The organism is Sandaracinus amylolyticus (assembly GCF_000737325.1).
In the GTDB taxonomy this organism is placed as follows: domain Bacteria; phylum Myxococcota_A; class Polyangia; order Polyangiales; family Sandaracinaceae; genus Sandaracinus; species Sandaracinus amylolyticus.
Genome location: NZ_CP011125.1, coordinates 9,289,268 through 9,346,396, shown reverse-complemented (window position 1 = coordinate 9,346,396; position 57,129 = coordinate 9,289,268). Strand labels below are relative to the sequence as shown.

The following is a 57,129-nucleotide window of genomic DNA, read 5'->3' as shown; positions in this document are numbered from 1 at the left end:
GTGCTCGCGCCGCTGCACGCGGCGCTGCTGCTCTGGGTGCTCACGTACTCGAACAGCTGGGGGAAGATCCTCCACACCGACAATCTCTTCCTCATGCACGTGATCGTGCTCGCGCTCGCGCCCGCGTCGGACGCGCTCTCGATCGACGCGCGCGGCCGCGCGCCGGTCGACGATCATCCGCGCTACGGCTGGGCGCCGCGGCTGATGGTCGCGGTCGCGGCGGCGACGTACCTGCTCGCCGGCATCGCGAAGCTGCGGAACAACGGGCTCGACTTCGCGATGGGCGAGACGCTGCGCAACTTCGTGGCGTTCGACAACGTGCGGAAGATCGAGCTCGGCTCGACGTTCTCGCCGCTCGGGGCGGCGCTCGTGCCGTACGTCGGTCTCTTCTCGATGCTCGCGTGGGGGAGCCTCGCGCTCGAGCTCGGCGCGCCGCTCGCGCTGCATCCGCGCATCGGGCGCGCGTGGGCGATCGGCATGTGGAGCTTCCACGTGGGCGTGCTCGCGCTGATGGCGATCGGCTTCGTGTACCCGCTGAGCTTCATCGCGTTCGCGCCGCTCTTCGACGTCGAGCGCATCTGGCGCGCGAGGCCGCTGCGCCGGCTCGCGATCACTGGATGACGACGCCGGCGCGCGCGCTGAAGTAGAAGCCACCGAGCAAGTCGTCGTAATCGCCGGGGAATTCGTGACCCGGCTCCTGCGGGACGAAGTACGACACGGGCGTCGGCGCGCCGCCGAATTCGAGATCGACGGCGAGCGCGACGGTCGCCGGCACGACGAACACCAGGGTGCGCACGAACCCGCCGACGTAGCCGTGGAGCGTGCCCGAGAGGCGCTCGCGCCACGCGCCGCGCGTGTACTGGACGAGCTCCTCGAGCGTGGCGCGCGCGCCGACGTCGACCTCGAGCCAGTCGTTGCCGCCGAAGAGCACGAACGCGCTGAGCGTGCCGCGCACGACGAGCATCTCGTACATCCACTGGGTGCCGCCCTCGAGCCCCACGCCGATCTCGGCGCCGACGCCGAGCGTGCCGTCGCGCGCGATCTGGAACGCGAGGTCGATCCCGCCGAGCGTGGCCGGCGTGTCGGGCACCTGACGGAACGAGGCGAGCCCCACGAAGCGCGTGCGGAGCGGAGGCTCGGGCGTCGCGTCGATCACCGCGGGCACCGGCGCGGGCTCGGCCGCCCGCGCGGGTGCGGCGAGCGGCGCGGGCTCGGGCGTCGGCGCGGGCTCGATCTCGACGGGCGGTGGCTCGCGCCCTTCGATCGTCGCGAGCCACTCCGCGATCCAGAGCGCGGCGATCCGCGCCCGGCTCGACGACGGGAAGCCCGCCATCGCGAGCTCGGCGGGGCCACGCAGCGTCGTGCCCTCCGCGTCGAGCACGCGCGCCGACCAGACCTCGGCGTCGCAGTCCGCGATCACCACCTCGATGCGCAGCGCGGCCGCGTCCTCGGGGACGAGCTGCCACGACGCGCCGAGCTCGAGCGCGAGCGCGCCCGCCACCGCGCCCTCCGCGCCCGCGCATCCGTCGACGCGAACGCTCGCGTCGCGCGCGAGCACGCTCGACGTCGTCGCGATGATCGCGCTCGCGATCACGAACGCGATCACCCGGTGCATGCTCACTCGGCGATCGCGCGCGAGACCGACTCGCGCCACGCGCCCTCGGGGTACGCCCGCAGGTACTCGTCCGCCGCGCGCGCCGCGCCCTGCCGATCACCGCTGCGCACGAGCGCGTCGACCAAGCGCGCGCGCGCGGTCTCCTCGAGCGCGGGAGGGAGCCCGCCCGCGATCGCACGACGCAGATCGACCACCGCTTCGCCCGCGCGTCCGTGATCGAGCGCGAGCCGGCCGCGCGTGAAGCTCGCGAGCGCTGCGCGTCGATCGCCGCGGCGCTGCGCCGCGATCGCGAGGTGCTCGAGCGCCTCGTCGATGCGCCCCGCGCGTCGCGCCTCGTCGGCGCGGGCCAGGAGCGTGTCGATGTCTTCGACCGACGTGCGCGGCGCGCGACGCTGCGCGGGCTCGGGCAGCGCGGCGGCCGCGGGATCCGCGGAGGGCTCGGTGGGCTCGACGTCGCGCACCGGCGCCGGCGTCGCGACGTGGATCGACTCGCCCGCGCCGAGCGAGCGCACGCGATCGGGCACCGACTCGCCGCGCACCAGCACGCGCCCGCGCTCGACCTGCACACGCACTCCGTCGGGCGCGCGATCGACCTCGAACGCCGTGCCCACCACCTCGACCGTCACCGCGCCCGCCTCGATCGTCCAGCGTCGAGGTCCGCCCGGGCGCACGTCGAACCGCGCGCGTCCCTCGCGCAGGTGGAGCGAGAAGCGCTCTCCCGAATTCTCGAGCGGCTCGAGCGCCGCGCCGGGCGCGATCGCGATCACCGATCCGTCGTCGAGCGCGACCGACGCGCCGGTCACGCGGGCCGCGCGCATCGCCTCGTCGAGCGGCGCGCCGTGCGCCGCGAGCGGTCCGGGGCGCACGGTCGCGACCTCGCGCGGCCACACCACGAAGAGCACCGCGGCCGCCGCCGCGAGCACCACGCCGCCGGCGATCGCGCGACGTCGTCGCGTCGTGTCGGGCGCGTACGCGCGATGCGAGATCGCACGCCACCCACGTGCGAGGCGTGCCTCGTCGACCGGCACCTCGAGCGTCTCGCCGAGCTGGGTCCTGCGCTCGCTCATGCCTCGTCCCCCCTCGCGATCGACGCGCCGATGCGCGCCTGGATCTCCTCGTCCGCCGCGACGATCCGCCGCTTCACCGTCGCGAGCGACGCGCCCACGGCCTCCGCGATCTCCTGGAGCGGCCAGCCCTCGACGCGCCGCAGCGTCCACGCGATGCGCGCGTCCGCGGGCATCTCGCGCAGCAGCTTCGAGATCCGCGCGAGCTCCGCGCGCTCCTCGGGCCCCACGCCGTCCGAGGCGAGCTGATCGAAGCTCACCTCTTCGTCGCCGCGATCGAGCCCCAGCCGCTTCAGCAGTCCTCTGCGCCGCAGCCGCGAGCGCGCGAGGTTCGCCGCGATGCGTGCGACCCACGCGCCGAACGACGCGGGATCGCGCAGCGTCGCGAGGCTGCGCAGCGCCTTCACGAACGCGTCCTGCACCACGTCGTCGACCTCGGCGGTGCGCCCGAGCAGCAGCGTCGCCACGCGGATCACATCCTGCGCGTGGCGGCGATAGAGCGCCTCGCCGGCCCATCGATCTCCCGCGATCGCCCGCGCGACGAGCGCCGCGTCGTCCCCACCGCGCGCCGGCAGCGGCGTCACCACCGCGTCGCCGGCGGCGCGACGTTCGGTCGGTGATCGAGGGGTGTGCGACGCTCGCATGCGGGTCCGACGCTCGAGCGGACGAGAACGGCTCACGGCAAAAAAGATCGAGCCGAAGCACGGGCCCGGTGCGTCGAGCCGTCAACGTCCGCCAGAGGACGGGAAAGGGCAACCCTTCTCCGCCATGAGAGCCTTCGACATGCTTCGCTTCCTCTTCGCCGTCGCCGCGCTCGCCGCGCCCTTCTCCGGGTGTGATGGAGGCCCGACCCTCGAGGAGCTCAACCGTGTGAGCGCGGTGCGCGATCCCAGCGTCGACGACACGCCGCCCGACGCGCCGTTCCGGCCCGGCCAGCGCCGCGACGTCGGCGACGCGGACGCGACGATCGAGCCGGTCGAAGCGAACGAGTTCATGCGCGCAGTCACGATGCCCGGCGATCTCGACGGGGACGGCATCGGCGATCTCGTCGTGTGGGGCGAGCTCCCGAGCCCGCCCGAGATCGTGCCCTGTCACATGGGCTGCCCGGGGTTCTCGCAGCTCTTGATCCGCGTGATCTACGGATCGACCACGCTCGGCGCGGGCGGCGCGCTGCGCGCCGACGCGGAGGTGAGGAGCTGGTACGTGAACGGTCTCCGCCCTTCGGTCGACGCCGCCGGTGACGTGAACGGCGACGGCTTCGCGGACCTCGTCGTCGGCGTCGGCACGGAGATCGAGGGCGTGCAGGGCAACGCGTACGTGATCCTCGGCGGAGAGCGTCTGCGCGGTGACAACGACGTGCGCGACGTGGGCGTCCACCTCCGCGAGAACGGATCGACGCACTTCGATCAGGCCGCGGGCCTCGGCGACGTCGATGGCGACGGCCTCGCCGACTTCGCGGTCGGCGCGACGGAGTGGCCGAGGGCCGACGATCCGCGCGGGCGTCTCTACGTCTATTACGGCTCGGGCGACGCACCCGAGCGACGCAGCGAGGACGACGCGAGCGCCGCGATCACGAGCGAAGGCGCGACGCGCTTCGGCATCGCGCAGGCCGTGGGCGACGTGAACGGCGACGGCCGCGGCGACTTCTCGATCGGCGAGCAGGACGGCGCGGTGACGCGCGTGATGTGGCTCGTGCTCGGTCGCGCCGAGCGCTTCTCGGGCGACATCGACGTCGCGAGCGTCGGCACGCGCATCGTCGCGAGCGCGGTGCGCGGCCTCGGCGATCTCGACGGCGACGGCACCGACGATCTCGGCATCACCGCGGACGAGGGGGCGCGCGACGGGTTCGTGCTCTGGGGCCGCGCGGAGTGGCCCGACGCGATCGAGCCCACCGACGCCGACACGTGGATCGAGCGCGGCGAGGACACGCGCGCGAGCCCGATCGCGGCGCGCCAGATGCTGCCCGCGGGCGACGTCGACGGCGACGGTCACGCCGACTTCTTCTACGCCGATCCGCACTACTCGCCCGACGGCGCGGCGCGCGGCGCGGCGTATCTCTTCCGCGGCGCGCTCGCGCGCGCGAGCGGCGGGCACGGGCTGTCCGAGGCGACCGCGTTCCTCGGGCAGGACTGGCACGACGCGAACGAGCCGGGCCGGCGTCGTGGGTACGACTCGATCGGGCGCTCGATCGCATCGGGCTCGGACGTGAACGGCGACGGGATCGAGGATCTCGTGCTCGCCGCGGCGCAAGCGCCGGACGGTGGCCGCGGCTATCTCTGGCTCGGTCGGAGGGACGAGTGATCCGTGCGTTGTTGATCGCGCTCGTGCTGACCGCGTGCGCCGAGAGCCATCAGCGAGGCGACGAGGAGCCGATGCTCGACGCGACGATCGCCGATGCGGACGCGGGCACGCTCGACGCGGGCGGACGTGACGCGGGACGGCGCAACGACGCAGGACCGGGACCTCGGTGCGGGCCCAACCGCTGCCGCGGCGGCGAGATCTGCTGCCACGAGGAGTGCGGTATCTGCGCGTTCGAAGACGAGTGCGCCGACATCGTCTGCGGCGTGCGCTGATCGCTCTCCACCGAGGAAGTGCGCCCGGCCCGAGCGCACTTCCTCACGGCAGTTTCACACGCCAGCTGTCCGTCTCGGGCGGTTCCCTGCTACGGTCGTCCGCTTCCGGACTTCCCGGATTCTGAGGGAGCAAGCGCATGCGGTGGTCGTGGTCGTCTCGGGTGTGGTGGATGTCGGTCGTCCTCGCGACGGTCGTGGTGGCCCCAGGTTGCGGCGACGACGACGTGATGGACGTGGGCGACGCGGGTCGCGCCGATGCGGGTCGCGCCGATGCGGGCCGTGACGCGTCGACGCCGGTCGACGCGCAGGTCGAGGACGACGCGCAGGTCGACGACGACGCGCAGGTCGACGACGACGCGCAGGTGATGGAGGACGGCGGCATGGCCGACGGCTGCGTGCCGCTCGAGTGCGACGTCGACGCGTGCGGCACGGTCGACGACGGATGCGGTGGCACCGTCGAGTGCGGCGGCTGCGAAGCGCCCGACACCTGCGTCGAGAACGTGTGCTCGTGCACGCCGGTCACGCAGGAAGTCGCGTGCGGGACGCGCGAGTGCGGGACCGCGCCGAACGGCTGCGGCGGCCCCGACTACACGTGCGGCTCGTGCGAGAGCGGCGAGTCGTGCAACACGACCACGGGCGCCTGCGAGTGCGTGCCGGTGACGCAGGAAATCGCGTGCGGGACGCGCGAGTGCGGGACTGCGTCGAACGGCTGCGGCGGCGAGCACACGTGCGGCACCTGCGGCAGCGGCGAGACCTGCAACACGACGACGGGCGCGTGCGACTGCGTGCCGGTGACGCAGGAAGTCGCGTGCGGGACGCGCGAGTGCGGGACTGCGTCGAACGGCTGCGGCGGCAGCTACACGTGCGGCAGCTGCGAGAGCGGCGAGACCTGCAACGAGACGACGGGCGTGTGCGGCTGCGTGCCGGTGACGCAGGAAGTCGCGTGCGGGACGCGCGAGTGCGGGACGGCGTCGAACGGCTGCGGCGGCAGCTACACGTGCGGCGCCTGCGAGAGCGGTGAGTCGTGCAACACGACGACCGGCGTGTGCGAGTGCGTGCCCGTCACCCAAGAGGTCGCGTGCGCCGGCCGCACGTGCGGCACCGCGTCGAACGGCTGCGGCACCGACTACACGTGCGGCACGTGCCCGACGGGCGAGTCGTGCAGCGCGACGTTCCAGTGCGCGCTGCCCACCGTCGGCTGGTGCAAGCTCCAGTGGCCGCCGACCGCGACCTACGTCGAGGGCGGCAGCGTGACGGTCTACGGCCACGTCTACGTGGAGGGCCTGACCAGCCGCACGAGCGGCACCGACGTCGATCCCCGCGTGCTCGCGGCGGTCGGCTACGGCCCGGCGGACACGCAGCCGAGCACCACCGGCTGGGCGTGGACGAGCGCGAGCGCGAACACCGGCTGGGACGGCGGCACGTCGAACAACGACGAGTACCAGGGCTCGCTCGCCGCGCCCGCCGGCACGTGGGACTACGCGTATCGCTTCAGCACCGACGGCGGCGCGACGTGGGTCTACTGCGATCGTGACGACGCGGGCTCGACCGACGGCTACGAGCTCGACGAGGCCGGAGAGCTCACCGTGACTGCGTCGGTGGCAGCGCCGACGATCACGAGCGTGAGCCACGCCGCGCTCGCGCACGGGGCGCGCATCACGATCACCGGCACCGCGCTCGGCACGGCCACCGACGTGTCGATCGACGGCGTGATGCAGATGATCGAGTCGACGAGCGACACGAGCCTCGTGATCCGCGTCGTCGACGCGACGGCGGTCGGCACGGGCGGCGCGCTCACCGTGACCACGCCGACCGGCAGCGACAGCGAGACCGTCACCGTCGTGCACCTCGTGATCAACGAGCTCGACAGCGACACGACGAGCTCCCCGGAGGTGAACGAGTTCGTCGAGATCACCACGGGCCTGCCGAGCGCGATTGATCTCACCGGCTACTACCTCGTGCTGGTCAATGGGAGCACCGACACGACCTACGGGCCGTCGTTCGCCCTCGGCACGACGGATTCGGCGGGATATCTGCTCGCGGGCAACGGCGCGCTCGCGCCGGACATCACGTTCGCGAACGAGTTCCTGCAGAACGGTGCCGACGCGGTCGCGATCGTGCAGTCGGCGGGGCTCGTCGCGGCCGGAACTGCCGCCGCATCGCTACCGCTGCTGATCGACGCAGTCGCATACGACACCGCCGACCCAGACGACAGCGGTCTGCTCACGCCGCTGCTCGGCACCGCGCCGCGTGCGGTGCAGATCAACGAGAGCGAGAACACGACGCCCGCGGCCGACGCGATCCAGCGCTGCGGTGGTGCGCGCCTCGACGGGCGCTCGTTCCCGGTGATCGCGGCCCCGACGCCGCGCGCCGCGAACTCGTGCGCGTTCACCCAGGCCGAGCTGCAGACGCGCTTCGAGACGCAGTGCGCGAGCTGCCACGGCTCGAACGGCGGGTTCGCGGTCGGCACCGACTTCACGGCAGCGACGATCGGCGTCGCGTCGACGCAGCTGCCGGCGATGTCGCGCATCACCGCGGGCGATCACCTCCAGAGCTACCTCTGGCACAAGCTGAACGGCACCCACGTCACCGTCGGCGGCTCCGGCGTGCGGATGCCGTCGGGCGGGGCGGCGTGGAACGCGACCGATCTCTACCGCCTCGCGCATTACATCGATAGTCTCTGACGCGTGCCGGGTGCGCTCGACGTCCACGACCTGATCCGTGCCGCGGTGGCGATCACGATCGCTGCCGCGGCCGCGGCGCACGAAGGGCGCACCCGCACCATCCCGAGCTCGCTCTCGCTGCCGCCGATCGCGCTCGGCTTCGCGCTGGTGGTCGTCGACGGCAGGCTCGGCGCGACGATCGGCGGGCTCGTGCTCTCGGCCTTCGCGGCGCTCGTGCTCCTCGGCACGCGACGGCTCGCTGGCGGCGGCGCGCCGCTCGCGATCGCGCTCGGTGCGTGCGTCGGGCTGACGCCGGCGCTCTATGCGTGGATCGCCGCGGTGATCCTCACGTTCGCGGTGACGGGCCTGCACGCGCGCGTGTATCCCGATGCCGCCGACGCATGTCGTCCGACGCTGCTCTCGAGCCGCATCGCGCTCGTCGCGATCACCGTCGGCGTCGCCGTCGATCTCGCGCTGCAGGCGCGCACGCCCGCCTGATCGTTGCGGTCGCGCGTCGCCGGCCCCAAGGTGCGCGGCCCGTGCGACCCACATTGCGCGATCTCCTCGTCCTCGCGTGGCCGCTCGTGGTCTCGCGCGCGACCCAGACCATCGTCGGCCTCGCCGACGCGCTGATGGTCGCGCACCTCGGCGCGGGCGCGCTCGCGGCGACGACGGCGGGCGCGAACAACGCGTTCCTCGTGCTCATCCTGCCGATGGGCTGCGTGTTCATCGTGCAGAGCTTCGCGTCGCAGCTCTTCGGCAAGGGCGACGTGATCGGCGCGCGTCGCTTCGCGCTCTACGGGCTCGCGATCGCGCTCGTCACGCAGATCGTCGCGATGCTCGCGATCCCGGCGATCGACCCGGTGCTCTCGCTCTTCTCGTACGAGACCGACGTGCGCCGCGCGATGTCGGGGTACCTCGTGTACCGCTTGCTCTCCGCGGGCCCGGCGATCGGCATCGAGGCGCTCGGCGCGTACTACGGCGGCGTCGGCCGCACGCGCGTCCCGATGATCGCGAACCTCGTGCTGATGGTGCTCAACGTCGGGCTCAACTGGGCGCTGATCGACGGTCACCTCGGTGCGCCCGCGCTCGGCGTGGAGGGCGCGGCGATCGCGAGCTCGGTCGCGACCACGCTCGCGTTCGTCGGTCTGCTCGCGTACTTCCTGCGCGACGGAGCGCTCTCGCGCCCGCGCGTCGAGGAATTCGTCCGCACGCTGCGGTTCGGACTGCCCTCGGGCCTCAACTGGTTCTTCGAGTTCTTCGCGTTCAACCTCTTCGTCAACGTCGTCGTCGCGGGGCTCGGCACCGAGGTGCTCGCGGCGCTGATGGCGGTGATGCAGATCAACGCGGTCTCGTTCATGCCCGCGTTCGCGCTCGGGAGCTCGGGCGCGATCCTCGTCGGTCAGTCGATCGGTCGCGACGATCGCGACGACGTCCCGCGCATCGTGCGCATGACGTTCGGGACCGCCGCGACGTGGCAGGGGCTCGTCGGCCTCGCGTACCTGCTGCTGCCGGCCCTCATCTTCGCGCCGTTCGCGAGCGATCCCGACACGCGCGAGGCGCTCGTCGAGGTCGGCGTGCGCATGCTGATGCTGTCCACGTGCTGGCAGCTCTTCGACTCCGCGGCGACGGTGCTCGCGGAGGCGCTGCGCGCGGCGGGCGACACCGTGTGGCCGCTCGGCGCGCGCCTCGTGCTCGCATGGCTGGTGTTCGTCCCGGGCAGCTGGCTCGGCGTGCGCGTCCTCGAGGGCGGCGACGTCGCGGCGATGCTCTGCCTGACGGCGTACCTCGCGCTGCTCGCGCTGCTGCTCTACGTGCGCTTCCGGAGCGGCAAGTGGCGCACGCTCGAGATCACCGAGCCCGAGATCGCCTGACCGCGGTCCTCACTGCCAGCGGCGATAACGCTCGGTCGTCCCGTCGCCGTGATCGAAGACGAGCCACTCGAGGCCGTTCTCGTCGACCTCGATCGACCACCACATCGCGCGGGTCTCCTGACCCTGGGTGCGCTCGCCGTCGTTGCCGCAGCTGTTCGTGACGTGCGTCTTCACCCAGTGCCGATGCACGGTCACCTGATCGTCCTCGATCACCACGGTGCCGACCTCGGTGCCGAGCAGACGCATCGTGCACCCACCGACCGTCGACGTGATCACCGCGCCCGTCTCGTAGAACCCGTCGGGCTCGAGGATGAAGTAGAAGCCCTCGCCCGAGGGATCGAGCCACTCGCCGTTGTCGCGATCGTAGTACTGGATCGTCGACAGCGTGCCGGTGAACCACTCGCCCGCGAGCTCCGCGGGCACGGCGCTCCGCGGCGTGTCGGGCGCGTCGTCGTTGCGACATCCGCCGATCGCCAGCGCCGCCAGGACCGCCATCACGAAGATACGAACGCGCTTGCTCATGCTTCCCTCTCTCGGCGGCGTGCGATGGAATCCGTCGCACGCCGACGCCGAGTGATTGGACCGGAGCGCGTCACTCCGTCAGTGATGCGAACCTTGTCTTTTTCCTAAAATCTCCTGGTCCGTCGACGCGCTCGATGGCTCCCATCGGATCGCCCGATGACCGTTGACGCTCGTCGTGCTCGCGCTCCAGAGTGCGACTGCGATGCACGAATATCCTCTCCGGCTCACCTGGCACGGCACCACCGCGGGCCCCGCCGAGCACACACGCGACGCGGTCGCGAGCACCGGGCGCAAGCCCGACATCCCGGTCAGCGCGGGGAGCGCGTTCCTCGGTGACGACACGCGCTGGAACCCCGAGGACCTCTTCGGCGCGTCGCTCGCGACGTGCCACATGCTGACGTTCCTCTCGCTCGTGAAGAAGGTGAAGGTCGACGTGCGCCACTACGCCGACGACGTGTCGGTGCGCATCGAGAGCGTCGAGGGCGTCACGCGCGTGACGCGCGTCCGGCTCGCGCCGACGATCACCATCGCGCCCGGCGGCGACGTCGAGAAGACGCGCATGATGTTCGTGAAGGCCCACAAGTACTGCTTCATCGGCAACAGCACGACCGCCGAGGTCGTGATGGAGCCCACGATCGTCGTCGAGGGCGGCACGACCTGAGCTCACGGAGGGTCGAGCCGGCGCAGCCCGACGACTCGATACTCGCGCGGCCCGGTCTGGTAGAGATGGACGCTCACCGCGCCCGTCGTCTCGCGGCCGGGCGTCGACGCGACCACGTCGATCACGAGATATCGCGGCGCCGCTCCGGCGCGCACGCGCAGGTCGGGCAGCAGCGCGCAGACGTGCTCGTCGGTGCGCCGCTGCTCGATCTCCATCGCCGGCGGTCCCGCGGGCCAGTCGAGCCACGCGGTCGCGCGGTGCCGTCGATCCCACGCGTCGCGGATGCCCGTCTCGATCGCGAGATCGCGCATGCACAGCCACGTGCGGTCGGTCTCGGAGACGATCTGGGGGAACGCGAGCGGCGACAGGCGCGTCAGGTATCGCTCGAAGATCTTCCGCTGTCGCCCGCGCAGGATGCGCTCGAGATCGCGCGCGACGCTGGGCTCCGAGAACTGCCCGGTCGCGACGAGCGCGCGCAGGTGCTCGTCGCGGAATTGACTGATGATGCGCGTCATCCACGCCATGTCGCGCTCGGTGCGCCGCTCGAACCCGGGGTTCGGATATCCGTTGCGCCACGCGTCGGGATCGAAGTCCTCGACGTTGTAATACGTGAACACGGGATGGGGCCTGTCGGACTCCTCCTCTCGATAAGGGCGGTCCAAGAGCCCGAGCGTGAACAAGTCGACTCCGATGTGCTCGAGATCGACGTAGTGCGAGTGCCCGAATCGGCGCGTCAGCGGGTCGGACCGCTCCCAGATCAGACCGAACGAGTCGCCGACGTCGAGGATGTAGTGCTGCACGTATCCATTCGTGCCGTCGGTCGTGACCCACGCGTCGAAGTTGTTCTCGGCGCGCGAGTCGATGTGGTTGAGCCACGCCGAGAGCACGTACATCCCGCGGATCTCGCGCCGATGCTCGTGCGGCACGACGTCGTTGGGGTCGTCGTCGCGGCGCCCGTCGAAGCGCCACCCACCGAGCACGTCTCCGTCGATGTAGCGGCTCAGGCTCCCGCGGAATCGCCCGTCGTCGGTGCGGAGCGCCGCGTTCACGACCTCCTCGAGATCGGCCTGCGTCATGGGCTGGTCGCTGTACCCGTTCCGCATCGTGCCCGGCGCGATCACGAACATGTCGGGCGTGAACGAGACGACGCGATTGCACGGCGTCGAATAGCCGATCGCGTGGAAGATGCGAGTCGCGATCGAGTCCGCCGCGGTCGTGAGCTCGGGAACGCGGATATCCGTCTTGAACAGATATCGCTGTCCGTCGACCTCGATCACGAAGCCCGGCGTCGTGCCCTGCGCCTTGTGCTCGACGATCGTCCACGGCGGCTCCGGGATCGACTGGCCCGCACAGGCGCCTTCGGTGATCTCCTCGAGCGACACCGGGCGCTGTCCGATGCGGTTCTCGAACCAGCTCGAGCTCGGCACCTCGTCGACCGAATTGACGTTGATCGCCTCGCGCGTCTCCTCGTACTCCCAGAGCTCCGCGAGCTGCCGGAACGTCGTGTTGTCCACGGCGTCCCAGATCCACGAGTTGTATTGCTCCTCGGGCTCGGGCGCGAAAGGACGGCGATCGTCGTCGACCCACATCGGGTCACGCAGCGGATACCGATGTGCAGCGGCGCCGCCGCATCCGGCGAGGACGAGCGCGGCGAGCGCGGCGGCGCAGCGAGCGTTCCCGATCGACGTGGGCAGCATGCAGCACCTCGACTAGAGCGCGTCCCTCGCGCCGATCTCGATGCGGAACGAGTCGATGTCCGTGCCGCGCTCGAACGTCTCGGTCGCGAACCCGAAGTTGAACGTGAAGGGCGCGTCGATGACGGGGAACCGCGGCGCGATCTCGAGACCGAACGTGAGCCGCAGCAGCTCGACGTCGAAGTCCTCGAAGTGGCGCCCGAACGCGTTCGCGGTGCCGAAGTACAGACGTGCATCGAGGAACGCCCAGATCGGCCATTGGTAGTGCGTCAGGAGACCGACCGCGCTGAAGCCCTGGATGTCACCGGCGCGATATCCCGGCAGGAGCCCTCGACTGCCACCCAGCTCGACCAGCTCGGTGAACGGAACGTTCGAGTCACCGAGCGGCGAGATCAGGTGCGCGTCCGCGGTGATGCCGATCACGCGATGCCCTCCGAGCACGTCGGCGGCGAGCGTTCCGCTGCCGCCCCAGCTGACCCAGCGATCGAGCTCGGGGAGCCCGCCGAACGCGCCGTGCACGCCTGCGTGCACCGCGAGCCGTGCGCCTCCCTCGGGCGGCGCGCCCGGCGTGCGCGTGTCCACGTCGACCGTGATCTCCGCCGCGACCGCCTCGTAGCCGGTCAGATATCCGTACGGCACTTCCTGGCCGGTCTCCATCGCGCGCTCGAGCACTGAGGGCTCGTCGCCCCAACTGCGATCCTGGAATTCGATGCTCCGATACCGCAGCTCCCACTGGAGATCGCTGCTCTGCCAATATCGAACCGAGCTCCAGAGCACCGGCTCGAGTCGGACCGCGCCGTATCGCGCACGTTGTCCGTCGGTCGCATCGGGGCCGATCCCGCCGAACACGTAGTCGGGCCGCTCGCGCGCGAGGAGCCGCGCGCCGATGTACGAGCCGTCCGCGACCTCCACGCGCTCGGCGATCGTCCCGCTCAGCCAGTCGTCACCGCCGTACACGCCGTGGATCGAGATGTGGTTGTGGTCGAAGAGGAAGTCGTCCCACGACCCATAGATACCGATGCTCGGCTGGAACCCGAACTCGTAGAGGAACGTCGGCATCAACGTGATCTCGTTGTTCGGGCCGAACCGGAAGAAGCTGACGAGGTGCTCGATCACCTTGTGGCGCTCGAGCTCCGTGAGGGCCCAGCCGATGGGACGTCGCAGCACGAACTCCGAGACGAGGTAGAGCGGGCTCGTCAGCACGCGCGCCGTCCACAGCAGCACGTCACCGGCGTCGTCGCCGCGCTCGGGGAGACCGTCGTAGTCGGGCACCGCGCGATCTGGCGGGCGTGCGGGTCGCGGTGCCTCGGGCGCGCTCTCGTCCGCGGCGCTCTCGTCGTCGTCGTCTCCGGACGCGTCGCGGTCCGCCTCGGTCACGAGCGCCTCGAGCGCGCGCTCGCTCGGGACGCTCTCGTCGGCCCCGGGCGGATCGTCCGCGCGCGCATCGCTCGCCGGCGCCGCCAGCGCGAGCAGCGCTGCGAGCACGAGCGCCGCGTCCGCGCATCGTCGCTGCGGGCGTGGCGTGCCACCGACGTTCGAGCGTGTTCGGTGCACCGTGCCCGAGGTCAGCAACACGCTTGCCATCGGGGTCGCGCGCCATCTCCGATCGCCGTGCGCGGACGAGCGAGGGCCGCGCACACGTCGCCGCTGCGCGTCCGTCGCATCGCGTCACGTCGCGCGGGTGGGACCCACATCGATCCGCCCGCCGATCGGACGGGAGCGACACCGACGCGCGAGGGGCCTCGACGCCTCGGTGCGTCCGATACCCTCGCTCGGTCTCTCGAGAGGAGAGTCGTCTCGCGAGCGAGAGGAGTCGTGGTGCGTCGCAGTCGGGTGCTCGTTTCGATCGTGGTTCTCTCGTCCTTCCCGGCGCACGCGCTCGCGGACGATGCCGCGGCGCTCCCCTCGGTCGCGGAGTCGACGCCGCTTCCTTCCGAGCCCGAGCTCTCGCGCCCTCCGATGCGCGATCTCGATCCGGTCGAGGCCGTCGTGTCGGGTGTCATCAGCGCAGCCGTCGTCGGCGCGACGTTCCTGCCGTCTCCGACGCGCGAGACGCCGCAGTGGCGCGGCGGGATTGTCTTCGACGATCCGGTACGCGACGCGCTCCATCTGCGCGCGCCCGAGGATCGCCGGCTCGCCTCGACGCTCTCCGATGCGATCGTCGGCACGCTCGTGGTCGCGCCGATCCTCGTCGACGCGGCGCTGATGGCGGGCTTCGTGCGCGGCGATCCCGAGCTGATGACGCGCATGCTCCTGATGAACCTGCAGGCGCACGCGATCTCGTTCGGGCTGACCACCATCTTCAAGAAGGTCGTCGGCCGCGAGCGACCCAACGCACGCGCGTGCCGCGAGGACCCGGAGCGTCAGAGCAGCGATCCCCTCTGCGAGTCCCCGCCCGAGCACACCGCGAGCTTCTTCAGCGGCCACGCGTCGCTCGCGTTCACGAGCGCCGCGCTGATGTGCGTGCAGCACGCGGAGATCGGGCTCTTCGGTCAGGAGGGCGACGCCGTGATGTGCGCGACCGGCCTCGCGCTCGCCACGACCGTCGGTCTGCTGCGCATCGCCGCGGACAAGCACTACGCGAGCGACGTGATCGTCGGCGCGCTCGTCGGTGGGCTCACCGGCTGGCTCGTGCCGTGGCTGTTCCACTTCGACGTGGCGGACACCGTGGGCATCGACGGCGCGTCGGCGACGGTCGCTCCGATGATCGACGAGCGGCAGATCGGGATGCAGCTCTTCGGCGTGTTCTAGAACGAGACACGCACGCTGGTGATCGCGCGCTCGACCGTGACGCGCGCCGCGCCGCCCTCGACGACGAGGGGCCCGAGATCGCGCTCTCGCGCGTCGCACAGGCGCGCCTCGCGGATCGCGCGCCGCCCACAACGGAGTCGCACGTCGATGCGCTCTCCGGGCCGATAGCTGCGCAGCCGCACGACGTGCCCACCGCCGCGGCTCGCGACCTTGATCGCGCTGACGAGCACGTCGTCGCAGTCGGTGGTCATCACCTCGCTCGCGATCGCGTCGAGGTCGATCGAGCGCGGCGCGGTGAGCCCTGCGCGCAGCGAGCGCCGCACCTCGCGCGGCAGGTGGTGCGCGCGATGATCGCCGGGCCCGGTGAGCCACACCGCGTACTCGACTCCGTCCTCCGCGGTGCCGACGCCCGACGCGGGGTGCGCGGGCAGCGGCACGACGCCGAACGCCATCTCGAGCGGCGCGTGGCGCAGCACCACCCACTCGACGACGCCCGGCCGCGTCAGCGCCACGCACGCCGGCCCACCGAGGAACACCGCGAGCCCGAATCCCGCGGGATCTTCGACGTGCGCGAACGAGCGCGCGGGCCAGAACGTCGGGTCGTAGAGCTTGTGGTGCGGGCGCGTCACCACGCCGCCCGGAACGTTCATCGAGAGCGAGCGCGCCGTCGACGCGAGCGGGAGCCGACACGTGATGGTGCGGCGCGCCGCGGCGGTGCCGTCGACGTGCATGCGTACGATCGGCGAGCCGCCGCCGAGCCAGACGTAGCGCACGACGTCGTGGCCGCAGAGCCGCGCGCGCACGACGACCTCGAGCACACCATCCGCTTCCCGCGCGTCGATGCGCGCCGGGCGATCGCTGGTGCGCTCGATCTCGCGGAACCGCCCGCCGAGATACTCGTGCCCCATGCGCCACAGACCACCGGAGTCGACGTACGCGACGAGATCATTGCCCGGCGCCGACAGGCGCTCTCCCGTCGCGTCGCGATAGCTCGTGAGACAGCCGCCCGACGCCTCGGTGATCGTCAGCGCGTAGTGCTCGGTGCGCACGTCGAGGCGACCGTCGTGCAGGGTCCACTCGAGCTCGGAGGACGACGTCGTCGGAGCACGCGTCTCGGGCGCGTCGCCCCGCGCGCGGTCGAGCACGCGATCCGCGAGCGACTCGGCGCGCTGGAGCCAGGGCAGCTGCTCGGTGCGATAGACGCGCTCGGGCGACGTGCCGGTGACGAGATCGTGATGGTTCGTCAGCGCGACGAGGTCCCACGCATCGTCGAGCTCCGCATCGTGCGGCGCAGGATCTCGCGCGGGGTCGAACGCGAGCTTCTCCGCGAGCACCAGCTTGCGCACGATGCGATTCGACAGTCGTTTGACGTTGGGCCGCGATGCATAGAACCCCATCCAGTACGGGTTGGGGTCGAGCTCGAGCACCGGCAGTGAATCGCGATGGCAGTCGACGAGATCGAGGTAGTCGTCCAAACCCGCGCTCACGACCCAAGTGCCGGAGTCTCCGAATCGCGTGCGGTCGTAGCGCTCGAGCAGCTCGCAGAGACGCTCGATCGGACCGTTGAAGTCACATCCGATCGGACAGAACAGGTACGGAGTCCGCGACAAGGGCGCGAGCTGCCTCACCAGCCCGGCGATGCGCGACGCGATGTGACGTCCCGTTCGCCAGGGCACTCCGAGCGTCATTCCCATCCATCGGATCACGCCGAGGTGAGCGAGCATGTCGCCCTGGAAATACGTGAATGCGTTCCAGTGACAGAGCACCTCGGATCCGTCGGGCGCGCGCCACACGAAGTCCTGCGTCCGCAGCTCGTTCGCGAGCAGGTGCGCGCTCGATCCCGGCAGCGGATAGGACGACGGAAGGCGCAGATCCGCGCCCACGAAGTACATCCCGTCGATGCGCGTGAGCGCGGTGCGATCGAACCCCAGCGCGACGAGGATCGCGGGCCACGCGGGCGAGCACCCGAAGTCGTCGGGCAGGTACGCGAGCCGCGGCTCCGCCTCGAAGCCGTGCGCCCTCAGCCACTCCTGCCCGAGCAGGTAATCGCGGAGGATCGCCTCGGTGGCGGGAATCACCGTGTCAGGCGTCGTGATCCCGGTGCCCGTGAGCTGCAGTCGTCGCTCCGCGACCAGCTGGCGCAAGAGATCGCGCCGATCCGGGCGCCGCTCCCAATAGAGCCTCAGGAAGAAGATCGCCTCGAGCGAGAAGACGCGCCTCGGCTCGCGCTGCAGCTCGCGCAGGACCTCGTCCAAGATCCGCTCGATGCGGCGCTCGTAGTACTCCTCCGACGTGAAGAGCCAGTTGGGATCCCAGTGGCTGCTCTCGCCGAGCACCAGCACGTGGCGAGCGTCGTCGGGGATCCCGAGGCGCCGTCGGAGCCGATGCTCTCGCTCGCTCGTGCGCGCAGCCACCACGCTCGTGTAGACCCCGGAGTCGCGAGCGCGAACGACGTCGCACGACGACACGCGAGCCGGCGCGCGCGTGGATCCACGCATGCATCCTCGAGCCGTCGATGCTGCTCTGGGTCGCCATCGCGGGCGCGCTCGCGTCGGGCCTCACGTACGTAATCCTCTCGAACGCGCTGCGCGCGCTCGACGACGACGTGCGCCCCGACGTGTCGCTCCCGAGCATGACCGTCGTCCGCCCGGTGCGCGGGCTCGATCCCGGCCTCGACGAGAACACACAGGCCGCGCTCCGCGTGCGTTATCCCGCGGAGCTCGAGACGATCTTCGTCGTCGACGACGAGCACGAGCCGGCGCTGCCGGTGCTCGAGCGCGTGATCGAGCGCGAGGGATCGAGCGCCCGCGTTGTCATCGCAGGCCCTCCACCGCGCGGTCGCACCGGCAAGCTCCACGCGATGATCGTCGGTCTGCGCGCCGCGCGCGCGCGCACGCCGCTCGTCTGCTTCGCCGACTCCGACACGCGCCCGAGCACAGGGCTTCTCGAGGAGCTCGCGAGCGCCGTGGTCGCGTCGCGCGACGTCGGGGCCGCGTTCGCGCGCGCCATCGGCACGCGCCCTCCGCGCACGCTCGGCGACGTCGGCTACGGCCTCCTGCTCGACGGCATCTACGGGCCGCAGGTCGCGCTCGCGAGCCGCAGGAGCGGCAGCCTGCCCTTCGTGATGGGCCAGACGATGGTGCTGCGCCGCACTGCGCTCGAAGCGTGCGGCGGTCTCGAAGGCAGCTCCGGAGAGCTCGTCGACGACATGAACATCGGCGCGCGGCTCGCTGCCACGGGTTATCGCAACGTGCTCTGGCGCAGCCCGATCGCGATCGTGCAGGAGGGCCTCCCCACGCGCGATCTCCGCGGCACGGCGCTGCGGTGGATGGTGTTCGCGCGCACCGGGATCCCGTTCTGGCCGTACTCCGTGCCCGCGGCGATCTGGGTCGGCCTCTACGCGCTCGGGATCGTCGGCGCGCTCGTCTCGATGGCGATCGCGGACGTGACGTCGGGCGCGCTCTTCGCGGCGACGAGCGTGTCGGTCGTCGCGTCGCTCGAGGCGCTGCGACGACAGCAGGGCGGCGCACCGACGCCGCTCTCGCTCTGGTGGGCGCCGTTCGTGTGCCTCGCGATGGTGCCGTGGTGGTTCGCGTGCGCGCACTTCACGCGTGCGATCGTGTGGCGCGGTCGGAGCTACGAGCTCGACGCGCGCGGCCGGCTCGGCGTGCTCGACGCGGCGCCGGCGCGCGTCCCTCAGATGCCCCCTCAGATGCCGTAACGCATCGTGATCGGCACCGAGAGCACGCCGCCGGTGTGCTCGAACGACGCCGACTCGAACGAGGGCGGACCGAACGTGCCGCGCACGTCGCGCGAGAACCCGTAGCCCTCCGACGGGATGCCGAGGAAGCCGGTGTCGAACTCGCCGTCGCGATCCTCGTCGTGCATCACGCCGATCGCGTAGCGGCCCGGCGGCACGTTCTCGAGGCGACAGCGCGAGACGCCGTCGACGACGGGCGCGTTGCACGTCGCGACCTCGCGGCCCGACTGCGTCCACGTCGCCGCCGAGCCGTAGAGGCCCGCGCTCGCGACGCCGCGATCGTTGCGCAGGCCGCGCATGACGACGACGATCCCCGGCGTGCGCTCGTCGTCGCGAGACGCCTGACCCGAGGTCGACGCGGGGCCCAACGCGACGGCGACGATCGCCGCGCCCATCACCGACGACATCCACGGCACGCGCTGCATGGCGTGGATGTAGGGCCGCGGCGCGCGCTACGGAATTCGTAGCGCTACGCATTCCGTAGCGCTTGTTTCGACGCCGTTGCGAGCGAGACGAGACCGCACGCCGAGGTGGCCACCACGCTGACCGGCGCGATCGGCCATCGGGCTCGATCGGCGCAATCCCAGCAGAACCTTGGGACGAGGCGGCACGGCACACCGGTTGCGACGCACTGCGTCATGCTCGACCGACAGAACGCTGCCCGGCTCGCGCTACCGCTCGTGCTCACCGGCTGTGCTGCGAGCGCGGACCCATCGCTCGACGCCGCGAGCAAGCCCGAGGACGGTCCCACCGTCGTCGTGCCCGAGTCGCCCGCGACCGCGTTCCACACCAGCGCGACGCGCCCGACGTTCGGCGTTGCGCTCGACACCCAGCTCGATGCGCTGCGCTTCGAAGGGCGCGCGCAGGATCACGACTGGCCGCGCGAGCGGCCGAGCGACGACGAGATCGTCGGCGCGCTCACGGCCTACGATCGCGCGTTCCACGGCTGGGCCCCGAGCGCGCGCTTCGCGACGCTGCGCCCGCTGACGCGCGCGTCGTGCGAGCGCGGCGCGTGGGATCCCGCGTACTACGACGAGCTCGGCCCCGCGATGCGCGCGTTCACCGATCGCCGCGACGGCGCCGCGCGCAACCGCGTCGACGACGACGGCGACGGCGCGATCGACGAGTGCGACGATCTCGACGGCGCAGACACGACGTGGGTGGGCCGCGCGCGGGCCGCGGCGCGCGCGCTCGAGCCCGCGCCCCTCGATGCGGTCGAGCACCACGGCGTGCGCTTCGAGCCGCGCGACGTGCGCGCGCTGCTCGCGATCATGCACGGCGATCCGCGAGCGCTCGTCATCGGCGATCGCTGCACGCTCGATCGACCGGCACGCCGCGGGTGCGCGCCGATCAACGCGGGCGCGTTCCACCTGCTGCTCGGGAACGTCGTCGGTGATCGCGAGCGCGCGCTGGCGATCGAGCGCGACGACGGCGAGAGCGCGGTGATCGACGGATACCGCGTGGTGCTGCGGCTCGAGCGCGGCGAGGCCGAGGTGCTGCGCCTGCTCGGCGGTCGCGAGAGCGCGCTTCGTCCTTCGCGCTGGGTCGAGCTCGTGGTCGACGTGGACGTCGACGCCGCGGTGGAGCGCCACCACTTCCTCCTCGCGGTCGACGCGCGCGGGCACGTGATCGGCGGCGAGTGGATCGCCGACGGTGCGCGCCCGGCGTGGGCGTGGCTGCCGGTCGGCGCGGGGGCGAGCGCGCCTGTGCGCGTGGATCACGTGCGTGCGCTGCTGCGGAGCGCGCGCGCCGATCTCCGCGAGCGACGCACCGTCGAGCTCTCGCGCGTCGTCGATCGGCTGGTGCCCGACTGGCCCGAGCCCGGCGTGTCGTCGGCGATCGAGGTGCGCGACCACGTCGTCGCGGAGCGCGCGACGGTGCACGTCGAGCTGCTGCACGAAGCCCTCGAGGACGCGCAGGTCGTGCTCCATCGCGGGCTCGATCGCGTGGTGCTCTTCGATCGCAACCCGCGCGGCGGTGACGAGGGCTGGCTCTGGGCGTCGTTCACGATCGACGAGGTCGCCGGCGACGACGCGTACGGGCAGTGGGAGCTCTTCGTCGTCGACCGCGAGCGCGGCGCGATCGGGCACTTGCTCCGCTGGAGCCTCGAGCTCGAGGTGCACGATCCCTCGGCCCCGAGCACGACACTCGACGGCGCGCAGCCTCCGCGCTTCCTGCGCACGTACACCACGGTCGGCGCGCCCCTCGACGTGCCGGACGCGCTCTCGGACGGACTCGAGAGCACGATCGCGGTGCACGACGACGTCCTCGTGGAGCGCGCGATCGTGCACGCGCGCGTGACCCATCCGTACCGCGGCGATCTGCGCGTCGTGCTGGAGCACGAGGGCCTCGAGCGCGTGCTCCACGATCGCACCGGCGCGGGCGCCGACGATCTCGCGATCGAGCTCGACGCGCGCGAGCTCGCGGGCATGCACGCGCGCGGCGCGTGGACGCTGCGCGTCGAAGATCACGCGCCGGGCGACGTCGGGCGGCTCGAAGGTTGGGCGCTCGAGCTCGCCGGTCGTTGATAGGCTCGGGCGCGTGCGTCGCTCGTCCCTCCTCCTCGCCGCGCTCGTCCTCGTCGGCTGCCCCGGGCCCGAGCCGGCCGCGCCCGTCTTCCCCGCCGACTACGCGTCGACCTTCGTCGAGGTGCGCGACTGCCGGCGCAGCCCCGAGCACGAGCTCGCGTTCATCCGCGTGCTCGCGAGCCCCGACGCCGCGGGCGTCTACACGTCGCGCACCGGCACGTTCCCCGTCGGCGCGGTGATCCTGAAGGAAGAGCACGCGAGCGAGGGCTGCGACGATCCGATCGGCTGGACCGCGATGCGCCGCGAGGACGGCGATGCGTGGCGGTGGCAGGACGTCGCGCCGGATCGCGTGGTGATCGAGGACGGCGCGATCGCGCGCTGCGCGGCATGTCACGCGCGCTGCGTCGCGCCGGACCAGGGGTTCGAGCAGACCTGCGCCGAGCCGTGAGCGTCGCGCGGAGATCCGATCCGAGGATCGGATCTCCATCTGCGCGATGCGGCCGACGTCAGGGCGTCGCGGGCGCGGCCTCGGCGCTCGCGCGGGTGCGACGCGCCGGCGCTTCCGCGCGCGCCGGGCGCGCCGGGCGAGGCCAGCTCGCGCGCGCCGGGCACTCGAAGCCCTCGGGGCACGGGATCGGCGCGCTCGCGCCCGCCGGACAGAACGAGCCCTCGGGGCACTCCTCGGGCGCCGCCGCGTTCGCCGCGCAGAACTGACCCGCGGGGCAGGCGCGCGGACGCGCGGTGCGCGCCGGGCACGACGAGCCCGCCGGGCACGCGATCGGCTGCGCCGTGCGGCCGACGCAGAAGCTGCCCTCCGGGCATGCCGCCGCCTCGCTCGCGCCGGGCGCGCAGTACTGGCCGGGGCGCGCCGTGCAGGCCGCCGCCTCGCCGCCCGCCGCCGTCGCGGTCGCGCCGCCCGCTGCGGTGGTGCCGCCCGCTGCGGTGGTGCCGCCCGCTGCCGTGCCGCCCGCCGCGGCGCCACCTCCCGCCGCGCCGCCGCCGGCGCGCGCCCCGCCGCCGGCCGCCGCGCCGCCGCCGCGGGCACCGCCGGTCGTCGTGGTCGTCGTCGTCGTGGTCGTTGTGCCCTGCGCGCTGACGAGCGCCGGGGCGAACAGGAGAGAGGACGCGAGGATGGCCGTGAACATGGTGGTTCGCATGGGGCCCGAGACTAAGCACCACGCGTGGCGAGATCACACGTCCCCGGATGCGGAGCGGGGCGCCAGCGCGCGTCCGAGCCCGAAAACAGGGCGGAAATGCGCGTGCCCGCTCGGCGCACCGAGTGCGCGCCTGTCGTCAGGGGTGCGGCGGAGCCGCGCGCGGCGCCGCGACACGACGAGGCACGGTGCGTCGCTCACTCGAGCTCGAAGGTCACGCAGGTCGCCTCGTCCTTCTCCTCGTCGACGTCGACCTCGATCGAGCGCGCGTCGCACTCGAGGTCGTGGTTGTACTTGCAGACCGCGACCTTGCAGGCGCCGACGCCCGCGGCCTGGACCTCGCCGTCGGTATGGCGGATCGACATCGTGAACGTGTCGCAGCCGGGGTGGACGCCGTCGCCGACCGTGATCGCCTTGGCGTGACAGGCACCGTGGACGTTGTACGCGCAGCGCTCGACGCCACAGGCGGAGACGTCGGGCATCTCGATCGTGAACTTCATCGCGACCTCCGGCCCCGAGGGAGCAGTCCGCGTGCCGCGCCGGCTCGGCCGCTCGGACCGTCTCGCGCGTGTTTCCGCCCTGGAACTTCGACGCCCTGAGTATCCGGAATGGCCATTCCCACGGGCGATCGCGCGTGCTCGGTGCTACGTCGCGCGCCCGATGACCTCGCGTGTGATCACCCTCGTCCTCGGCGGAACCCTCCTCGGCGCGTGCGCCACCGGCTCCGGTGGCTTCTCGACGGGCGGGCGGCAGACAGGCAGCGACGCGGGGACACAGCCTCCACCGGCGATCGACGCGGGCACCTCCGACGCGATCACCGAGGTCGATGCGGGGGAGCCGATCGACGCGGGTGAGCCGAGCACCGGAATCGACGCGAGCATCGGCATCGACGCGAGCACGCCGATCGACGCGGGCACCGACGCAGGGCCGCCCGCGATGCCCGACGCCGGCCCGCCGCCGCGCCCGTGCACGCCGCTCCCGACGACCGGCACGCTCACGATCGACGGCACGACGAGCGGCGGCGCGACGTGGGCGCGCCCGAGCGCCGCGACCTGCCCGGCCACCGCTCGCGCGACCAGCGTCGCCGGCGCGGTGCCGTACGCCGAGCACGTGCTCTGCAACACCGGCGCGGCGGGCACGTTCGAGGTCTGGGTCGACAGCTTCGTCGACACGTACATGGTCGTGTACGACGGCGACCGGATGCCCGCCGACCAGCTCGCGTGCCGCGACGCGGACGACGACGGCGCGGGCTTCTCGCAGCCCCTCGTGACCGGCCTCGCGATCCCCGCGGGCGGTCGCGTCCTCGTCGTGGTGACCGGGTTCGCCGACGAGGACCGGGGCGCGTACTCGCTCTACGCCGCGCGCGAATAGCCTGTCGTAGGACGCCTGAGATTCTCCCATCGGGCGGGGAGGTCGCTGTATAGTCGCAGCGTACCTCTCTCGTCAGAGGGGAACATCCAGGGGGGCAGGGGGCATGCGATCATTCCGGTCGTGGTGGCTCGCGTCGTGGCTCGTCACGAGCGCGGCGTGGGCGGGCGTCGGGATCCACGTCGACGTCGCGCAGGCGCAGGCGTCGACCGACGACGAGGCCCGACGTCATTTCCGGCTCGGCCAGGCGCACTACGAGAACGGCAGCTTCCTCGAGGCCGCGCGCGAGTTCGAGCAGGCCTACCAGCTCTCGCAGCGACCGCAGCTCCTCTACAACGTCTACGTCGCGTACCGCGACGCCGGTGATCTGGTCCGCTCGCGCGACGCGCTGCGCGAGTACCTGACGCGCGTGCCCGACGCGGAGAACGCGGCGATGCTGCGCGCGCGCCTCGAGTCGCTGGATCGCATGGTCGAGCAGCAGGGCACGACCGCGACGCCGACCGAGGCGCCGGCCGAGACGACGCCGACCGAGATCGCGCCGGTCGAGACGCGGGCCGAGACCACGCCCGACGCGTCGCTCGAGACCGCGCCCGATCCGTCGAGCGGCGAGGGCGGCGGCATCTCGCCGTTCCCGTTCGTCGTCGCGGGCGTCGGCGCCGCGATGATGATCGGCGGCGCGATCACCGGCGCGATGGCGCTGAGCTCGCAGGACACGCTCGACGCGACGTGCCCCGATCGCGCGTGCCCGCCGGGCTACGACTTCGAGTCCGAGGCGAACGACGGGCGCGCCCTCGCGCTCACCACCGACGTGCTGCTGATCGGCGGCGGCGTGGTGCTCGCGGGCGGGCTCGTGTGGCTCGTGATCGATCTCGTGTCGGGCGGCTCGTCGTCGTCGAGCGAGCAGCCGCCGGTCACCGCGATGTGCGGCCCGGACGGATGCAGCGTCGCCGCGCACCTGGAGCTCTGAACGTGTCGGGGGGCATGTCGATGAAGAAGCTCGTGGTCGGGCTGGTCGCGCTCGCGCTCGCGGCGCCGGGCTGCACGCTGTCGACGAATTTCGACGGCTACTTCACCGCTGGCGACGACGGCGGGGCCGATGGTGGTGGTCAGCGCGACGACGCGCGCGTCGCGATGGACGCCGAGCCGGAGGACGCGGCCGCCGACGACGCGAGCGCCGACGGATCGCTCGATGGGCGCGCGGGCCACGTGCTGACGATCGCGTTCGACGGCGAGGGCGCGGGCACGGTCACGAGCAGCGACGGCATGATCGACTGCGGCGACACGTGCAGCGCGAGCTACGCGCCCGACACGCTCGTCACGCTCACGCTGGCGCCCGACGAGAACAGCACGTTCGTCGGGTGGTCCGACGAGGGCTGCGACGACGCCTCGCTCACGTGCGAGGTCACGATGGACATGGCGCGCACCATCACGGTGCGCCTCGACATCCGTCAGGTGCAGGTCGCGATCGCGGTGTCGGGCGACGGCTCGGGCTCGGTCGCGTCGTCGGACGGAGCGATCACGTGCGACGGCAGCGCGGCGGGCACGTGCAGCGGGACGTACGCGGCGGGCACGATGCTGACGTTCACCGCGACGCCCAGCGGCACGTCGGTGTTCGCGGGTTGGTCGGGCGGCGGGTGCACCGGCACCGGTGCGTGCGCGATCACGCTCACCGAGGACGTGACGATCGGCGCGGCGTTCGATCGCGATCGACGCTCGCTCAACGTGACGCTCGCGGGCACGGGCAGCGGCGGCGTGACGTCGTCGCCGGCAGGGATCGACTGCGGGATCGACTGCTCCGAGTCGTACCCCGCGGGCACGATGGTCACGCTCGGCGCGACGCCGAGCTCCGACTCGACGTTCGCCGGTTGGTCGGGCGCGTGCACCGGTACGGGCGCGTGCACCGTCACGATGAGCGAGGCGCGCACCGTCACCGCGACGTTCACGCTGCGCCGCTACACGCTGACGATCCAGCGCGGAGGCAACGGCGCGGGCAGCGTCTTCTCGACGAGCCCGGCGGGGCTGATCAACTGCGGCGCGACGTGCTCGGCGATGCGCGACCACGGCGACGTCGTGGCGCTGCAAGCGACCGAGGCGGTGGGCTCGACGTTCTCCGGATGGTCGGGCGGAGGATGCGATCCGACGACGCCGGTGTGCTTCGTGAGCCTGACGTCGAACACGACGATCACCGCGAATTTCACGCTCGATCGCCACACCGTGAGCGTCGCGTACGCGGTCGACGACGGCGCGGGCACGGTGACGTCGGCGCCCTCGGGCATCAGCTGCACGACGGGCGGCAGCACGGGGTGCCTCGCGAGCTTCGACCACGACACGTCGGTCACGCTGACCGCGTCGCCGAGCGTGGGATCGTCGTTCGTGCAGTGGTCGGGCGCGTGCGCGGGCACGAGCACGACGTGCGTGGTGACGACGAACGCCGATCGCGCGGTGACCGCGCAGATGCGCCGCAACCGCTACACGGTCAGCGTCAGCAAGAGCGGCGGCGGCACCGGCACGGTGAGCGGCTCGGGCATCGACTGCGGCGGCACGTGCAGCACGCAGATCGCGCACGGTGAGTCGGTGTCGCTCACCGCGATGGCGTCGCCGGGATCGACCTTCGCGGGGTGGGGCGGCGCGTGCGCGAGCGCGGGCTCGTCGACGAGCTGCACCGTGCCGATCACCGACGCCGCGAGCGTGAGCGCGACGTTCACGCTCGGGACGAACGTGCTGACGGTCACGCGCGTCGGCAGCGGCACCGTGAGCTCGAGCCCGAGCGGCATCGACTGCGGCACGACGTGCGGCGCGAGCTTCACCAACGGACAGACGATCACGCTCACCGCGACGCCGGCGACCGGCTCGACGTTCAGCGGCTGGAGCAGCGGGCCGTGCACCGGCACCGGCACCTGCACGGTCACGATGGGCACCACGCCGATCGGCGTGACCGCGACGTTCGCGCCGATCCGACACACGCTGACGGTCAGCCGCGGCGGCACCGGCGCGGGCAGCATCACGTCGATGCCGAGCGGGATCGCGTGCCCGCCGACCGCGACCTGCAGCGCGCAGTTCGACCACGGGACGATGGTCACGCTCGGCGCGACGGCGAGCACCGGCTCGACGTTCAGCGGATGGAGCGGCGCGCCGACCGGCACGTGCGCCGGCACCGGTCCGTGCACCGTCACGATGGATCAGGCGCGCATGATCGGCGCCACGTTCGCGCTCAACGCGTACCGCCTCGACGTGGTGCGCGAGGGGGGCGGGGGCGGCACCGTGACGTCGAATCCGTCGGGCATCTCCTGCGGGACCGACTGCGATCACACGTACAACCACGGCACCGCGATCACGCTGACGGCCGCGCCCGCGACCGGCAGCACGTTCGCGGGATGGACCGGCGCGACGGGCTGCGGCACGTCGGCGACGTGCGTGGTGACGCTCGCGGCGGCGACGACGGTGCGCGCGCGCTTCGAGCTCGACCGCTACACGCTCGCGGTGACCCGCGCCGGCTCGGGCACCGTCGTGTCGAGCGACTCGACGATCAGCTGCGGCGCGACGTGCAGCGCGACCTACGACCACGGCGCCAGCGTGACGCTGAGCGCGACGCCGGCGACCGGATATCGCTTCGCGGGGTGGAGCGGCGCGACGTGCAGCGGGACCGGCAGCTGCGTGGTCTCGATGACGGCCGCGCAGAGCGTGACGGCGACGTTCGTGCAGCAGGTCACGCTGACGGTGCGGCCCGGGCCCGAGATCGGCGGGCGTGATCCCGTCGTCACGTCCGACGTCGGCAACATCCGCTGCTTCGCGAACGGGTCGACGAGCGGGTGCAGCGACACGTTCGACGCGGGCACGACGGTGCGCCTCGCCGCGAGCGCGCCGGGATGGGCGGTGTTCGACGGCTGGAGCGGCGTCGCGACGTGCAGCCGCGGGACCACGTGCGCGGTGACGCTCGGCGCGAGCACGTCGGTGAGCGCGTCGTTCGTGCAGCTCGGCAACGTCGTGTTCGTGACGAGCGCGACGTACGTCGGCGATCTCGGCGGGCCCGCGCGCGCCGACGACATCTGCGTGGAGCACGCGCGCAGCGCGGGGCTGCCGCCGGTGCAGTACCGCGCGTGGCTCTCGACGTCGTCGCAGTCCGCGCAGGATCGCGGCATCGACGGCGTCGACGGGTACGTGCGGCCCGACGGTCTGCCGGTCGCGTACATCGCGAAGGATCTCGTCACGGGCACGCTGCGCCATCCGATCGGGCTCGACGAGACGGGCACGCCGGTGCCGGTGCCGGCGCTCGCGTGGACGGGCACGATGCACGACGGCTCGATCGCGACGGAGACCTGCGACAACTGGCTCTCGGCGCGCACGACGTCGACCGCGGTGGTCGGGCACGTCGAGCGCGGCGGCGGCGAGTGGACCGCGGCGCTGCGCGGCGCCGACGGGATCGACTGCAGCGTGCCGCGGCGGCTCTACTGCTTCGGCGTGGGCGCGACGTATCCGGCGCGCACGCCGCTGCCGGTCGCGAACGCGGGCTACGCGTTCGTCAGCAGCCGCGCGTTCACCGGGAGCGCGACCGTCGCGACGATGGACTCGGGGTGCCAGATGGACGCGACGGCGGCGGGCTTCTCGGGCACCTACGTCGCGTTCGTGTCGACGCCGACGCAGTCGGCGGGCGCGCGGATCACGTACGCGGGGCCGTTCTACCGGCCGGATGGATGGCTCGTCGGCGGGCGCCCGCAGCTCGTGAGCGCGATGGGCCGGCTGGCGACGACGATGAACCAGCTCGCGAGCGGCGATCCCTACGCGAACGCGCCGGGCTGGATGCCCGCGATGGTGTGGACGGGCCACGCGAACGGGAGCCCCAGTGGGGCCGCGGGTGGCATGCAGACGTGCGCGGGCTGGACGTCGTCGGGCGCGCTGTCGTCGGGTCGTCGCGGCGTGGCGGCCGGGGCTTCGTGGAACCGGTGGGGCGAGGCCGAGCTCGGCACGTGCTCGCAGGCGCTGCCGGTGTACTGCGTTCGGCAGAACTGACTGAGAGCCGCGTCGTGGCGCCGGCGTCGGAGTCGGCGTCGGCGTCGGCGTCGGAGTCGGCGTCGGCGTCGGCGTCGGCGTCGGAGTCAGTGTCGGCGTCGGCGTCGGCGTCGGCGTCGGAGTCGGCGTCGGCGTCGGTATCCGCGCCAGCGTCGGTATCCGCGTCAGCGTCGGCATCCGCGTCGGCGTCGGCATCCGCGTCAGCGTCGGCATCAGCGTCAGCGTCGGCATCAGCGTCAGCGTCGGCATCAGCGTCAGCGTCGGCATCAGCGTCAGCGTCGGCGTCGGAGTCGGCATCCGCGTCAGCGTCGGCCCGAGGTTCCAGCGGAGGTCGATGCCGGCTTGACGCTACGCACGATTCCGCGCGGGCTCGTCTTCGCTTCGCTCGACCTCGCGGTCGGCCATCTCGAACGCTGGCCGGGGTGGCCCGCTCGGGCTTCTCGAGCATGCCGGCGTGCTCGACCGCGTCGACGATGACCGCTTCGCGGTCACCCGTGCTCGCCTCCTCCGCTTCGCTCCGTGCGGCTCCGCGCGGGCGCTTCGCGTCGTCGACCCGGTCTGCGCGCGCCGGCGGCGTGGGGCGGGTGCCCCGAGTGGGGCGCAACGGAGGACACGACGCTGAAGCTCACGGAGAACGCGATCGGATGCTGCCGCGATGTCGGTCGGATCGCGAAGCTGGTCGCGAAGCACGATCGCTCCCTCGCAGATCGGCTGCGACGCGCGATGGCGTCGGTCGCGCTGAACGCGGCCGAAGGCACGGGCGCGTACGACGGCAACGGGCGAATGCGGTTCGGATCGCGCTCGGTTGTGCGCGCGAGGTCGACGTCGCGCTGCGCGTCGCGGAGGCGTTCGGGTACGTCGATGCGCTCGACGTCGAGCTGATGAAGCGCCTCGACGGGATCTGCGCCGCGCTGTGGAAACTGGCGCGATGAGCAATGCGCGCCGCGGCCGGGCGCGAGCTCGGCCGCGCCGCGTGGGTCGTCGTGAGCGTCGACGCCGGTGGAGGCCACGCGGATGTGGATACTGACGCCGACGCGGATGCCGAAGCAGACGTAGACGCAGACGCTGATGGCGACGCAGACGCAGACGCTGCGGCGACGCAGACGCCGATGCCGACGCAGACCCTGATGTCGACGTAGACGCTGATGCGGACGCCGACGCCGACGCCGATGCGGACGCCGACGCTGACGCGGACGCCGACGCCGACGCTGATGCGGACGCCGACGCCGACGCGGACGCCGACGCCGACACCGACACCGACGCTGATGCCGACGCCGACGCCGACGCTGATGCCGACGCCGACGCCGATGCGGACGCCGACGCCGATGCGGACGCCGACGCCGACGCCGATGCGGCCGCCGGGGCCGACGCGGATCCTGATGCCGCTCCGGACCTCGATCCCGACCCAGACAAATGCGACACTTGAATGCGACACTATCCCGTGTCATCTTCGCGCTCGTGCTCGACGACGAGGCGATCTACGGCATCGACGAGCTCGCGGATCGCGCGGGGGTGTCGCGCCGGACCGTGCGCTACTACGTGCAGCGCGGGTTGCTGGAAGCGCCCACCGGCGTCGGCCGCGGCAAGCACTACACCGAGGCGCACCTCGCGCGGCTCGTGCGCATCCGCGAGCTCCAGGAAGAGGGCGTCGCGCTCGCCGACATCTCGGTGCGCCTCGATGGGCCGATCGCGCGCGAGGAACAATGTGACACTCCGGTGCAGAGCACGTGGACGCGCGTCGTGCTCGGGCCGGACGTCGAGCTGATGGTGCGCGGCCGTCGGCTCGACGAGGAGCAGGTCCGCAAGCTGACGGCCGCGATCGATCGCGTGCTGGGGAAGGGGGACGAGCGATGATCACCGAGCGACCGAACGTGGGGCTGATCGCGAACGGTGCGGCGGTTCCGCTCGAGGGCGTGCGCGTCGACGCGACGTTGCGCGGCGCATGCCTCGAGGTGCTGGTGACGCAGCGCTATCGCAACGCGGAGGACGTGCCGCTCGAGGCGGTCTACGTCTTCCCGATCGAAGAGGGCGCCGCGGTCTGCGGGTTCGCCGCGAAGATCGGCGACACCATCGTGCGCGGCCGCGTCGAGGAGCGCGAGAAGGCGTTCGCGACCTACGACGACGCGATGATGGAAGGGCACGGCGCGTTCCTGCTCGATCAGGAGCGGCCCGACGTGTTCACCGCGTCCGTCGGGAACCTGCGCCCGGGCGAGACGGTCGAGCTGCAGATCCGCTACGTCGTGATCGCGCGCCGCGAGGGCGACGCCCTGCGGGTGTCGATCCCGACGACGGTGTCGCCGCGCTACGTGCCCGCGCCGAGCACGCCCGAGATCGGCCAGCCCGACGGTGAGCGCGTGAGCCCGGAGCGCTGGCCCAGCGTGCCCTACGGGCTCGCGCTCGCGCTCGACGTCGAGCTCGGTGCGCCGCTCGCGGGCGTGGAGTCGCCGAGCCATCCGATCCGCACTCAGCTGCGCGACGGCGGCGCGCGCATCGAGCTCGCGCAGGACGACGTCGCGCTCGATCGCGACGTGATCGTGCTGGTCACGCCGCGCGAGCGCGCGAAGCCGATCGCGATGGTGGCGCGCGAGGAGGACGGTCGTCGCGTCGCGATGATCACGTTCTTGCCCGAGCTGCAGGCGACCGACGAAGGGCACGAGGTGATCTTCCTGCTCGACTGCTCGGGCTCGATGGGCGGCGGCTCCATCACGCAGGCCAAGCGCGCGCTGCAGCTCTGCGTGCGCGCGCTCGGTGCGCGCGATCGCTTCGACGTGGTGCGCTTCGGATCGAGCCACGAGGCGTTCTGGGGCACGTCGCGCGCGTTCGACGATCGCTCGCTCGAGGAGGCGACCAAGCGCATCGCGACGATCGACGCGAACCTCGGAGGCACCGAGATCCTCGCGCCGCTGCGCGCGATCCTCGCGCGCCCCGCGGTGCCCGGGCTCGCGCGGCGCGTGCTGCTGCTCACCGACGGTCAGGTCTCGAACGAGGCCGAGGTGATCGCGCTCGCGAAGGAGCACGCAGCGAGCACGCGGGTGTTCGCGTTCGGCATCGGCGCGGGCGCGAGCGAGCACCTGGTGCGCGGGGTGGCGCGTGCGTCGCGCGGGGCGGCGGAGATGATCGCGCCGGGCGAGCGCATCGAGCCGAAGGTGATGCGGACGTTCGCGCGGGTGCGCACTCCGTCGCTCGACGACGTTCGCGTCGAGTGGGGCGCGCTGCGCGTCGAGCAGGCGCCGGCGCGCACGCCGCCGGTGTTCGCGGGGGATGCGCTCACGGTCCTCGCGCGCATCGAGGGCGGCGGCGGCGGCGAGATCGCGCTGGTCGCGGGGACGCATCGATGGACGACGACGATCGACCTCGAGCGTGCGGGCGCGGGCGGGCCGATCCCGGTGCTCTGGGCGCGCGAGCGCATCCGCGAGCTCGAGGACGGAACGGTGCAGCGGCGCGGCTCTGCGCAGCGCCGCGAGGAGAGCGAGGATCGCAAGCGGCGCGAGATCGTCGACCTCGGCGTGCGCTACGGGCTGATGTCGAGCGCGACGAGCTACGTGGCGGTCGAGGAGCGCGCGCCCGATGCGCGGGTGAGCGAGCCCGCGCAGCTGCGCCGCATCCCGGTCGCGCTGACGAGCGGGTGGGGTGGTCTGCCGAGCAGCGTCGTCGCAGCTGCGGGCATGCCCGTGCACGCGACGAGGACGGGCGCGCTCCCGCCGCCGATGGTCATGGCCGCGCCGGCGGGGCTTCCGCCGAGCCCGCGCGCGAGCGCGAGCGGAGGCGCGCCCCCGCGCGCCGAAAGCGCCAAGAAGAAGGGCGGATTCCTCGGTCGCGTGAGTGATGTGCTGTTCGGTCGCGGCGCCGAGGACGAAGGCGCGACGATGGACTTCATGGAGGCCGAGGAGCACGCGACCGGAAGCGCGGATCGCGTGTTCGAGCTGCTGATGACCCAGAAGGCCGACGGCAGCTTCGTGCGCTCGAAGGTCCTCGACGCGTGGCTCGGCTCGGCGCGCGTCGCGAAGCTCGAGGACGCGATCCGCGCGCACGGCGACGCGATCGCGACGACGGCGGTGGTGATCGCGCTGCTCGAGCTCGAGGCGCGCGATCGCGAGAGCGAGTGGCGTCCCGCGATCACGAAGGCGAACTCGTGGCTCGCGTCGAAGAGCGCGACCGTCGACGCCGGCGCGATCGTCCGCTGAGAAGAGCAGGAGGGAGGGCGCCCCACGCACATCGCGTCGACGTGGTCGTGGCCTTCCTTCTCCTCCTGCTCTCCTCAGAAATTCTCCTCAATCACCGAGCGTTTCGAAGAAGGACCAGATCGCGCCCGGTGCCCACGACGGCACCGTGTGCGCGCCCGGGTGCGTGCAGAACACGACCGGATAACCCTCGTCGCAGCCCTCGAACGCGACGCATCCGTTCGCGTCGGTCGCGCCGGTCTCGCTGCATCCGTCGCGGCCGCGCCAGTACTCGCGCGTGCGCACGCCGAGCAGGTCGTAGTCGACGAGATCGTCGGCCGCGCCGTGCACGATGAACGCCGCGACCTGACCGGCGCAGCGCCCGCCGCGCGGCGGTCCACCGGACATCGGACCGATCGCGCGGATCACGTCACCGCGATGACAGCCGAGCGAGCTCGTCATGAACGCGCCGTAGCTGAAGCCGAGCGCGTGCTCGCGCGCGCGATCGATGCAGAGCTCGCCCTCGAGCTGTGCGCGGATCGTGTCGAAGAGCTCGACGTCCGCGCCGTCTGCGGAGAGATCCCACCCGTTCGCGCCGAGCGTCGGGTGCACGCCGTGCGGATAGACGAGGATCGCCTCGCCACCCGCGAGCTCCTCGAAGCGCAGCGCGGCCTGGAAGTTCTCGGCGCTGTCGCCGAGGCCGTGGAACGCGAACACGAGCGCGTGCGGCACGCTCGCGTCGTAGCCCTCGGGGACGACGAGGCGATAACGACGCTCGACGCCCCGCACCGTGAGCGTGCGGTCGACGACGCCCTGCGCGTCCGTCGTGGTGCCGCAGCCCGCGGTCATGCCGGTCGGGTGCACGAAGGGCGGCGGTCGAGCGGCGTCGATCGATGGCTGCGAGCCGGCGTCGGATGGATCGAGCGCGGCGTCGACCTCGGTGGTGGCAGCGCCCTCGCAGCTCCACGCGAAGATGCCGATCACGACGATCGCCATGCTGCGCCCCAGAAAGCACGGAGAAGTCATGGCGTGGCCCTCTACCAAACGGAAGAGTGCGTCCGCAAGCATCCGCGGCGTGGGGAGCCCGCGGTGATCGGGAGTGCGAACGAGCGCGGGGCGGCGCGCTCGCCGACCCCGCGCTCGTCGTGCGCCGTCGCGCGATTAGAAGCCGCCGCCGCTGCCGCCGGTTCCACCGGTTCCAGCGGTCGTGCCGGTTCCACCGGTTCCGCCGGTTCCGCCGGTTCCACCGGTCGTGCCGGTTCCGCCGGTCGTGCCGGTCGTGCCGGTCGTGCCGGTCGTGCCGGTTCCGCCGGTGCCGCCGGTCGTGCCGGTCGTGCCGGTGCCGCCGGTCGTGCCCGTCGTGCCGGTACCGCCGGTCGTGCCGGGCCGCATCGTGTCTTCCTCGTCCTGCGGCATGCCGCCGGTCGTGCCCTCTTCGCCGAACGTGCCGCCCGCGGATCCGGTGCCGGGCTGCACGCCCTCGGAGCCGCTCGGCTCGCCCACCGTGCCCGTCGTGCCTTCGACGCCGCCGGTCGTGCCCTCGGCCTCGAAGCCGGTCGTGCCGGTCGTGCCCTCGGCTTCGAAGCCCGTCGTGCCGCGGCCCTCGATGCCCGTCGTGCCCTGGGTGTCGAGCGTTCCTCCGGTCGTGCCCTGGGTGTCGAGCGTTCCTCCGGTCGTGCCCTGGGTGTCGAGCGTTCCTCCGGTCGTGCCCTGGGTGTCGAGCGTCGTGCCCTCGGGCGGCATCACGCCGCCGCTCGGCTCTTCTTCGGGCTTCGCGCCGGGCTCGCTCGGCTGGTACGTCGTGCTGCCGGGCTGCTCGTAGGTCTCCTGCTGCTGCTGCTCGGGACGCTCGCATCCGGCCAGCAGCCCCGGCGCGCCGAGCGCCGTCACGATCAGCGCGCTCCACCACTTCTTGTTCGTGTTCATCTCGCCTCTCCGTCCGTGGCTTCGCGTGTCCGCAAGAGCCGATCCGCGCGGGAGACCCCGCGGACGACGTCGCGCCGCGCCGCGGGGCAGCGCGACGCGGCGCGACGCACGAGAGGCGGATCGGCCCTTCAGTCGATGCGGCGGCGCAGCACGACGACGTCGCTCGGCTCGGTGCCGATCTCGCCGCGCTCCGCGGTCACCACGATCTCGACGGGATCGAGCGGCGCGCGCGTCTCGAGCTCGCCGTACTCGATGTCCGACTGGTACCGCAGGAAGCCGACGAACTGCGGCGCGCCGCCGCTCGGGATCATCCACACGCCGTAGCGCGAGAAGTCTTCTCCGAGCGACTGCGGCTCCGGCAGATCCGAGACCTGCACGTCGACGTCGCGATGCGTGCCCTCCATCTCGACGTCGATCTCCGCCTTCGCCGCGGGCACGCGCTGCGTGCCTTCCGCGTGCATCTCCGTGGGCGTCGTGCCGCACGCCGCGGCAGTCAGCGCGCACGTGATCGCGATGAGCAGTGTTCGTCCTCGCACGCGTCTTCTCCGTTCAGTGGGTTCTCGTCCGCGATGTCGGCGCGCCCGCGATCGCCGTCAACGTGTGGCTCGGGCGCGCACGTGACCTCGTGCGACCTCGCGCGCTCGCAGCGCGGCACGCGATCTCGCACTGCTGCGATCCGGCGCCGCGTTATCCTCGCGACCCGTGCGCTCTCGCGTCCTCGCCATCGTCGCGTTCGTCGGCGGCGCGCTCTTCGTCGCCGGCGTCGTGATCGACTCGCACGCGCTGCGCATGCTCACGAAGCCGCTGCCGGTGATCGCGATCGCGCTGTGGATCGTGCGCGCCGCGCCGCCTTCTGCGTACCGGCGCGCGATCGTGCTCGGGCTCGGCGCGTCGCTCGCGGGCGACGTGCTCCTCGAGCTCGCCTCGGGCATTCCCGCGCTCGCAGGCTCGCTCTTCGTCGCGGGGCTGCTCGCGTTCCTCGTCGCGCACGTGCTCTACGTGCGCGCGTACACGAGCGACACGCGCGCGCTCCATCCGGCACGCGCGCTGCCAGCGTACGCGTACGGCGCGCTGATGCTCGCCGCGCTCTGGCCCGGTCTCGGCGGCATGGTCGCGCCGGTGGTGCTCTACACGCTCGTCATCTGCACGATGCTGTGGCGCGCTGCGGCGCGCCTGGGGCACGTGGACGCGGCGAGCGCGCGGCTCGCGCTGAGCGGCGCGATCGTCTTCGCGCTGAGCGACTCGATGATCGCGCTCGGACGCTTCGGCACGCACCTGCTGTCCGAGAGCGTGCGCACCGGATGGCCGCTCCGCCTCGCGATCATCACGACGTACTGGCTCGGGCAGTGGGCGATCGCCGCCTCGGCGCGACGCTGATCAGCGCTCGACCGGCACCGACCATCCGGCGCGCGCGTCGCGATGGATCGTGCGCACCCGCTCCTCGAGCGTCGCCGATCCGTGCTTCCACCCGAGCCGCCGCATCGCGTGCGCGATCTGCAGCGGCCACACCCGCGGCGAAGCCCAGAGCTCGAGCACCGGGAACACGAGCACGCCGGTGACCGCGAGCGCGACGATGCGCGCGATCGACGTGCGCTCCCAGAGCTCGCGCACCGTGCCGAACGATGCCGCGCGCGACCACGGAGGCGGCACCGGCTCGAACACGTGCGAGAGCGTCTGCACCCAGACCGCGCCGAGCGCGATCACGATCGCGCCGCTCACCGCGTGCGCGCCCAGCACCTCGCGCAATCCGTGCGCTCCGAGCACGGCGAGCGCGAGCAGCGGCGCCATCACCAGCGCCCACGCGCCGTGCACCGCGACGTAGAACGCGAGGGCGATCGCGGCGCCCGCGATGGCTCCGTCGATCTCGGTGTGCCCGCCGCGGGTGGCGAGCTGCACCGTGACCTCGGCGCACAGCGCGAGCAGCGCGACGTTGATCACGGGTGTGCACAGCGCGTGTCCCCAGCGCGCGATCGGGCGCGTGTGGAACACCTCGTAGAGCTCGGTCTGCAGATCGCCGTCCAGCACGCGCGTGTGCGCGGCGGGGACGATCAGCACGTCGTGGATCCACGCTCGAGCGCACCGCCATGCCGCTGCGGACCCCATGTCCAGGAGCCTACGCAGCGAATGGTTGCAGATGCAATCATCCCTCGGCGGAGACGATCACGAGCACTGATCGGTCGCGCTCACCGCGCGCGGCGCGGCATCGCCCGCGCACCGCAGCGTGCACGTCTCCGCGCCGCGACAGTCGACGTTGCAGGCACCGGTGCACGACACCGCGCAGCTCGCGCCGCTCGAGCACGTGACGTTGCTGCTCGCGCCGACCGCGACCTCGCAGCTCGCGTCGACGCAGCTCACGCTCGAGCTCTCGGCGGTGCTCACGAGGCACGAGCTGCCCGCCGGACAGTCGACGTTGCACGACTCCTCGCACGTGTAGTCGCAATCGCCCGTCGCGCCGCAGTCGAGGTTGCAGCTCCCCGCGCACTCCGTCGCGCAGCGCGCGCCCTCGGCGCACGCGCAGTCGGTGCCCGCGCCCGTGCAGGTGCACGCCGGGCCGGGGCACGCCGACGCCTCGCCGTCTCCGTCTCCGCACGCCGCGACCGCGAGCGACACCCAGACGAAGAGCGCGAACGACGTGCGGGTGCGGTGCGAGCTCGTGGTCATCGACGTGGCCTCCTGCGAAGGAGGCCATCATCGCCCGGCCCGGACCGCGCGCGAAGCGACGTGCGCGAATCGTCACACGACGCCGTCGCGCGTGGCGTTCCGCGGCGCGCGCTCACGCGCCCGAGAGCTGCGAGGGCAGGCGCGGCCGCAGCATCATCACCGCGAGCACCACGAGCACGGCCATGAACAGCATGCCCGCGCCCATCGCCGTGAAGAGCGGCACGATGCCGGTGCGCATCGTCTCCGCGAGCTCTTCGCCCGCGTTCGCCGCGGTGGGCATCTCCTGCGCGTGCGCGGGCAGCGCCACGAGGAGCCCGGCGGCCAGAGCCGCCCATCCCGATCGAGACGACGCTCGGTCCATGTCGTCCTCCTTCGGCGCGAGCAGGAGCATCGAGCGTGCCCAGCTCGCGCGTGCCGTGGCATCGCGCCTCGTGTGTCGTGCGATGGTCGCGCTCGGACCCAGGTACCATCGGGCGCGATGTACCGTTGGACGCGCTTCGTCTTCTCGCTGGTCTCGTTCCTTCTCTTCGCGTGCGGCTCGGGTCCCGCGCCTCTCGACGCCGCGATCGCCGACGCCGGCACCGATGCCCTCGTGATCCCCGATGCCGGCGGCGACCCGCTCGCGATCGCGTGCGTCGCGCCGGTGCACGGCGACATGGTGCTCGGCAGCGCCGGCGATCCGATCCACTTCGTCGCCGCGCTCGGCGATCCCGCTGCGATCACCTCGGTGCGCATCGAGGGCGAAGCCGTCACCCCCGACGCGTTCGGGCTCGTGTCGCGCGACCTCGTCGCGCGCGAGGGCATCCAGTCCGTCGAGGTCGCGATCACGCTCGAGGACGGCACCGAGCGCACCGAGCTCTGCAGCTTCGCGGTCGCGCCGCGCTACGCCGACGCGAGCGAGCCGCTCGACGGCACCGTGCTCGTGCAGCTCGGCGACGAAGCGATCCGCGGTGAGGGCGGCACCAGCCCCGACGCGACGTCGCTGAGCGACGTCGTGCGTACCGCCGCGAGCACGAGCGTCGCCGCGCGCGGCATCGCGATCGGCCTGCCCGCGGGCCCGCAGACGCCGCCCTCGTGCGAGCCGGAGTGCTCCTCGGCGTACGTCACGCGCATCACCTACACCGGCTCGCGGATCGTCGGAGACGCGATGCTCTCGAGCACCACCGGCGACGGCGGACGCATCGTGATCAACGGCGTCGTCCCGCGGATCGAGCTCGACGTGGCGATCGACGCGATGGTCGCGTTCGAGGTGCCGGTCTCGGGCACCGGCACGGTGTCGATCGTCGACGTGATGGTCTATGCCGAGCTCGAGATCACCGAGGTCGGCGGCGAGCTCGCGCTCGTCACGGTGCGCTCCGATCTCCTCGGCGGCGGCGTCACGGCGTCGCTCACCGGGATCGCCGACGAGATGAACCGCCTCGAGGCGGAATTCGCGACCGAGCAGGAGGTCGAGCGCGGCGACGCGCTCTCGATCCGCGCCGAGCTCGCGGGCGGTCTCGCCGACGCGGTGTCGACGCTGCTCGACGAGGTCGTGGGCGGCGCGACGCCCGAGGGGCCGAGCACGCGCGTGCTCCCCGCGATCGCATCGGGCGCCAGCGCGCCGATCGAGATCGAGACGGTGGTGCGCGCGAGCGAGGTGAGCCCCGAGCTGCTCGTGCTGCGCGTCGCGACGCGCTACGACGCGCCGGGACGCGGCGGCGGTGGAGGCGCGCCGACGCGCACGAGCCGCGGCGCGCCCATCTTCGCGCTCGCGAGCGCGCTGCCCGTCGAGACCGAGACGCCGGCCGCGATCGCGGTCTCGGGCGCGGTGCTCTCGCAAGCGCTGCACGCGCACTGGCTCGCGGGCGGCCTCGAGGGCGTCGTGGCGCCGGACATGGTGGTCGCGCCGGACATGGTCGTGGCGCCGGACATGGTGGTCGCGCCGGACATGGTGGTCGCGCCCGACATGATCCGGTTCACGTCGGCGCTCCCGGTGATCGCCCAGCTCGGCGCCGCGGGCGCGCTCTCGATCGCGACGAGCTTCGAGGCGACGTTCGCGGGCCCCGCGCCCTACGGCACGTCCACCACGGTGCGGGTCGCGGCGATCGCGGACGCACGCCTCACCGGCACGGGCGCCGACCCGACGATCGTCGTCGATCGACTGAGCGAGCTGCGGGTCTCGGTGCCCGCCGGCGCGAGCGAGAGCGATCGCCGCACGCTGCGCAGCTACGCGGCGATCCTCGCGCACCACGTCGCGACGTTCTCGACCGGCGACGCGATGCCCGCGCTGCCCTTCGTCGGCCTGGTCGTGCCCGAGGCGATCACGATCGACGGTGCGTCGGTCGCGACCGGCTTCGCCGCGGGCACTCGGCTGTCGGTCGCGGACGCCGACGTGTCGCTGGTGGGATCGCAGTTCGTGATCGCCGGCGACCTCGTCGCGACGACGCCCTGATCACCGCGCCAGGAACGCGAGCGCGCGCGCTTCGAATTCGGGGCGATCCTCGCCGAAGATCGCCCCGTGCCCGGCCTCGGGTCGGATCCAGAGCGCGGCGCGCGGGATCGCCTCGAGCATCTCGACCGAGAGCGACACCGGATAGAGCGGGTCGCGATCGCCCTGTACGATCAGCGTCCGCGCCGCGATGCGCGCGAGCGCCTCGCGCGTGAAGCAAAGATCGTCGTGGCTCTCCGCGAAGTCCGCGGGCGTCCGCCAGAGCGCGCGGATGCGATCGTCGTCGTGCTCGTGGCGCTCGCGCATCACGCGCCACTCCTCCTCGCTGCGTGGCGCCGTCGCGAACGCGCGCAGGATCGGCCGCGCCTGGTCGGGGAAGCGCGGCGTCGCGCTGACGATCACCATCGCCTCGACGCGCTCGGGCTGCATCGTCGCGGCGTGCAGCATCACGTTGCCGCCGAAGCTGAGGCCGATCGCGCGGAACGTGCCCACGCCGATCGCGTCGAGCAGCGCGAGCAGATCCTCCGCGCAGCGGCGATGCGTCAGCGGCCACACGTCGTTGCGCGTGCCGCCGTGGCCGCGCAGGTCGGGCACGATCACCCGCCATCGTGCCGCGAGCGCGTCGAGCTCGAGCGCGTGCCCCCAGTCGACGGCTGCGCCGGTGAAGCCGTGCAGCAGGAGCAGCGGCGGGCCCTCGCCGCGATCCTCGTAGCGCATCTCGAGCCCGTTCACGCGTGCGTGCTTCGTGGTCATCGGACCTCCTCTCGCGCTCGAAATGCTGGGCATTTTCGGGGGTCGTTGACAGCTGGGAAGAATCTCCGGCAGGGTGGACCACCCGACACGGCGAGCGCGACGCGTGCCCTCGAACCTCTCCCGCGTGCTCCCGTCGTCGATGATCGCGCTGGTGATCGGGTGCGCGCCCGCGACGTTCGACTCCGGCGTCGCGCCCGACGAACCATACGGCGACGTCTCGTTCGAGGAGGCGCGCGCGATCTGCGACGCCGAGGCCGCGTTCCTCGAGCAGCACCTGCCCGTGCGCGAGCGCATCGAGCTCCAGTGCGCGTTCACCGCGCTCGCGTTGGGCACCGACTCGGGCGTTTGCGAGACGGCGCGCGTCGAGTGCATCACCCGGACGCCGGTCGTCGACATCGACGTCTGCGAGACGGCGCTCCCGCCGCCCACGAGCTGCCGCGCGACCGTCGGAGACTACGAGGCCTGCACGAGCTGGCGCATCCGCCAGGACTCGCGCCTCCACGCGTTCGCCACGTGCGCCGTGCTCGACGACGCCACGCAGCGCGAGGCGCTCGACGAGATCCGCACCGAGCCCGAGCCCGCGTCCTGCGAGCGCATGCGCCGCGACTGCCCCGCTCTGATCGGCGGCTGAGCCTCGCAGCGCGCCAGTCGGCGCGGCCGTATGTGTGCCAATCAGCGTGGCAGTGCGCAGACGCCCGACTCCTGATGATCACGATTTGTGATTCGGGACGTCCGGAGCGATATGGCGCCAATCCGGGAGTAGAATTGCGCACATATGTCGGACCAACAGCACGCTTCGTCGTCGGTTCCGCGCCTTCGTCTGACGTCGGTGCCGATGGTGCTCATCGTCGACGATCACATCGACACCGCGGAGATGTTCGCGGAATGCCTACGTCTCATCGGCGCTCGCTCGATCGTCACGTCGAGCGTCGCCCAGGCCGAGGCATTGCTCGGGATGCTCCAGGTCGACGCGGTGGTCACGGACTACGCGATGCCCGGGGAGGACGGGCTCAGCCTCGTCCGGAAGATCCGCGCATCCGACGGCGGCGACGCGCTGCCGGTCGTGATGGTCTCGGCCCACGACCGCGACGGCAACGTCGCGGAAGGAGCGCGCGCGTTGGGCGCGGACTTCGTCGCGAAGCCGGTCGACGGCCATCGGCTGATCGACGTCGTGCGCGCGGCGCTCTCCGACGAAGCGCGGCGGCGCGCCGAGCGGGCGACCGATCCCGCGCCCGAGCCGCTTCCCGTCGCGCGCGAGCTCATCGAGCTCCCGCCCGACGACTGGAAGCGCGATCCGCGCCGCGAGGAGTGATCGCTCAGAGCCCGGAGCAGCCGCGGTCGAGCGCGATCTCTCCGAAGCGCTGCTCCCAACATCCCGGCGCCGGCGCCTGCGCGCCGGGCGTCAGCGGCGACCAACCGAGCCCGAACGACGTGCCCGCGGTGCTCGCGTAGAAGCGCATCGGGTAGTTGTGGCGATGCCGATAGTCGAACGCGCCGTGCGGCGGTGCGAGCGCGACCTCGACGAGCGCGCCGAGCCCCAGCGGCTGGCTCGTGTAGCGAGCGCCGACCATCGCGACGTAGTTCTCGACGAAGGTGCGTCCCGCGCCCCATCCGATCTGCAGCGCGGGCAAGAGCTCCGCGAGATGCATGTGCGATCCCGTGACCCACACGAGCGGCGCATCGGGCGCGTCGAAGAGCGTCAGCTGCGCGGGCGCGTGCTCCATCGCGACCGCGGCCTCGCTCGCGACGCGCGCGCCGTAGCTGTGCCCGAGCAGGTGCACCTGCCCACCGTGCGCCTCGAACTCGGGCGCGGTCGCGGCCTCGATCGCGCGCGCGAGCAGCGCACCGTGCGGCCTCACGTGCGCCGCCGCGTCGCGCTGCGCGAGCGGGAACCGCCCCGTCGCCGCGTCGTCGAGCCAGCTGTACGCGACCACGATCGTGTGAGGATCGTGGGCGGCGAGCGTCTGCGCGAGCTCGCGCAGCCACGGCTCGAAGCGCCGCCCTCGCGCGTCGATCGCGTCCCACGCGAGCAGGCTCGGCGTGTTGCGCACCGCGCGTCCCCATCCCGGCGCCCAACCATGCACGACCACGCGCAAGTGGCTCGGCGGTAGCGACCCCGGCGTGACCGCGACGAAGCGCGTGCCGTCCCATCGACCGAGCCGCGCGAGCGGCTGCAGCGTCGACGCGTCCGCTTCGAGGCGCACGCTGCGCGGCGCTGGCAGCACACATCCCAGCGCGAGGAGCGCGCACCCGACGACGATCGCGCGACGCATGCTCCTCTCTTGAGCGTGCGCGCCGCGCGCCGCAAGGGCTCATCCGCCGAGGATCGCGTGGATGGCGATGGCCACGCCGGCGAGGCTCTCGCCCGCGATCACACCCGACGCGACGACCGTCAGATAACGCTCCGACCACTCGGGCGCCCAGCGACGCAGCGCCCATCCGAGCATCGATCCGAAGAAGAGCGAGAACGAGGTCCACGCCTGGATCGTGAACGAGAGCCCGAGGCTCGCCGGGCTCGGCACGAAGGACGCGTACTTCTTCGGCAGCGCGCGCTCGAGCACCGCGAGCACGATGCCCATCACGCCTCCGATCGCCATCGCCTCGAGCGCGCCGGTCGGCATCGACGAGATCCCCTGCGCGAAGAGCTCGGCGACCGCGCGCCACGTCGCGACGGCGGGCGCGGGCCACTCGTCGGTGAGCAGCTGGCGCGCGGGATCGGGCACCAGCACGAGGTACGCGGCGCTGCCCGCGATCGCACCGCCGAGCACGCCGACGGTCTGCGCGATCGCCTGACGTCGCGGGGACGCGCCGATCAGCACGCCGGTCTTCAGATCGTGCAGCAGCTCCGCGCACTGCGCCGCCGCGCCGCCGGTGACGTTCGCGGCCATCAGGTTCGCGGTCACGCTGCCCGGCTGCAGCACCGCGAACGCCGCCTGCGTGACCTTGCCCATCGCGCCGACCGGCGTGAGCGTCGTCTCGCCCGACACGCGCCCCGCGACCGCCGCGAGCACGAACGAGAGCATCACACCGGCGAGCGCGGCCCACCACGCGATGTCGAACAGCACGATCTGTCCGATCACCGCGAGCACCGCGACGACCGCGACGAGCGCGAGGTACGCGCGGCGCGGGACCTCGTCGACCATGACGCGCGTCGCGCCGTCCTCGCTCGCGTCGACGCTGCCGCCGGTGAACGTGCGCACGATCGATCGCCACGAGAGCGCGACGGTCGTGAGCGACGACGTGACCATCATCGACACGCCGGGCCACAGCAGCCAGCGCACCATCGGGCCGAACCACGACTGCGTCGGATCGTCGGCGCCCGCCTGGGCCCATCCGTTCGCGATCACCCAGGGGCCGAGCACGAGCCACGAGAAGAGCCCGCCGCAGAGCATCGTGATCCCGGTGCGCACGCTGCCGAGCGCGCCGACCGCGATCATCAGCGGCGACGGATCGATCGCGACCGTCAGGTTCATCATGCTCGCGCGACGCGCGCCGACCGCGAGCGAGCCCGGCACCGCGACGCTCGCGACGTGCGCGAAGTGCAGCACCGTCTTGGTGAGCGCCGCGAGCGCGCCCGCGCCCACGAGCGCGCGCACCTTGCGCGCCGCGTCCGCGCCCGCTGCGTACATCTTGTCGAGCGTCTCCGCGGACGCGATCCCGTTTGCGAAGGGCAGCTTGTCGACCTCGATCATCTGACGTCGCAGCGCGATGCCGACGGTCACGCCGACCATGCCGATCACGAAGAGCCAGCACGCGAGCTCCGGGTACGAGAGCTCGCGCCCGGTGAGCATCGTCATCGCGGGGATCGCGGAGACGAGGCCCGCGGACGAGATCGACGCGCCCGCGCTCGCGCCCGTCTGGTTGAGGTTGTTCTCGAGCTTCGTGAACGCCGGTGCGCGCGTCGCGCCGCCGACCACGCGCCAGAAGCCCCAGCCGAGCAGGGCCGCGGTGATCGACATGTTGAAGCCCCAGCCGATGCGCAGCCCGCTGTAGATGTTGCAGAGCGAGAGCACCCCGCCGAGCACCGCACCGGTGAGCACCGCGCGCCACGTGAGCTCGGCCTCGGCGGCCTTCGCGTTCGTCATCGGCGCGCACTCTATCGCGCGCGGCGATACTTGCTGGAGTGCTCGTCCCGTCGGTCCCGGACGGGAGCGCGCGAAGCGCGCGGACGGGAGGACCGGCGGGCGAGCCGATGCGCGCGTCCAGTGAGCCGTCACAGAGGATTCGTCGGCTGCTGCGGAAACTCGCGTAAGATGCACGCGAGATGACCCGGAGCGACGCGCGCGGCTCGGAAGGGCTCGCGACCGCGGGCGCGCTCGACGGCGAGAGCGAGGCCGCGGTGCGCGCGGAAGAGCGCGCGCTCGACGTGACCCGCCTGCGCGAGGTGCTCGCGGCGTCGGCGATCCTCTGGCCGATCGTCGCGCTCGTCTACCTCCCGATCGCGCTGGGCGAGAGCGCGTCGCTCGCGAGCTTCGTGGCGCCGCAGCTCGCCGGGTGGATGGGGATCGTCGTCGCGCTCCGCATCGCGCAGCGCGCCACGTTCGACGATCGCGCGCAGCGCGCGGTGCTCGCGACCGGCGTGGTCGTGCCGGCGATCGCGAGCGGTCTCGTGAGCATCGCGCACGGCGGGATCACGAGCCCGTTCGCGCACGGCGTGCTGTGCGTGCTCACCGCGTTCGCGATCGCGCTGCCGCTGCCGGCGCGTCGGTCGTGGCCGTGGCTCGTCGCGACGACGCTCGCGTGGCCGATCACGCTGCTCGTGGCCTCGCGCTTCGCGGGCTCGCTCGCGGCGCAATGGGACGACCCGCGCCTCGCCGCCGACTTCCAGGAGAGCGCGATCGCGCAGCTCGTCGGCGCGCTGCTCGCGGGCTCGGGGATGCACGTGCAGTGGCACATCCGCCGCGAGGTGCTCGTCGCGCGCGAGCGACGTCGCTATCGCCTCGAGGAGAAGCTCGGCGAGGGCGGGATGGGCACCGTGTTCCGCGCGTTCCATCCCGGGCTCGGGCGGGCGGTGGCGCTCAAGATCCTGCGTGACCGCGCGGACGAGTCGCTGCGCGCGCGCTTCGTGCGCGAGGTGCGCGCGACGGCGGTGCTCGAGCACCCGAGCACGGTGCGCGTGCTCGACTGCGGCACGACCGACGACGGGCACCTCTACTACACGATGGAGCTGCTCGAGGGCGGCACGATCGCGGAGCTGGTGCGGCGCGAGGGGCCGCTCTCGCCCGAGCGCGCGACGTACCTCGTGCTGCAGGCGGCGCGTGCGCTCGCCGAGGCGCACGCGCGCGGGCTCGTGCACCGCGACGTGAAGCCCGAGAACCTCTTCGTCACGTCGCAGGGCGGCGAGCACGACGTCGTGAAGGTGCTCGACTTCGGCATCGCGAAGAGCCTCGCCGCCGACGGCGCGCTCACGGCGGACGGAGCGCTCGTCGGCACGCCGCGCTTCATGTCGCTCGAGCAGGCGCTCGGCGAGCCCGTCGATGCGCGCGCCGACGTCTACGCGCTCGGCGCGGTGCTCTACTTCGCGATCGCGGGCGCCGCGCCGGTCGAAGAGCCGACGATCTTCGCGATCGTCGCGGCCCACGCGGCAGGGACGATCCTGCCGCTCTCGTCGCGCCGCGCCGACGTGCCGATCGCGCTCGAGGCCCTCGTCACGCGCTGCCTCGACGGCGATCGCGCGGCGCGCTTCGCCGACGCGGGCGAGCTCGCGCGGGCGCTCGCCGAGACCGGGCTCGCGTCGCGCCATCGTCCGCGACCGATCACCGCGCGACCGCGCAGCCATCCGCCGAGCGACGACGTGCCCACGAGGATCGCCGATGCGGGCTGAGACGCTCGGTCCGGTGCAGACGAGCGACGCGATCGCGCCCGACGCGCGCGCGCACGACGCGAACGTCGCGCGCCTGCAGCGCGTGCTCGGCCTCGGGCTCCTCTTGTGGAACGTCGTGGGCATCCCCAACGACGTCGTCGTCACCGAGACGTTCGGGCTCTCGTACACCGAGTTCACGATCGCGCGCGTGCTCGCGACGTCGATCCAGCTCGCCGGCTACGTCGGGTTCTTCCTGCGCCCGACGCCGGCGCAGCTCCGCGTCTACGAGTCGCTGCTCTTCGTCGGTACGTCGGTGGGGCTCGCCGCGCTGAACCACGGACCGGGCGGGCCCACGCCGATCTTCCTCTCGTGCACGCTGCTCGCGCAGGGCATCACGGTGCCGCGCCCGTGGCGCGCGGGGCTCGTCTCGCTCGGCGCGACCTGGCTCGCGTACCCGATCGCGTTCGTGGTCACCGAGGTGCTGACGCACCGCAACGCCGCGTACTACGACGATCCCGGCGCGTGGGTGCCGCTCGCGCTCTCGCTCGGGTTCGCGGCGCTGAGCGGCGCGTTCCTGGTGTACGGCGGCGAGTCGTTGTGGGCGCTGCGGCGCCGCGCGCTCGAGGCGCAGCGCGTGGGACGTTATCGACTGCGTGAGCGCCTCGGCGGGGGCGGCATGGGCGAGGTGTGGCTCGCGCAGCACCCCGGGCTCGGCCGGCCCGTCGCGCTCAAGCTCGCGCGCGGGGATGCGGGCGCGCGCCTCGCGAACGAGATCGACATCCTCGCGTCGCTCTCGCACCCCGGCACGGTGCGGCTCGTCGACCGCGGGCGCACCGAGGACGGTCGCCTCTACTGCGCGATGGAGCACGTCGCGGGCAGCACGCTCGCCGAGGTGGTCGAGCGCGAAGGACCCATGTCGATCGCGCGCGTGCTGTACGTCGGACGACAGATCGCGCGCGCGCTCGCCGAGGCCCACGCCGCGGGCATCGTGCACCGCGACGTGAAGCCCGAGAACGTGATGCTCAGCTCGTCGCCCGCCGATCCCGATCGCGTGAAGCTGATCGACTTCGGGCTCGCGCTGCGCATCGGCGCGGGGTCCGAGCCGCGCATCGAGAGCACGCGCGCGGCGCGCATCGCCGGGTCTCCGCGCTACATGGCGCCCGAGCAGCGCCAGGGTGCGAGCCTCGACGCGCGCGCCGACGTGTTCGCGCTCGGCGCGGTGCTGTTCCACGCGCTCACCGGTCGCTCACCGCTCGACGTGGACGGCGCGGTCTCGATGCGCGCGCTGATGGACGACCCGACGCTCGTGCGCGCGCTTCCCGACGTGCCCGACGACGCGCGTGCGGTGCTCGCGCGCTGCCTCGCGATCGAGCCCACCGATCGCCTGCCCGACGCGAGCGCGGTCGCGGAGGCGCTCGCGGCGTGTCGCGACGAATCGCGCGTCTGAGGAGAGAAGACCACGTCGACCGCTCTCGCTCGCTCCTCGGAGAGCACGGCACGCGCAGCTCGCAGAATCAAAGGACACTCTCCGTGTTCTTGCTCCCGCGCCTGCTCTCCTCGGCGGCTCGGAAATGAGTCGGGCTCATTTCTGCGCCGCGTAGAGCGCAGGGAGGAAGAACTCGAAGTTCCCCACCTCCTCGACGTTGTGCTTCAGCCAGGCGCGCCCCTTCTCCTCGGGGAACCCCACGCGCAGCAGCGCTGCGTTCACTCCGCGCAGCGCGGGCGGCACCGGCGCTCCGATCGTCATCGAGTTCACGTAGCGCGTGCCTCCCGCGACGCGCTCGAACGCGTAGTCCATGCGCACCAGGCCTCGGATGCCGTGCAGGCGCGGCCGGTGCGCGAAGCCACCGACGTCGAGCCGCGTCACGTCGGTGAGCACGTCGACGCGCCACGCGGGGTTGCGCCCGAGCACCTCGTGGATGTGGAAGATCGAGCCCGGCCCCGCGCCACCCGGCGGGTTGCGCACGTACTCGTGCTCGACGTGATCGAGCGGGTGCCACACGCGGTAGCGCGGGTACGCGCGGCCCTCGATCTCCATCGCCCCGTGCATGTTGCGGAACCACCAGCGCAGCATCTCGGGCGTCACGCCGTGGAGCACGTCGTGCACGATCGAGAGGTGCATGCGGCCGTCGTCGAGATGGTCGAGGCGCGCCACCGGCGCGGACTCGAGCGGCTTCATCGTCCAGGGCACCACGATCGGGTCGGGAAGCGGTCGCGTCATGCCGATCACGATGCGCGCGCTCCCGAGCGCGCGCCCCGTCCGTCGCCGCCAATCGATCGACCTCGGTCGCCATCGATCGATCTCGGTCATCGCTCGCCGTGCGAAGCTGGCGTCCGTGCCCGCGACCGTCCTCGCTGCGCTGCCTGCGACCCTGCTCGCGACGCTCGCGCGCCTCGGGCGCGACGAGCGTGCGGTCCGCGCGCGCGCCGGCATCGACGCGAGCGCGCTGAGCGATCCCGACGCGCGCATCCCGTTCGCCGTGCACGCGCGCCTCTGGGAGGAGATCGCCGCGCTCGGCGGAGACGTGGGCCTCGAGCTCGGCGAGCGCCTCGGGACAGCGGCGCTCGGCGTGGTCGGCCACGCGATGTCGCGCGCCGAGACGGTCGGCGACGCGTGGTCCGTGCTCGAGCGCTTTCGTCGGCTCGTGCTCGAGGATGCGGTGCCGAGACTGCACGTGGAGCACGACGAAGCGCACGTCGTGCAGCCGCTGCCCGCGCGCTTCGCGCGGCTCCGTCATCCCGCGGAGTGCCAGGCCGCCGCGACGATCACCACGCTGCGCGCGCTCGTCGGCGCCCGCATCGACGCGCGTCGCGTCGCGTTCCAGCATCCCGCGCCCCCGTCGATCGCAGCGCACCTCGCGCTGTTCGGCACCCGCGACCTCGCGTTCGGCGCCGCGGTGAACGAGCTCGTGCTCGACGCGTCGATCCTCGCGCGGCCCAACGTGCGCGCCGACCCCGCGCTGCGCGACTACCTCGTGCGCCGCGCGGGCGCGCTCGAGGCGGAGCTCGGCGACGACGATCGGATCGCGGATCGCGTGCGCCGCGAGATCGCGGCCGCGCTCGCGAGCGGCGAGCCCTCGGCCGACGCTCTCGCGCGCACGCTGGGCACGTCGTCGCGCACGCTCCATCGCCGCCTCGCCGTGGAGGGCACCAGCGTCGCCGCGCTGCTCGACGAAACACGCCGGCAACGTGCGCTCGCGCTCGTCGAAGATCCGGCCCGGAGCGTCGGTGCGATCGCGTTCGCGCTCGGTTACCGAGACGCCACGACGTTCACGCGTGCGTTCCGCCGATGGACCGGGACCACACCCGGCGCGTGGCGTCGCGCGTGACGCGACGAGGTGCTCTGGTATCCTCGTCGCACATGCCGCGTCTCGACACGCTCAAGGTGCTCCTCGTCGACGATCACGACGACGGCCGCGAGATCCTCGCGCTCTACCTCGAGTACGAAGGGGCGTCGGTGGCGCAGGCGCGCACGGGCAGCGAGGCGCTCGAGCTCGCGGGCGGCGAGCGACCCGACGTCGTCGTCAGCAACGTGCACATGCCGGGGCTCGACGGCCTCGCGTTCCTGCGGGCGCTGCGCGACACGCCGACGCTCGCGGGCGTGCCCGCGTTCGCGCTCTCGGGTGACCTGCGCCTCGAGCGATCGGGGCGCATCGCGGACGCCGGGTACGTCGGCTTCTTCCCGAAGCCGATCGATCCCGAGATCGTCGTGCGCGAGCTCGCGCACCTGCTGTGACCGTCACGCGCCGCGACCGTCACACCGCATCGCGTGGCAGGCGGAAGCACACGGACGTCCCGCGCGTCGCATCCGAGTCGATGCGGAGCTCGGAGCCGTGCGCGCGCGCGATCTCGCGCGCGATCGAGAGACCGAGCCCGTGGGCCGACGCCTGGCCACGGAGCGCGCGTGCGAGCTCTTCCGCCGGGATCGGCGGGCCGGCGTTCCAGACCTCGACGTAGACCTCCGTCGGCTCGCCGCGCGCGGTGACCCGCACCGGTTGGCGCGCGTCGCCGTGGCGGAGCGCGTTCGAGAGCAGGTTTCCGATCGCCTGCGCGAGGCGCGCGCCGTCCCATTCGCCGCGCAGATCACCCTCGGTGCGCAGCTCGATCGCACGCCCCGGTGCCGACGCGCGGATCTCGTCGACGGCGCCGCCGAGGCACGGCGCGAGGTCCATCGGGCGCGCGACGATCGGGATCGTCATGCCGACCGCGACGCGCGCGTCGTCGAGCAGATCGCCGATCAGCTGCGCCATCGTCTGCGCCGAGCGCCGGATCCGCTCGGCGATCGCGCGCTCGGGCTTGCCCAGCACGCCGTGGGCGAGCAGCAGCTCGGCGCCGCTGCGCATCGCGTGGAGCGGGTTGCGCAGGTCGTGCGACACGATGCCGATGCGGCGATCGTGCGCGTCGCGATCTCCGTCGCGGGTGAGGCGCTCCATCTCCGTCGCCGCGGTCGCGATCGCCTCCGCGAGCACGTGCTCGACGATCGTGAGCGCGCGCAGCTCCGTGGTCTCGCCGCGCTCGATCAGGCGATCGAAGATCGCGAGCCGCAGGTGCGAGAGCTCGCGGAGCGCCTCGTCGACCGCGTAGCCGTGCGAGATGCGCGACTGTGCGTGCGCATGGGCGGCCTCGCGCAGCCACGTCTCGCGCATCAGCGCGTCGACGTCGTCGGTCGCGAGCTCGAGCGCGCGCAGGATGACGTCGAGCAGCACCGGCACGTCGTCGAGCCATGCGGCGGGAGGCATCGACTGGGCGCTCGGGATGCGCACGTCGTCGAGCACCCGCTCGCGCCAGCGCGCGATCAGCGCCTCGCGATCGTCGCGGACGATCGAGTCGATGCTGGGAGAACGGATTGCGGTGATGGGACCGGTGGACATCCGCACTGGACCTCCTGCCGCGCGGAAGCGCACCTCGGCGCTTCCACGCCGATCGCCCCGCTTGCCGTGCCCGGCGGTTTGGCGGTCGATCGGTGTGGCGTTTCGCTTCGAGCTTGGATCTGAGCACACGGCGCGCCAATGCCAACAGGCCGCATTCTGACGCCGAATCGTGGCATTTCGCCAGCGAGCGTGGCGTTCGGCTACGCTCCGCGGCCGTGCGACGACCCGACGATGCGTGCCCGTGTGGCAGCAACGCGACGTACGCGATGTGCTGCGCGCCGTTCCACGCGGGCGCCGAGCCTCCGGACGCCGAGCGCCTCATGCGCGCGCGCTACGCCGCGTTCGCCCTCGGCGAGCCTCGCTTCCTCTATCGGACGCTGCATCGCGACCACGAGGATCGTGCGCGCCCCGAGCGTGACTTCGTCGCGTCGCTCGAGAAGCACGTGAAGCGCGCGCGGTATCGCGGGCTGCGCATCCTCGATCGCGACGGGCCCGACGCGGACGGCATCGCGCGCGTGCTGTTCGCGGTCGACGTCGCGGTCGCCGGTCGCGACGCGTCGTTCGTCGAGCTCTCGAGCTTCGCGGTCGACGATGGCGGATGGCGCTACGTCGGTGGGCGCTCGATGCCGAAGCGCGCAGCCGGCGATCTCGACGCGCTCCGCATCGCGACGTTCAGCGTGGCGTCCCGTTGAGGCGCGTGATGGCGCGCCACGCGGCGGACGACGGATCTTCGTCGATCCCCACCGCCTCGGCGTGCTCCCCGAGCACGGGGTCCTCGGCGCTGACGAGGAACCCCGTGGCGGTCGCGCGCATCGCGATCCGGCGCGCGCCGTGCGCGACCAGCCAGCCGTGCACCAGTCCCCACTTGCTGAGCCGCTGCGAGACGGGGTGTCGTACGTCCACGAATTCCATCCTGGACGCGCGATCGGGCACGAGGTGTCGGGGCGCACCCCGACATCATTCGACGCGGAACGTCGCGGTCAGCCGCGCGTCCTCGGCGTGCGTGCCGACCCGCAGCTCGTACTCGATCGCCTCGACCTCCATGCGCGACGACGTCTCGTTCCAGTACGCGAGATCCTCCGCGCGCACCGCGAGCGTCACCGTCTCGCTCGTGCCGGGATCGAGCTGGACCTGCGCGAACGCGCGCAGATCGTAGGGCGCGCGCGTCACGCTCGAGCCTCGCGCACCGACGTACGCCTGCACGGTCTCGCGCGCTCGCACCGTGCCGGTGTTGGTCACGCGCACCGTCGCCGTGATCGTGCCGGTCGCGGTCGTGCGCTCGGACGAGAGCGCCAGCTCCGACAGCGTGAACGTCGAGTACGAGAGCCCGAAGCCGAACGGATAGCGCGCCGGCGTCTCGTTCGCGGCGAGGTGTCGATATCCGTGCAGATATCCGTAGTCCACCGTGTGAGAGACGTTGTCGAACTCCGGTAGATCGGACTCCTGCGCGGGAATCGAGAACGGCAGTCGCCCCGAGGGCGACACGTCGCCGAAGAGCACGTCGGCGATCGCGCGCCCGCCTTCGCTGCCGGGATAGAACGCGAGCACGAGCGCCTCGATGTCGCCGTCCCACTCGCCCGTGGTGATCGCCGAGCCGCCCTCGAGCACGACCACCACGCGATCGTGGAGCGCCGCGACCGCGCGGATCAGCGCGACCTCTTCGGCGCGCAGCGCGAGGCTCTCGCGATCGCCCGCCGCGATGTCGGCCTCGCCTTCGTCGTCGGAGTCGAGCCCGGTCACGATCACCACGACGTCCGCGGCCCGCACGGTGGCCTCGCCCGCGGCGTCGAGCGTGGTGCCCGGCACGTGCGTGACCGTCACGCCGTCGCGCTCTCCGAGCCCTTCGAGCGCGGTCACCACGCCCTGCGGGATCACGCTGCTCGAGCCGAGATCGCCGATGTTCTCCGCGTCTGCGTTGCGCCCCAGCAGCGCGATCGACGTCGCGCCCGGCGCGATCGGGAGCGCCCCGCCGTCGTTGCGCAGCAGCACGATCCCGCGCCGGGCGACCTCGCGCGCCAGCGCGAGGTGCTCCGCGCTCCCGCGCACCGATGGCTCGTCGACGGGCCGCTGCCGCTCGTCGAGCCCGAAGCAGAGCTGCGCGCGCAGCACGCGCCGGAGCGACGCGTCGAGCTCGCGCTCGTCCAGCGCGCCGCTCGTGATCGCCGCCGGGAGGCGCCGGAAATTCGGACCGAACGGCATCTCGACGTCGAGCCCGGCGCGCAGCGAGTCCACGTCACCGTGGGTGCCGAGCACCCAGTCGGACTCGACGAACCCCGCGAACTGCCACTCTCCGCGGAGGATGTCAGTCAGCAAGTGCGACTGTTGATCGCAATAGAGCCCGTTCACGCGGTTGTACGCGCTCATCACCGATCCGACGCGCCCGTCGATCACCACGCGCCGGAAGTGCGGCAGGTACACCTCGCGCAGCGTGCGCTCGTCGATCACCACGTCGACCTCGTGCCGCGTGTTCTCGATGCTGTTCGCCGCGAAATGCTTCGCGCTCGCGATCACGCCTTCTGCCTGCGCGCCCTGCACGAACGCCACCCCGAGCTCGCCCATGTGGTGCGAGTCCTCGCCGTACGTCTCCTGCGCGCGGCCCCAGCGCGGATGTCGCAGCACGTTGATCGTCGGCGCGAGCAGCACGTCGACGCCGATCGAGCGCACCTCGCGCGCGATCGCCGCGCCCACGTCGCGCTCGAGCGCGGGATCCCAGGTCGCGCCGCGCATCATCGCCACCGGGAACGCGGTCGCAGGCACGCGCGTGAAGCGGCTCAGGCCGCGCGGCCCGTCGAGCATGCGGAAGCCGGGCACGCCGACGCGCTCGTTGCCCGGCACGCGCCACGCGCGGTCGCTCGACGAGTATCCGCTCCCGTGCATCAGCGCGACCTTCTCGTCGACGGTGAGCGTCGAGAGGATCTCGGTGATGCGCGCCTCGATCGCGTCGTCGTCGGCGTCGCCGCAGTACGCGCGCGTCGCGTCGGTCGGCTCGAACGGCTCGGCGCGGTAGTCGCGGACCGCGTCGGTGCCCGCGTCGGCGGGCGCGTTGTCGCGTGGATCGCACGCGAGCAGCGAGAAGGCGATGACGAGCGGCGAGAAGCGAAGGAGCGCGGAACGCATGCGCGGACACGTATCACGGGCACGGTCTCGGGTGGTGCCCATCACCGGTGATGGCCGACCCATCACGGGTCGCGGGCTGCGTGCGTTCGCGCCCGCTCCACGCGGCGGGCACGCGCATCGAGACGCACGGGCGATCGGGCACACGGCATGCTGCGCCGCGTGTCGATGTCCGAACGATCTCGCCTGCGCGAGCTGATCGCGCGCTTCGAGGCCCTCGGCGCGCAGGTCCGACGCGAGGACGCGATGGCGCTGCTCGCGGGCGCGGAGCTGGAGTGGGACGACGTCGCGCCGTTCGTGTCGCCGGGCGAGCACGGGTACACGCGCCGCCGCATCGCGCGCACCGACGCGTTCGAGATGCTCGTGATGACGTGGCGCCCCGGGCAACGGAGCGCGCCTCACGACCACGCGGGATCGCTGTGCGCGCTGCGCGTGATGCGCGGCGGTGTGCACGAGACGCGGTACGCGCCGGCGCCCGACGGGCTCGTCGATCCGTGCGCGCGCGGCGAGCTCCGCGAGGGCGAGGTCGCGGTCGACACCACGACCGAGGTGCACGCGCTCTCGAACGACGCGAGCGACGGCTCGCTGCTGGTCACGCTGCACGTCTACGCACCTCCGCTGCCCGAGCTGCGGCGCTTCGCGGCGCGACCGAGCGAGGCACGCGCGCTGCCGATCTTCTCGCGCCGCCGCGCCGCGCGCGCACCGGTGGTCGCGCTGATCGGCGGCGGGTTCTCGGGCACGCTCGCGGCCGCGCACCTCGTGCGGCTCGCGAGCCAGTCGGACCGCGCGCTCCACGTCGTGATCGTCGATCGCCAGGCCGCGTTCGGCGAAGGCGCGGCGTATCGGACCGCCGACGGGCGACACCTCCTGAACGTCCCGGCGTCGAACATGAGCGCCTGGCCCGATCGCCGCGAGCACTTCCTCGCGTGGGCGCGACGCCGCGATCCCGCGGTCGCGCCCACCGACTTCCTGCCGCGCCGCCTCTACGGCGAGTACGTGCGCGACACGTTCTTCGAGGTCGCCGCGGAGTCCGCGCAGGACGTCACGGCGGAGATCGTGCGCGCCGAGGTGCACGACGTGCGTCGCGACGCCGACCGGTGGCGCCTCGAGCTCGACGGCGGCGCGCCGATCGACGCCGACGCGATCGTCGTCGCGACGGGGCATCGCCCGCCGGAGTGCCCGATCGGCGATCGCTGGTCGGGCTCGCGCTCGCGCTACATCGAAGATCCCTGGGCCTCGCTCGCGCTCTCCGCGATCGCGCCCGACGAGCCGGTCGTGCTGCTCGGCACCGGCCTCACCGCGATCGACGTGCTCCTCACGATCACGCGCTCGCTGCGCGAGGCTCCGGTCGTCGCGATCTCGCGCCGCGGGCTCGCGCCGGCGTCGCACGCGAGCGTGCCGGTGCGCGCGATCGATCCGAGCGAGTGGCTCGATCCGCTGATCGACCGTGGCCCGACCGCGCGCACGCTGGTGCGCGAGCTGCGCGCGGCGATCGCGCGCGCCGACGACTGGCGCGCGGTGATCGACGGGCTGCGGCCGCACACCGCGCGCACCTGGCGTGCGCTCCCGGAGCGCGAGGCCGCGCGCCTGCTGCGTCACGCGCGCGCGTACTGGGAGGTGCGCCGGCACCGCGTCGCGCCGCCCGTCGCCGCGATCCTCCACGAGCTCGAGTCGCGCGGCGTGTTCCGCACGCTCGCGGGGCGCGTGCTCGCGGCGCGCGCCGACGACGAGGGCGTCACGCTCGACGTGCGTGCGCGCGGCGCGGTCGATCCGCACTCGCTGCGCACCGCGTGGATCGTCAACTGCACCGGCCCAGGCTCGGGCGCGCGTCTCGCCGGCGCGCCCGGCCTCGGCGCGCTGATCCGCGCGGAGCACCTCGAGCTCGACGGGCTCGGCCTCGGCGTTCGCACCGACGAGCACGGCCGCGCGCGCGAGGGCGATCGGGCGCGCGGCGATCTCGTCGTGATCGGCACGCTGCGCAAGCCGGATCTCTGGGAGTCGACCGCGGTGCCGGAGCTGCGCGAGCAGGCGCGCGACGCCGCGCGCGTGCTGCTCGAGCATCTCGCTCACGCACGCGCGTGACGGTGTCCCTCGAGGTGGCGGCGCGCGCGCTCCTTCTCGAGATCGACGACCACGTGCGCGGCGTCCCCGTGCTCGTCGACACCGGTCGCGCGCGCGC

General features: G+C 72.6%; 50 protein-coding genes (2 of these 50 only partly in view). 26 read left to right on the top strand and 24 right to left on the bottom strand.

The features are described 5' to 3' along the window. Window positions 1–621, top strand: the 3' portion of a protein-coding gene (locus DB32_RS39600; protein WP_053239110.1) for an HTTM domain-containing protein. It extends 261 nt beyond the left edge of the window; the window shows 621 of its 882 coding nt (coding positions 262–882); its start codon lies beyond the left edge, outside the window; the stop codon is at window positions 619–621. Here the strand turns inward: DB32_RS39600 and DB32_RS39595 are convergent. Genes DB32_RS39595 through DB32_RS39585 form a run of 3 tightly spaced genes read right to left on the bottom strand, consistent with a single transcriptional unit; the run spans window position 611 to window position 3,323 of the window. Next, on the bottom strand, window positions 611–1,615 hold the full coding sequence (locus DB32_RS39595) for a hypothetical protein (RefSeq protein ID WP_157070135.1): 1,005 nt from the start codon (window positions 1,613–1,615) through the stop codon (window positions 611–613). The two genes, DB32_RS39600 and DB32_RS39595, sit on opposite strands and share 11 nt — an antisense overlap. Before the next feature lie 2 nt (window positions 1,616–1,617). Next, window positions 1,618–2,682 (bottom strand): FecR family protein, encoded by a 1,065-nt coding sequence (locus DB32_RS39590; RefSeq protein WP_053237844.1) that lies wholly within the window; start codon window positions 2,680–2,682, stop codon window positions 1,618–1,620. Next, the gene (locus tag DB32_RS39585; protein WP_083458350.1) at window positions 2,679–3,323 is read right to left on the bottom strand and encodes an RNA polymerase sigma factor; all 645 of its coding nucleotides are present in this window, start codon (window positions 3,321–3,323) and stop codon (window positions 2,679–2,681) included. Before DB32_RS39585 ends, DB32_RS39590 begins: the two co-directional genes overlap by 4 nt. Before the next feature lie 124 nt (window positions 3,324–3,447). On the opposite strand from DB32_RS39585, the gene DB32_RS39580 reads away from it, so the two are divergent. The 5 genes from DB32_RS39580 (at window position 3,448) to DB32_RS39560 (ending at window position 9,789) form a co-directional block, all read left to right on the top strand. Further along, entirely contained in the window at window positions 3,448–4,980 is a 1,533-nt protein-coding gene (locus DB32_RS39580) for an FG-GAP-like repeat-containing protein (protein ID WP_053237842.1), read from the top strand. After that, the gene (locus DB32_RS39575) at window positions 4,977–5,252 is read left to right on the top strand and encodes a hypothetical protein (RefSeq protein WP_157070131.1); all 276 of its coding nucleotides are present in this window, start codon (window positions 4,977–4,979) and stop codon (window positions 5,250–5,252) included. Before DB32_RS39580 ends, DB32_RS39575 begins: the two co-directional genes overlap by 4 nt. A gap of 137 nt (window positions 5,253–5,389) precedes the next feature. Beyond that, complete coding sequence (locus DB32_RS39570) at window positions 5,390–7,936, top strand: c-type cytochrome (RefSeq protein WP_157070128.1); 2,547 nt, start codon at window positions 5,390–5,392, stop codon at window positions 7,934–7,936. Window positions 7,937–7,939: 3 nt separating this feature from the next. After that, complete coding sequence (locus tag DB32_RS47685) at window positions 7,940–8,413, top strand: hypothetical protein (protein ID WP_053237839.1); 474 nt, start codon at window positions 7,940–7,942, stop codon at window positions 8,411–8,413. Between the two features lie 41 nt (window positions 8,414–8,454). After that, window positions 8,455–9,789, top strand: a complete 1,335-nt coding sequence (locus tag DB32_RS39560) for an MATE family efflux transporter (RefSeq protein WP_169791703.1) — start codon at window positions 8,455–8,457, stop codon at window positions 9,787–9,789. A gap of 9 nt (window positions 9,790–9,798) precedes the next feature. Here DB32_RS39560 and DB32_RS39555 read toward each other — a convergent pair whose 3' ends face one another. Then, window positions 9,799–10,311, bottom strand: coding sequence for a hypothetical protein (locus tag DB32_RS39555; protein WP_053237837.1), 513 nt, complete (start codon window positions 10,309–10,311; stop codon window positions 9,799–9,801). A gap of 202 nt (window positions 10,312–10,513) precedes the next feature. Here DB32_RS39555 and DB32_RS39550 point away from each other — a divergent pair, with 202 nt between their 5' ends. Further along, on the top strand, window positions 10,514–10,972 hold the full coding sequence (locus DB32_RS39550) for an OsmC family protein (RefSeq protein WP_075098138.1): 459 nt from the start codon (window positions 10,514–10,516) through the stop codon (window positions 10,970–10,972). Window positions 10,973–10,974: 2 nt separating this feature from the next. Here DB32_RS39550 and DB32_RS39545 read toward each other — a convergent pair whose 3' ends face one another. Both DB32_RS39545 and DB32_RS39540 read right to left on the bottom strand, forming a co-directional pair. Then, window positions 10,975–12,669 (bottom strand): hypothetical protein, encoded by a 1,695-nt coding sequence (locus DB32_RS39545; RefSeq protein WP_053237835.1) that lies wholly within the window; start codon window positions 12,667–12,669, stop codon window positions 10,975–10,977. A gap of 12 nt (window positions 12,670–12,681) precedes the next feature. Then, the gene (locus tag DB32_RS39540; protein ID WP_169791702.1) at window positions 12,682–14,250 is read right to left on the bottom strand and encodes a hypothetical protein; all 1,569 of its coding nucleotides are present in this window, start codon (window positions 14,248–14,250) and stop codon (window positions 12,682–12,684) included. 234 nt (window positions 14,251–14,484) lie between these two features. Here DB32_RS39540 and DB32_RS39535 point away from each other — a divergent pair, with 234 nt between their 5' ends. Continuing rightward, the gene (locus DB32_RS39535; RefSeq protein ID WP_157070122.1) at window positions 14,485–15,417 is read left to right on the top strand and encodes a phosphatase PAP2 family protein; all 933 of its coding nucleotides are present in this window, start codon (window positions 14,485–14,487) and stop codon (window positions 15,415–15,417) included. Here DB32_RS39535 and DB32_RS39530 read toward each other — a convergent pair. Beyond that, a complete protein-coding gene (locus DB32_RS39530) occupies window positions 15,414–17,831 on the bottom strand; it encodes a glycoside hydrolase family 38 N-terminal domain-containing protein (RefSeq protein WP_169791701.1) in 2,418 nt (805 codons plus the stop codon). The two genes, DB32_RS39535 and DB32_RS39530, sit on opposite strands and share 4 nt — an antisense overlap. Before the next feature lie 101 nt (window positions 17,832–17,932). Between DB32_RS39530 and DB32_RS39525 the strand changes: the two genes are divergently transcribed. Next, window positions 17,933–19,138, top strand: a complete 1,206-nt coding sequence (locus DB32_RS39525) for a glycosyltransferase family 2 protein (RefSeq protein WP_053237831.1) — start codon at window positions 17,933–17,935, stop codon at window positions 19,136–19,138. Here the strand turns inward: DB32_RS39525 and DB32_RS39520 are convergent. Further along, entirely contained in the window at window positions 19,126–19,602 is a 477-nt protein-coding gene (locus DB32_RS39520) for a DUF2141 domain-containing protein (protein WP_053237830.1), read from the bottom strand. The genes DB32_RS39525 and DB32_RS39520 overlap by 13 nt on opposite strands. Before the next feature lie 213 nt (window positions 19,603–19,815). On the opposite strand from DB32_RS39520, the gene DB32_RS39515 reads away from it, so the two are divergent. Together DB32_RS39515 and DB32_RS39510 are read left to right on the top strand one after the other, a co-directional pair. Further along, window positions 19,816–21,705, top strand: a complete 1,890-nt coding sequence (locus tag DB32_RS39515) for a proprotein convertase P-domain-containing protein (RefSeq protein ID WP_053237829.1) — start codon at window positions 19,816–19,818, stop codon at window positions 21,703–21,705. Window positions 21,706–21,718: 13 nt separating this feature from the next. Beyond that, window positions 21,719–22,153, top strand: coding sequence for a hypothetical protein (locus DB32_RS39510; RefSeq protein ID WP_053237828.1), 435 nt, complete (start codon window positions 21,719–21,721; stop codon window positions 22,151–22,153). 58 nt (window positions 22,154–22,211) lie between these two features. Here the strand turns inward: DB32_RS39510 and DB32_RS49255 are convergent, their stop codons facing one another. Both DB32_RS49255 and DB32_RS39500 read right to left on the bottom strand, forming a co-directional pair. Further along, entirely contained in the window at window positions 22,212–22,862 is a 651-nt protein-coding gene (locus tag DB32_RS49255) for a hypothetical protein (RefSeq protein WP_205627116.1), read from the bottom strand. Window positions 22,863–23,056: 194 nt separating this feature from the next. Next, window positions 23,057–23,359 (bottom strand): DUF1540 domain-containing protein, encoded by a 303-nt coding sequence (locus DB32_RS39500; RefSeq protein WP_053237826.1) that lies wholly within the window; start codon window positions 23,357–23,359, stop codon window positions 23,057–23,059. 160 nt (window positions 23,360–23,519) lie between these two features. Here DB32_RS39500 and DB32_RS39495 point away from each other — a divergent pair, with 160 nt between their 5' ends. From DB32_RS39495 to DB32_RS39465, 5 genes are all read left to right on the top strand, one after another. Continuing rightward, window positions 23,520–24,230, top strand: a complete 711-nt coding sequence (locus DB32_RS39495) for a hypothetical protein (protein ID WP_053237825.1) — start codon at window positions 23,520–23,522, stop codon at window positions 24,228–24,230. Between the two features lie 103 nt (window positions 24,231–24,333). Continuing rightward, complete coding sequence (locus DB32_RS39490) at window positions 24,334–25,194, top strand: tetratricopeptide repeat protein (protein ID WP_053237824.1); 861 nt, start codon at window positions 24,334–24,336, stop codon at window positions 25,192–25,194. 20 nt (window positions 25,195–25,214) lie between these two features. After that, entirely contained in the window at window positions 25,215–29,234 is a 4,020-nt protein-coding gene (locus DB32_RS47675) for an InlB B-repeat-containing protein (RefSeq protein WP_169791700.1), read from the top strand. Between the two features lie 1,413 nt (window positions 29,235–30,647). Further along, window positions 30,648–31,088 carry a MerR family transcriptional regulator gene (locus DB32_RS39470; RefSeq protein ID WP_083458342.1) on the top strand — a complete coding sequence of 147 codons (441 nt, stop codon included), beginning with the start codon at window positions 30,648–30,650 and terminating at the stop codon, window positions 31,086–31,088. Further along, window positions 31,085–33,418 (top strand): VIT domain-containing protein, encoded by a 2,334-nt coding sequence (locus DB32_RS39465; protein ID WP_053237819.1) that lies wholly within the window; start codon window positions 31,085–31,087, stop codon window positions 33,416–33,418. Before DB32_RS39470 ends, DB32_RS39465 begins: the two co-directional genes overlap by 4 nt. Window positions 33,419–33,505: 87 nt before the next feature. Here DB32_RS39465 and DB32_RS49250 read toward each other — a convergent pair whose 3' ends face one another. The 3 genes from DB32_RS49250 to DB32_RS49240 form a co-directional block, all read right to left on the bottom strand. Then, the gene (locus DB32_RS49250) at window positions 33,506–34,420 is read right to left on the bottom strand and encodes a CE1 family esterase (protein WP_205627115.1); all 915 of its coding nucleotides are present in this window, start codon (window positions 34,418–34,420) and stop codon (window positions 33,506–33,508) included. Window positions 34,421–34,555: 135 nt separating this feature from the next. Continuing rightward, window positions 34,556–35,320, bottom strand: coding sequence for a hypothetical protein (locus tag DB32_RS49245; RefSeq protein ID WP_053237817.1), 765 nt, complete (start codon window positions 35,318–35,320; stop codon window positions 34,556–34,558). Window positions 35,321–35,448: 128 nt separating this feature from the next. Beyond that, window positions 35,449–35,856: a hypothetical protein gene (locus DB32_RS49240; protein WP_157070114.1), complete on the bottom strand. Its 408-nt coding sequence runs from the start codon at window positions 35,854–35,856 to the stop codon at window positions 35,449–35,451. A 166-nt stretch (window positions 35,857–36,022) separates the two neighbouring features. Between DB32_RS49240 and DB32_RS39440 the strand changes: the two genes are divergently transcribed. Continuing rightward, window positions 36,023–36,697 carry a lysoplasmalogenase gene (locus DB32_RS39440; protein WP_075097739.1) on the top strand — a complete coding sequence of 225 codons (675 nt, stop codon included), beginning with the start codon at window positions 36,023–36,025 and terminating at the stop codon, window positions 36,695–36,697. On the opposite strand, the gene DB32_RS39435 is transcribed toward DB32_RS39440, so the two are convergent. The 3 genes from DB32_RS39435 to DB32_RS39425 form a co-directional block, all read right to left on the bottom strand. Then, window positions 36,698–37,423, bottom strand: coding sequence for a hypothetical protein (locus tag DB32_RS39435; protein WP_157070111.1), 726 nt, complete (start codon window positions 37,421–37,423; stop codon window positions 36,698–36,700). 57 nt (window positions 37,424–37,480) lie between these two features. Beyond that, window positions 37,481–37,981 (bottom strand): hypothetical protein, encoded by a 501-nt coding sequence (locus DB32_RS39430; RefSeq protein ID WP_053237813.1) that lies wholly within the window; start codon window positions 37,979–37,981, stop codon window positions 37,481–37,483. A 112-nt stretch (window positions 37,982–38,093) separates the two neighbouring features. After that, complete coding sequence (locus tag DB32_RS39425; RefSeq protein WP_053237812.1) at window positions 38,094–38,372, bottom strand: hypothetical protein; 279 nt, start codon at window positions 38,370–38,372, stop codon at window positions 38,094–38,096. 87 nt (window positions 38,373–38,459) lie between these two features. On the opposite strand from DB32_RS39425, the gene DB32_RS39420 reads away from it, so the two are divergent. Further along, window positions 38,460–40,412, top strand: a complete 1,953-nt coding sequence (locus DB32_RS39420; protein WP_053237811.1) for a hypothetical protein — start codon at window positions 38,460–38,462, stop codon at window positions 40,410–40,412. Here DB32_RS39420 and DB32_RS39415 read toward each other — a convergent pair whose 3' ends face one another. Continuing rightward, window positions 40,413–41,162, bottom strand: a complete 750-nt coding sequence (locus DB32_RS39415; protein ID WP_053237810.1) for an alpha/beta fold hydrolase — start codon at window positions 41,160–41,162, stop codon at window positions 40,413–40,415. Between the two features lie 103 nt (window positions 41,163–41,265). Between DB32_RS39415 and DB32_RS39410 the strand changes: the two genes are divergently transcribed. Both DB32_RS39410 and DB32_RS39405 read left to right on the top strand, forming a co-directional pair. Next, window positions 41,266–41,793 (top strand): hypothetical protein, encoded by a 528-nt coding sequence (locus DB32_RS39410; protein ID WP_157070109.1) that lies wholly within the window; start codon window positions 41,266–41,268, stop codon window positions 41,791–41,793. A gap of 144 nt (window positions 41,794–41,937) precedes the next feature. Further along, window positions 41,938–42,474 (top strand): response regulator, encoded by a 537-nt coding sequence (locus DB32_RS39405; protein WP_083458340.1) that lies wholly within the window; start codon window positions 41,938–41,940, stop codon window positions 42,472–42,474. A gap of 4 nt (window positions 42,475–42,478) precedes the next feature. Here the strand turns inward: DB32_RS39405 and DB32_RS39400 are convergent, their stop codons facing one another. Beyond that, on the bottom strand, window positions 42,479–43,435 hold the full coding sequence (locus DB32_RS39400) for an alpha/beta hydrolase family protein (RefSeq protein WP_053237807.1): 957 nt from the start codon (window positions 43,433–43,435) through the stop codon (window positions 42,479–42,481). A 39-nt stretch (window positions 43,436–43,474) separates the two neighbouring features. Further along, window positions 43,475–45,247 carry an OPT family oligopeptide transporter gene (locus DB32_RS39395; protein ID WP_053237806.1) on the bottom strand — a complete coding sequence of 591 codons (1,773 nt, stop codon included), beginning with the start codon at window positions 45,245–45,247 and terminating at the stop codon, window positions 43,475–43,477. Window positions 45,248–45,426: 179 nt separating this feature from the next. On the opposite strand from DB32_RS39395, the gene DB32_RS39390 reads away from it, so the two are divergent. Next, the gene (locus DB32_RS39390; RefSeq protein WP_053237805.1) at window positions 45,427–46,986 is read left to right on the top strand and encodes a serine/threonine-protein kinase; all 1,560 of its coding nucleotides are present in this window, start codon (window positions 45,427–45,429) and stop codon (window positions 46,984–46,986) included. Beyond that, on the top strand, window positions 46,976–48,412 hold the full coding sequence (locus tag DB32_RS39385) for a serine/threonine-protein kinase (RefSeq protein WP_053237804.1): 1,437 nt from the start codon (window positions 46,976–46,978) through the stop codon (window positions 48,410–48,412). The genes DB32_RS39390 and DB32_RS39385 overlap by 11 nt, the downstream gene beginning before the upstream one ends. A gap of 135 nt (window positions 48,413–48,547) precedes the next feature. Here DB32_RS39385 and DB32_RS44745 read toward each other — a convergent pair whose 3' ends face one another. Further along, entirely contained in the window at window positions 48,548–49,186 is a 639-nt protein-coding gene (locus tag DB32_RS44745) for a DAPG hydrolase family protein (protein WP_075098134.1), read from the bottom strand. Window positions 49,187–49,301: 115 nt separating this feature from the next. On the opposite strand from DB32_RS44745, the gene DB32_RS39380 reads away from it, so the two are divergent. Together DB32_RS39380 and DB32_RS39375 are read left to right on the top strand one after the other, a co-directional pair. Beyond that, a complete protein-coding gene (locus DB32_RS39380; RefSeq protein ID WP_053237803.1) occupies window positions 49,302–50,294 on the top strand; it encodes an AraC family transcriptional regulator in 993 nt (330 codons plus the stop codon). A 32-nt stretch (window positions 50,295–50,326) separates the two neighbouring features. After that, entirely contained in the window at window positions 50,327–50,701 is a 375-nt protein-coding gene (locus DB32_RS39375) for a response regulator (RefSeq protein ID WP_053237802.1), read from the top strand. Window positions 50,702–50,720: 19 nt separating this feature from the next. Here DB32_RS39375 and DB32_RS39370 read toward each other — a convergent pair whose 3' ends face one another. Continuing rightward, entirely contained in the window at window positions 50,721–51,836 is a 1,116-nt protein-coding gene (locus DB32_RS39370) for a sensor histidine kinase (RefSeq protein WP_053237801.1), read from the bottom strand. Between the two features lie 215 nt (window positions 51,837–52,051). On the opposite strand from DB32_RS39370, the gene DB32_RS47670 reads away from it, so the two are divergent. Then, window positions 52,052–52,528: a YchJ family protein gene (locus DB32_RS47670; protein WP_169791699.1), complete on the top strand. Its 477-nt coding sequence runs from the start codon at window positions 52,052–52,054 to the stop codon at window positions 52,526–52,528. Here DB32_RS47670 and DB32_RS39360 read toward each other — a convergent pair. After that, on the bottom strand, window positions 52,509–52,739 hold the full coding sequence (locus DB32_RS39360; protein ID WP_157070104.1) for a hypothetical protein: 231 nt from the start codon (window positions 52,737–52,739) through the stop codon (window positions 52,509–52,511). The genes DB32_RS47670 and DB32_RS39360 overlap by 20 nt on opposite strands. A gap of 54 nt (window positions 52,740–52,793) precedes the next feature. Beyond that, window positions 52,794–54,953 carry a beta-glucosidase gene (locus DB32_RS39355; RefSeq protein ID WP_053237799.1) on the bottom strand — a complete coding sequence of 720 codons (2,160 nt, stop codon included), beginning with the start codon at window positions 54,951–54,953 and terminating at the stop codon, window positions 52,794–52,796. A 165-nt stretch (window positions 54,954–55,118) separates the two neighbouring features. Between DB32_RS39355 and DB32_RS39350 the strand changes: the two genes are divergently transcribed. Continuing rightward, on the top strand, window positions 55,119–57,032 hold the full coding sequence (locus tag DB32_RS39350) for an FAD/NAD(P)-binding protein (RefSeq protein ID WP_169791698.1): 1,914 nt from the start codon (window positions 55,119–55,121) through the stop codon (window positions 57,030–57,032). On the opposite strand, the gene DB32_RS39345 is transcribed toward DB32_RS39350, so the two are convergent. After that, window positions 57,017–57,129, bottom strand: the end of a protein-coding gene (locus DB32_RS39345; protein ID WP_157070101.1) for a hypothetical protein. It continues 742 nt past the right edge of the window; only the last 113 of its 855 coding nucleotides appear in the window; the start codon falls outside the window, past its right edge — the gene reads right to left on this strand; its stop codon occupies window positions 57,017–57,019. The two genes, DB32_RS39350 and DB32_RS39345, sit on opposite strands and share 16 nt — an antisense overlap.

Bases quoted from the DNA above. Each gene is read 5' to 3' on its own strand.
- DB32_RS39500 (WP_053237826.1), bottom strand. From the start codon at position 23,359: ATGAAGTTCACGATCGAGATGCCCGACGTCTCCGCCTGTGGCGTCGAG.
- DB32_RS39350 (WP_169791698.1), top strand. From the start codon at position 55,119: ATGTCCGAACGATCTCGCCTGCGCGAGCTGATCGCGCGCTTCGAGGCC.
- DB32_RS39425 (WP_053237812.1), bottom strand. From the start codon at position 38,372: ATGCTCCTGCTCGCGCCGAAGGAGGACGACATGGACCGAGCGTCGTCT.
- DB32_RS39435 (WP_157070111.1), bottom strand. From the start codon at position 37,423: ATGGGGTCCGCAGCGGCATGGCGGTGCGCTCGAGCGTGGATCCACGAC.
- DB32_RS39465 (WP_053237819.1), top strand. From the start codon at position 31,085: ATGATCACCGAGCGACCGAACGTGGGGCTGATCGCGAACGGTGCGGCG.
- DB32_RS39420 (WP_053237811.1), top strand. From the start codon at position 38,460: ATGTACCGTTGGACGCGCTTCGTCTTCTCGCTGGTCTCGTTCCTTCTC.
- DB32_RS39555 (WP_053237837.1), bottom strand. From the start codon at position 10,311: ATGAGCAAGCGCGTTCGTATCTTCGTGATGGCGGTCCTGGCGGCGCTG.
- DB32_RS39590 (WP_053237844.1), bottom strand. From the start codon at position 2,682: ATGAGCGAGCGCAGGACCCAGCTCGGCGAGACGCTCGAGGTGCCGGTC.
- DB32_RS39545 (WP_053237835.1), bottom strand. From the start codon at position 12,669: ATGCTGCCCACGTCGATCGGGAACGCTCGCTGCGCCGCCGCGCTCGCC.
- DB32_RS39495 (WP_053237825.1), top strand. From the start codon at position 23,520: ATGACCTCGCGTGTGATCACCCTCGTCCTCGGCGGAACCCTCCTCGGC.
- DB32_RS39370 (WP_053237801.1), bottom strand. From the start codon at position 51,836: ATGTCCACCGGTCCCATCACCGCAATCCGTTCTCCCAGCATCGACTCG.
- DB32_RS49250 (WP_205627115.1), bottom strand. From the start codon at position 34,420: ATGACTTCTCCGTGCTTTCTGGGGCGCAGCATGGCGATCGTCGTGATC.
- DB32_RS39405 (WP_083458340.1), top strand. From the start codon at position 41,938: ATGTCGGACCAACAGCACGCTTCGTCGTCGGTTCCGCGCCTTCGTCTG.
- DB32_RS39385 (WP_053237804.1), top strand. From the start codon at position 46,976: ATGCGGGCTGAGACGCTCGGTCCGGTGCAGACGAGCGACGCGATCGCG.
- DB32_RS39390 (WP_053237805.1), top strand. From the start codon at position 45,427: ATGACCCGGAGCGACGCGCGCGGCTCGGAAGGGCTCGCGACCGCGGGC.
- DB32_RS39515 (WP_053237829.1), top strand. From the start codon at position 19,816: ATGCTCGACCGACAGAACGCTGCCCGGCTCGCGCTACCGCTCGTGCTC.
- DB32_RS39550 (WP_075098138.1), top strand. From the start codon at position 10,514: ATGCACGAATATCCTCTCCGGCTCACCTGGCACGGCACCACCGCGGGC.
- DB32_RS47675 (WP_169791700.1), top strand. From the start codon at position 25,215: ATGAAGAAGCTCGTGGTCGGGCTGGTCGCGCTCGCGCTCGCGGCGCCG.
- DB32_RS39415 (WP_053237810.1), bottom strand. From the start codon at position 41,162: ATGACCACGAAGCACGCACGCGTGAACGGGCTCGAGATGCGCTACGAG.
- DB32_RS39490 (WP_053237824.1), top strand. From the start codon at position 24,334: ATGCGATCATTCCGGTCGTGGTGGCTCGCGTCGTGGCTCGTCACGAGC.
- DB32_RS49245 (WP_053237817.1), bottom strand. From the start codon at position 35,320: ATGAACACGAACAAGAAGTGGTGGAGCGCGCTGATCGTGACGGCGCTC.
- DB32_RS39525 (WP_053237831.1), top strand. From the start codon at position 17,933: ATGCTGCTCTGGGTCGCCATCGCGGGCGCGCTCGCGTCGGGCCTCACG.
- DB32_RS39595 (WP_157070135.1), bottom strand. From the start codon at position 1,615: ATGCACCGGGTGATCGCGTTCGTGATCGCGAGCGCGATCATCGCGACG.
- DB32_RS39470 (WP_083458342.1), top strand. From the start codon at position 30,648: ATGCGACACTTGAATGCGACACTATCCCGTGTCATCTTCGCGCTCGTG.
- DB32_RS39540 (WP_169791702.1), bottom strand. From the start codon at position 14,250: ATGGCAAGCGTGTTGCTGACCTCGGGCACGGTGCACCGAACACGCTCG.
- DB32_RS39585 (WP_083458350.1), bottom strand. From the start codon at position 3,323: ATGCGAGCGTCGCACACCCCTCGATCACCGACCGAACGTCGCGCCGCC.
- DB32_RS44745 (WP_075098134.1), bottom strand. From the start codon at position 49,186: ATGACGCGACCGCTTCCCGACCCGATCGTGGTGCCCTGGACGATGAAG.
- DB32_RS39570 (WP_157070128.1), top strand. From the start codon at position 5,390: ATGCGGTGGTCGTGGTCGTCTCGGGTGTGGTGGATGTCGGTCGTCCTC.
- DB32_RS39375 (WP_053237802.1), top strand. From the start codon at position 50,327: ATGCCGCGTCTCGACACGCTCAAGGTGCTCCTCGTCGACGATCACGAC.
- DB32_RS39400 (WP_053237807.1), bottom strand. From the start codon at position 43,435: ATGCGTCGCGCGATCGTCGTCGGGTGCGCGCTCCTCGCGCTGGGATGT.
- DB32_RS39430 (WP_053237813.1), bottom strand. From the start codon at position 37,981: ATGACCACGAGCTCGCACCGCACCCGCACGTCGTTCGCGCTCTTCGTC.
- DB32_RS39355 (WP_053237799.1), bottom strand. From the start codon at position 54,953: ATGCGTTCCGCGCTCCTTCGCTTCTCGCCGCTCGTCATCGCCTTCTCG.
- DB32_RS39580 (WP_053237842.1), top strand. From the start codon at position 3,448: ATGAGAGCCTTCGACATGCTTCGCTTCCTCTTCGCCGTCGCCGCGCTC.
- DB32_RS39395 (WP_053237806.1), bottom strand. From the start codon at position 45,247: ATGACGAACGCGAAGGCCGCCGAGGCCGAGCTCACGTGGCGCGCGGTG.
- DB32_RS49255 (WP_205627116.1), bottom strand. From the start codon at position 22,862: ATGCGAACCACCATGTTCACGGCCATCCTCGCGTCCTCTCTCCTGTTC.
- DB32_RS39520 (WP_053237830.1), bottom strand. From the start codon at position 19,602: ATGCAGCGCGTGCCGTGGATGTCGTCGGTGATGGGCGCGGCGATCGTC.